At 64.5% G+C, this 57,363-nt stretch carries 53 protein-coding genes, 1 tRNA gene and 1 pseudogene (1 of these 55 only partly in view); 31 read left to right on the top strand and 24 right to left on the bottom strand.

What is annotated here, in order from left to right; genetic code table 11:
* A protein-coding gene (locus K7G82_RS00270) for an Lrp/AsnC family transcriptional regulator (protein WP_222987826.1) crosses the window boundary here: on the top strand, positions 1–214 show its 3' end. Its footprint begins 272 nt before the window's first position; only the last 214 of its 486 coding nucleotides appear in the window; the start codon falls outside the window, past its left edge; the stop codon is at positions 212–214.
* Between the two features lie 212 nt (positions 215–426).
* Here the strand turns inward: K7G82_RS00270 and K7G82_RS00265 are convergent, their stop codons facing one another.
* Positions 427–1,668 (bottom strand): hypothetical protein, encoded by a 1,242-nt coding sequence (locus tag K7G82_RS00265; protein WP_222987825.1) that lies wholly within the window; start codon positions 1,666–1,668, stop codon positions 427–429.
* A 208-nt stretch (positions 1,669–1,876) separates the two neighbouring features.
* Between K7G82_RS00265 and yaaA the strand changes: the two genes are divergently transcribed.
* The 4 genes from yaaA to K7G82_RS00245 all read left to right on the top strand — a co-directional run bounded on the left by yaaA (position 1,877) and on the right by K7G82_RS00245 (position 7,635).
* Positions 1,877–2,632, top strand: a complete 756-nt coding sequence (gene yaaA, locus K7G82_RS00260; RefSeq protein WP_222987824.1) for a peroxide stress protein YaaA — start codon at positions 1,877–1,879, stop codon at positions 2,630–2,632.
* A gap of 117 nt (positions 2,633–2,749) precedes the next feature.
* Positions 2,750–5,494 (top strand): DNA gyrase subunit A, encoded by a 2,745-nt coding sequence (gyrA, locus tag K7G82_RS00255; protein ID WP_246623152.1) that lies wholly within the window; start codon positions 2,750–2,752, stop codon positions 5,492–5,494.
* Between the two features lie 126 nt (positions 5,495–5,620).
* On the top strand, positions 5,621–6,775 hold the full coding sequence (locus K7G82_RS00250; protein WP_222987823.1) for a GNAT family N-acetyltransferase: 1,155 nt from the start codon (positions 5,621–5,623) through the stop codon (positions 6,773–6,775).
* The gene (locus K7G82_RS00245; protein ID WP_222987822.1) at positions 6,772–7,635 is read left to right on the top strand and encodes a cupin-like domain-containing protein; all 864 of its coding nucleotides are present in this window, start codon (positions 6,772–6,774) and stop codon (positions 7,633–7,635) included. The genes K7G82_RS00250 and K7G82_RS00245 overlap by 4 nt, the downstream gene beginning before the upstream one ends.
* A 251-nt stretch (positions 7,636–7,886) precedes the next feature.
* On the opposite strand, the gene catB is transcribed toward K7G82_RS00245, so the two are convergent.
* From catB to K7G82_RS00215, 7 genes are all read right to left on the bottom strand, one after another.
* Complete coding sequence (gene catB, locus K7G82_RS00240; RefSeq protein ID WP_222987821.1) at positions 7,887–8,519, bottom strand: type B chloramphenicol O-acetyltransferase; 633 nt, start codon at positions 8,517–8,519, stop codon at positions 7,887–7,889.
* Positions 8,520–8,769: 250 nt separating this feature from the next.
* The gene (locus K7G82_RS00235) at positions 8,770–9,747 is read right to left on the bottom strand and encodes a DUF6607 family protein (RefSeq protein ID WP_222987820.1); all 978 of its coding nucleotides are present in this window, start codon (positions 9,745–9,747) and stop codon (positions 8,770–8,772) included.
* Positions 9,748–9,778: 31 nt separating this feature from the next.
* Positions 9,779–10,651, bottom strand: coding sequence for a TonB-dependent receptor domain-containing protein (locus K7G82_RS30145; RefSeq protein ID WP_343228513.1), 873 nt, complete (start codon positions 10,649–10,651; stop codon positions 9,779–9,781).
* Positions 10,627–11,976, bottom strand: a complete 1,350-nt coding sequence (locus K7G82_RS30140) for a TonB-dependent receptor plug domain-containing protein (protein ID WP_343228492.1) — start codon at positions 11,974–11,976, stop codon at positions 10,627–10,629. Before K7G82_RS30140 ends, K7G82_RS30145 begins: the two co-directional genes overlap by 25 nt.
* A 156-nt stretch (positions 11,977–12,132) precedes the next feature.
* Complete coding sequence (locus K7G82_RS00225; RefSeq protein ID WP_222987819.1) at positions 12,133–12,798, bottom strand: lysoplasmalogenase family protein; 666 nt, start codon at positions 12,796–12,798, stop codon at positions 12,133–12,135.
* Positions 12,780–13,169, bottom strand: coding sequence for a VOC family protein (locus tag K7G82_RS00220; protein ID WP_222987818.1), 390 nt, complete (start codon positions 13,167–13,169; stop codon positions 12,780–12,782). The genes K7G82_RS00225 and K7G82_RS00220 overlap by 19 nt, the downstream gene beginning before the upstream one ends.
* Positions 13,170–13,179: 10 nt before the next feature.
* Positions 13,180–13,611 (bottom strand): DUF488 domain-containing protein, encoded by a 432-nt coding sequence (locus K7G82_RS00215; protein ID WP_222987817.1) that lies wholly within the window; start codon positions 13,609–13,611, stop codon positions 13,180–13,182.
* A gap of 47 nt (positions 13,612–13,658) precedes the next feature.
* On the opposite strand from K7G82_RS00215, the gene trmFO reads away from it, so the two are divergent.
* On the top strand, positions 13,659–15,056 hold the full coding sequence (gene trmFO, locus K7G82_RS00210) for a methylenetetrahydrofolate--tRNA-(uracil(54)-C(5))-methyltransferase (FADH(2)-oxidizing) TrmFO (RefSeq protein WP_222987816.1): 1,398 nt from the start codon (positions 13,659–13,661) through the stop codon (positions 15,054–15,056).
* Here trmFO and K7G82_RS00205 read toward each other — a convergent pair.
* Entirely contained in the window at positions 14,998–15,471 is a 474-nt protein-coding gene (locus K7G82_RS00205; protein WP_222987815.1) for an EF-hand domain-containing protein, read from the bottom strand. The two genes, trmFO and K7G82_RS00205, sit on opposite strands and share 59 nt — an antisense overlap.
* A gap of 60 nt (positions 15,472–15,531) precedes the next feature.
* Positions 15,532–16,170 carry a squalene/phytoene synthase family protein gene (locus K7G82_RS00200; protein WP_222987814.1) on the bottom strand — a complete coding sequence of 213 codons (639 nt, stop codon included), beginning with the start codon at positions 16,168–16,170 and terminating at the stop codon, positions 15,532–15,534.
* A 146-nt stretch (positions 16,171–16,316) separates the two neighbouring features.
* Here K7G82_RS00200 and K7G82_RS00195 point away from each other — a divergent pair, with 146 nt between their 5' ends.
* Genes K7G82_RS00195 through K7G82_RS00185 form a run of 3 tightly spaced genes read left to right on the top strand, consistent with a single transcriptional unit; the run spans position 16,317 to position 19,083 of the window.
* Positions 16,317–17,840 carry a TadE/TadG family type IV pilus assembly protein gene (locus K7G82_RS00195; RefSeq protein ID WP_222987813.1) on the top strand — a complete coding sequence of 508 codons (1,524 nt, stop codon included), beginning with the start codon at positions 16,317–16,319 and terminating at the stop codon, positions 17,838–17,840.
* A complete protein-coding gene (locus tag K7G82_RS00190; RefSeq protein WP_222987812.1) occupies positions 17,732–18,427 on the top strand; it encodes a TadE/TadG family type IV pilus assembly protein in 696 nt (231 codons plus the stop codon). The genes K7G82_RS00195 and K7G82_RS00190 overlap by 109 nt, the downstream gene beginning before the upstream one ends.
* Complete coding sequence (locus K7G82_RS00185; RefSeq protein WP_222987811.1) at positions 18,424–19,083, top strand: TadE/TadG family type IV pilus assembly protein; 660 nt, start codon at positions 18,424–18,426, stop codon at positions 19,081–19,083. Before K7G82_RS00190 ends, K7G82_RS00185 begins: the two co-directional genes overlap by 4 nt.
* Positions 19,084–19,141: 58 nt before the next feature.
* Here the strand turns inward: K7G82_RS00185 and K7G82_RS00180 are convergent, their stop codons facing one another.
* The 4 genes from K7G82_RS00180 to eno form a co-directional block, all read right to left on the bottom strand.
* Positions 19,142–20,551 (bottom strand): pyruvate dehydrogenase complex E1 component subunit beta, encoded by a 1,410-nt coding sequence (locus K7G82_RS00180; protein WP_222987810.1) that lies wholly within the window; start codon positions 20,549–20,551, stop codon positions 19,142–19,144.
* Positions 20,551–21,612 (bottom strand): pyruvate dehydrogenase (acetyl-transferring) E1 component subunit alpha, encoded by a 1,062-nt coding sequence (gene pdhA, locus K7G82_RS00175; protein WP_222987809.1) that lies wholly within the window; start codon positions 21,610–21,612, stop codon positions 20,551–20,553. The genes K7G82_RS00180 and pdhA overlap by 1 nt, the downstream gene beginning before the upstream one ends.
* 98 nt (positions 21,613–21,710) lie before the next feature.
* Positions 21,711–22,022 (bottom strand): FtsB family cell division protein, encoded by a 312-nt coding sequence (locus tag K7G82_RS00170; RefSeq protein WP_222987808.1) that lies wholly within the window; start codon positions 22,020–22,022, stop codon positions 21,711–21,713.
* Between the two features lie 104 nt (positions 22,023–22,126).
* The gene (gene eno / locus K7G82_RS00165) at positions 22,127–23,398 is read right to left on the bottom strand and encodes a phosphopyruvate hydratase (protein WP_222987807.1); all 1,272 of its coding nucleotides are present in this window, start codon (positions 23,396–23,398) and stop codon (positions 22,127–22,129) included.
* A gap of 178 nt (positions 23,399–23,576) precedes the next feature.
* Between eno and K7G82_RS00160 the strand changes: the two genes are divergently transcribed.
* From K7G82_RS00160 to K7G82_RS00140, 5 genes are all read left to right on the top strand, one after another.
* Complete coding sequence (locus K7G82_RS00160) at positions 23,577–24,164, top strand: hypothetical protein (protein WP_222987806.1); 588 nt, start codon at positions 23,577–23,579, stop codon at positions 24,162–24,164.
* A gap of 31 nt (positions 24,165–24,195) precedes the next feature.
* The gene (locus tag K7G82_RS00155) at positions 24,196–24,603 is read left to right on the top strand and encodes a phage holin family protein (protein ID WP_222987805.1); all 408 of its coding nucleotides are present in this window, start codon (positions 24,196–24,198) and stop codon (positions 24,601–24,603) included.
* Positions 24,600–24,908, top strand: a complete 309-nt coding sequence (locus tag K7G82_RS00150; protein ID WP_222987804.1) for a hypothetical protein — start codon at positions 24,600–24,602, stop codon at positions 24,906–24,908. The genes K7G82_RS00155 and K7G82_RS00150 overlap by 4 nt, the downstream gene beginning before the upstream one ends.
* A 49-nt stretch (positions 24,909–24,957) precedes the next feature.
* Positions 24,958–25,527, top strand: a complete 570-nt coding sequence (locus K7G82_RS00145; RefSeq protein ID WP_222987803.1) for a hypothetical protein — start codon at positions 24,958–24,960, stop codon at positions 25,525–25,527.
* A gap of 213 nt (positions 25,528–25,740) precedes the next feature.
* Positions 25,741–25,971, top strand: a complete 231-nt coding sequence (locus K7G82_RS00140) for a DUF4170 domain-containing protein (protein WP_222987802.1) — start codon at positions 25,741–25,743, stop codon at positions 25,969–25,971.
* A 42-nt stretch (positions 25,972–26,013) separates the two neighbouring features.
* Here the strand turns inward: K7G82_RS00140 and K7G82_RS00135 are convergent, their stop codons facing one another.
* From K7G82_RS00135 to carA, 4 genes are all read right to left on the bottom strand, one after another.
* Positions 26,014–26,640, bottom strand: coding sequence for a rhomboid family intramembrane serine protease (locus tag K7G82_RS00135; RefSeq protein WP_222987801.1), 627 nt, complete (start codon positions 26,638–26,640; stop codon positions 26,014–26,016).
* 5 nt (positions 26,641–26,645) lie between these two features.
* Positions 26,646–27,122 (bottom strand): transcription elongation factor GreA, encoded by a 477-nt coding sequence (greA, locus tag K7G82_RS00130; RefSeq protein ID WP_222987800.1) that lies wholly within the window; start codon positions 27,120–27,122, stop codon positions 26,646–26,648.
* Between the two features lie 78 nt (positions 27,123–27,200).
* Entirely contained in the window at positions 27,201–30,542 is a 3,342-nt protein-coding gene (carB, locus tag K7G82_RS00125) for a carbamoyl-phosphate synthase large subunit (protein ID WP_222987799.1), read from the bottom strand.
* A gap of 49 nt (positions 30,543–30,591) precedes the next feature.
* Entirely contained in the window at positions 30,592–31,755 is a 1,164-nt protein-coding gene (carA, locus tag K7G82_RS00120) for a glutamine-hydrolyzing carbamoyl-phosphate synthase small subunit (RefSeq protein ID WP_222987798.1), read from the bottom strand.
* Positions 31,756–31,883: 128 nt separating this feature from the next.
* Between carA and K7G82_RS00115 the strand changes: the two genes are divergently transcribed.
* From K7G82_RS00115 to K7G82_RS00090, 6 genes are all read left to right on the top strand, one after another.
* Entirely contained in the window at positions 31,884–32,336 is a 453-nt protein-coding gene (locus tag K7G82_RS00115; protein WP_222987797.1) for a GatB/YqeY domain-containing protein, read from the top strand.
* A 51-nt stretch (positions 32,337–32,387) separates the two neighbouring features.
* On the top strand, positions 32,388–32,780 hold the full coding sequence (locus tag K7G82_RS00110; protein ID WP_343228491.1) for an endonuclease domain-containing protein: 393 nt from the start codon (positions 32,388–32,390) through the stop codon (positions 32,778–32,780).
* Positions 32,777–34,651 carry a DNA primase gene (dnaG, locus tag K7G82_RS00105; protein ID WP_222987795.1) on the top strand — a complete coding sequence of 625 codons (1,875 nt, stop codon included), beginning with the start codon at positions 32,777–32,779 and terminating at the stop codon, positions 34,649–34,651. The genes K7G82_RS00110 and dnaG overlap by 4 nt, the downstream gene beginning before the upstream one ends.
* An 18-nt stretch (positions 34,652–34,669) precedes the next feature.
* Positions 34,670–36,703 (top strand): RNA polymerase sigma factor RpoD, encoded by a 2,034-nt coding sequence (rpoD, locus tag K7G82_RS00100; protein ID WP_222987794.1) that lies wholly within the window; start codon positions 34,670–34,672, stop codon positions 36,701–36,703.
* A 305-nt stretch (positions 36,704–37,008) separates the two neighbouring features.
* Positions 37,009–37,680, top strand: coding sequence for a DUF6975 family protein (locus K7G82_RS00095; RefSeq protein ID WP_222987793.1), 672 nt, complete (start codon positions 37,009–37,011; stop codon positions 37,678–37,680).
* 80 nt (positions 37,681–37,760) lie between these two features.
* Positions 37,761–38,606, top strand: coding sequence for an AAA family ATPase (locus K7G82_RS00090; protein WP_222987792.1), 846 nt, complete (start codon positions 37,761–37,763; stop codon positions 38,604–38,606).
* Positions 38,607–38,724: 118 nt separating this feature from the next.
* Here the strand turns inward: K7G82_RS00090 and K7G82_RS00085 are convergent, their stop codons facing one another.
* On the bottom strand, positions 38,725–40,137 hold the full coding sequence (locus K7G82_RS00085; RefSeq protein ID WP_222987791.1) for a methyl-accepting chemotaxis protein: 1,413 nt from the start codon (positions 40,135–40,137) through the stop codon (positions 38,725–38,727).
* A gap of 110 nt (positions 40,138–40,247) precedes the next feature.
* On the opposite strand from K7G82_RS00085, the gene K7G82_RS00080 reads away from it, so the two are divergent.
* Both K7G82_RS00080 and K7G82_RS00075 read left to right on the top strand, forming a co-directional pair.
* Positions 40,248–41,426, top strand: coding sequence for a vWA domain-containing protein (locus K7G82_RS00080; protein WP_222987790.1), 1,179 nt, complete (start codon positions 40,248–40,250; stop codon positions 41,424–41,426).
* Positions 41,427–41,542: 116 nt separating this feature from the next.
* Entirely contained in the window at positions 41,543–41,875 is a 333-nt protein-coding gene (locus tag K7G82_RS00075; protein WP_222987789.1) for a hypothetical protein, read from the top strand.
* Between the two features lie 56 nt (positions 41,876–41,931).
* On the opposite strand, the gene K7G82_RS00070 is transcribed toward K7G82_RS00075, so the two are convergent.
* On the bottom strand, positions 41,932–43,131 hold the full coding sequence (locus K7G82_RS00070; protein WP_222987788.1) for an exo-beta-N-acetylmuramidase NamZ family protein: 1,200 nt from the start codon (positions 43,129–43,131) through the stop codon (positions 41,932–41,934).
* Positions 43,132–43,134: 3 nt separating this feature from the next.
* Positions 43,135–43,656, bottom strand: a complete 522-nt coding sequence (locus K7G82_RS00065; RefSeq protein WP_222987787.1) for a DOMON-like domain-containing protein — start codon at positions 43,654–43,656, stop codon at positions 43,135–43,137.
* Between the two features lie 80 nt (positions 43,657–43,736).
* On the opposite strand from K7G82_RS00065, the gene tyrS reads away from it, so the two are divergent.
* Together tyrS and K7G82_RS00055 are read left to right on the top strand one after the other, a co-directional pair.
* A complete protein-coding gene (gene tyrS / locus K7G82_RS00060; protein WP_222987786.1) occupies positions 43,737–44,969 on the top strand; it encodes a tyrosine--tRNA ligase in 1,233 nt (410 codons plus the stop codon).
* Between the two features lie 101 nt (positions 44,970–45,070).
* Positions 45,071–45,424 (top strand): hypothetical protein, encoded by a 354-nt coding sequence (locus K7G82_RS00055; protein ID WP_222987785.1) that lies wholly within the window; start codon positions 45,071–45,073, stop codon positions 45,422–45,424.
* 85 nt (positions 45,425–45,509) lie between these two features.
* Here K7G82_RS00055 and recG read toward each other — a convergent pair whose 3' ends face one another.
* Entirely contained in the window at positions 45,510–47,570 is a 2,061-nt protein-coding gene (recG, locus tag K7G82_RS00050) for an ATP-dependent DNA helicase RecG (RefSeq protein WP_222987784.1), read from the bottom strand.
* 88 nt (positions 47,571–47,658) lie between these two features.
* Here recG and K7G82_RS00045 point away from each other — a divergent pair, with 88 nt between their 5' ends.
* From K7G82_RS00045 to K7G82_RS00035, 3 genes are read left to right on the top strand one after another with little or no spacing between them, the layout of a single operon-like run.
* Positions 47,659–47,925 carry an FAD assembly factor SdhE gene (locus K7G82_RS00045; protein ID WP_222987783.1) on the top strand — a complete coding sequence of 89 codons (267 nt, stop codon included), beginning with the start codon at positions 47,659–47,661 and terminating at the stop codon, positions 47,923–47,925.
* A 33-nt stretch (positions 47,926–47,958) separates the two neighbouring features.
* A complete protein-coding gene (gene mfd / locus K7G82_RS00040; RefSeq protein WP_343228490.1) occupies positions 47,959–51,432 on the top strand; it encodes a transcription-repair coupling factor in 3,474 nt (1,157 codons plus the stop codon).
* A gap of 60 nt (positions 51,433–51,492) precedes the next feature.
* Positions 51,493–52,050: a GAF domain-containing protein gene (locus K7G82_RS00035; RefSeq protein ID WP_222987782.1), complete on the top strand. Its 558-nt coding sequence runs from the start codon at positions 51,493–51,495 to the stop codon at positions 52,048–52,050.
* Here K7G82_RS00035 and K7G82_RS00030 read toward each other — a convergent pair whose 3' ends face one another.
* Entirely contained in the window at positions 52,051–54,093 is a 2,043-nt protein-coding gene (locus K7G82_RS00030; protein WP_343228489.1) for a putative bifunctional diguanylate cyclase/phosphodiesterase, read from the bottom strand.
* Between the two features lie 109 nt (positions 54,094–54,202).
* Between K7G82_RS00030 and moaA the strand changes: the two genes are divergently transcribed.
* From moaA to K7G82_RS00010, 4 genes are all read left to right on the top strand, one after another.
* On the top strand, positions 54,203–55,216 hold the full coding sequence (moaA, locus tag K7G82_RS00025) for a GTP 3',8-cyclase MoaA (protein WP_222987781.1): 1,014 nt from the start codon (positions 54,203–54,205) through the stop codon (positions 55,214–55,216).
* The gene (locus K7G82_RS00020) at positions 55,213–56,004 is read left to right on the top strand and encodes an NAD kinase (protein WP_222987780.1); all 792 of its coding nucleotides are present in this window, start codon (positions 55,213–55,215) and stop codon (positions 56,002–56,004) included. Before moaA ends, K7G82_RS00020 begins: the two co-directional genes overlap by 4 nt.
* Positions 56,005–56,148: 144 nt before the next feature.
* Positions 56,149–56,223, top strand: a tRNA-Asn gene (locus K7G82_RS00015).
* 714 nt (positions 56,224–56,937) lie between these two features.
* Positions 56,938–57,246, top strand: a complete 309-nt coding sequence (locus K7G82_RS00010) for a hypothetical protein (RefSeq protein WP_222987779.1) — start codon at positions 56,938–56,940, stop codon at positions 57,244–57,246.
* On the opposite strand, the pseudogene K7G82_RS00005 reads toward K7G82_RS00010, so the two are convergent.
* Positions 57,236–57,363: pseudogene (locus K7G82_RS00005) on the bottom strand (IS5/IS1182 family transposase); the annotation flags it as partial. The gene K7G82_RS00010 and the pseudogene K7G82_RS00005 sit on opposite strands and share 11 nt — an antisense overlap.

The raw sequence follows: 57,363 nt of genomic DNA, 5'->3' as shown, positions 1-57,363 counted from the left end.
CGCGGACCTGCCGGAAGTGCGCGAATGCTACATGCTCAACGGCGAAATCGATTTCCTGCTGAAGATCGTCGCGCGCGACCTTCAGAGCTTCCAGAATTTCCTGACATCCAAACTCACCCCCGCACCCAATGTGATCAGCGTGAAAACGTCGCTGACCATCCGCCGTTCGAAATACGAACCCGGTGTGCCCTTCGAAGATGTCGACCTGCCCTAGAGCAGGTGATCCGCTGGAAGCGGATCGCATGTTCGGGAGCCATATTTTACAGTGATTTTCGCGTCGCTGGCCTGTGGCTCGGGTCGTTCGACGATTCCATCGAACTAATAAATCGTCCTGAAACGCGGCCGCGCGCATTGCCAGCTTGAGTGACGGACACGAAAAAGGGGCGGCGCGCGAAGCACCGCCCCTCTTTTCATGGGTCAGAACGCTCAGGCGGTCTTGTCGAGCCAGGCCGTCCAATATTGCGCGATACCGGCGCGGGGCGCACCCTGCACCTTGGCGAAGGCCGCCTTGGCGGCATCCTTCTGCCCCTGGCGCGCGAGCGCGATGCCGAGACGGGTGTTGACCTCGTCGGCATCGACGCCGCCCTTTTGCAGCGCCAGTTCGTACAGGGTCACCGCCTTCGCATAATCGCCATAGCCGAGATAGGCATTGGCGACGCCGGAGGCGCTGACGCCGTTCGCCGCACCGGCCGCGCTCTTCTCTTCCGCTGCAAGCGACGCACGGTCGCCGGCGACCTTGGCGGTCACTTCCTTGTGCAGTTCGTTGACGTCAGGGCTGGTGCCGGGCGACTTGCTCGCCTTCAGGTGATCGAGCACCAGCTTCGCTTCGCCCGGCAAACCGGCGCGGCTCGCGAGGAAAGCATATTCATAATGATCCTTCTCGCCCGCAAGCGAATCGGTCGCGAGCATCAGGCGGTAAAGGTCGATCAGCGGCTTGTCGGCCGGATTCTGGCTGTCGCGGAACAGCACCAGCGCGGTCCGCCAATTCTCGGCCGAAGGATAGGCCTTCACGTGCATCATCGTCCAGCGCGTGACTTCGCTGTTCAGCTTGCCCTTGTACGCCTGACCGAAACCGAACTTGTACCAATCCTCCGGCGCCTTCTTGCCCGTGGCTTCCTCAGCCTGGATCGCCTTTTCGAGCGTCGTCAGGACCTGCGGATATTTGCCGGTGTCGGCATAGATCTTGGCCTGGCTCAGATAGAGATCGGTGGTGGCGTAGTTGGCGGCCGCAGCAGCGGCATATTCGGTCTCCGCCTTCGCATAGTCCTTGCGATCCGACGCGAACTTGCCGGCGAAGAAGTGATATTTGCCGACATCGGCGGCCGGAAGCAGGCCGGTGCCGAGCATGGCGGTGATCGCCTTTTCCTGCGCGGCCGTGTTCTGCGTCTTGGTGCCGACGTCCAGGCGGTACTGGTTGAGCGTGTAGATTTCCTCCGGCGTCTTGGCGGCCGGCTCTGCGGCGTCGATGGCGGCCATGGTGCCCGGCCAATCCTGCGCCTTGTACACCTTGTCGATCGGACCGGCGGCCTCACGGAATTCCTTGCTGAGCTTCAGCGGCGCGGCTTTTTCTTCCTTGGGCTTCTTCTGCGCCTGCGCGGGAAGCGCCGCGATCGACACGGAGCCCAGCGCCAGCACGATTCCGAGCGCCGTCTTCGATACCAGTTTCATTGATCGTTTCTCCAATCTGAATCATGGCCGCGCCGTCACCGCGCGTTCGCCACGCTGCCTAATCCTGCCGGCCTTGCGGCACAAGCCTTGCAACGACCGACCGTGCAACGGCTCATTCCTCTTGCGGTTCCGGCGCTTAATCGCGGTTGAACGCGGTTGCGCGCTATCACTTTGACGCGGCCAAGCCCGATGGTCTAGGCGGCGCGCAATGTTGGCTTTCCTCTCTCCCGCGAAATCGCTCGACTATGGCTCTGAAATCCCGGCCTTTGCCGCGACGAGCCCGCGCTTCGAATCCGAATCGGCGATTCTCGCCGACGCCGCCGCCACGCTGTCCGCCCAGCGGCTGATGGCGATCATGGACATTTCCGAGAATCTCGCGGTGCTCAACGCGGAGCGCTACGCGAATTTCGCCAACCTGCCGACGCGGCCCGCCATCTACGCCTTTGCCGGTGACGTCTATGTCGGATTCGAGGCGCGGACGCTGGATGAAGGCGCAATCCGCTTCGCGCAGGATCATGTCCGCATCCTCTCGGGCCTCTACGGCCTGCTCCGTCCGCTCGACGCGATCCGCCCCTACCGCCTTGAAATGGGCACGCGCTGGGCGCCCGCAAGCGGCGACCTCTACGGTTTCTGGGGTCAGCGCATCGCCGATCTCGCGGCGGCGGACCTGAAGGCGGAAGGATCGGACACGATCGTCAACCTGGCCAGCCGCGAATATTGGGGCGCGGTGGAAGGCCGGCTCGATCCCGCCATCCGCGTGATCACCATCGATTTCCGCGAGGAAGGCCCGGCCGGGCTGCGCTTCAACAGCTTCGCCGCCAAGCGCGCGCGCGGCACGATGGCGCGCTTCATCTGCGAACATCATCATCGCGACGTCGAAGCGCTGAAGGGGTTCGACACCGACGGCTATCGCTTCGAACCCGAAGGCAGCGACGAGACGCTCTGGCGCTTCATCCGCCGCTGAGATCGCATCGAAACTTTCGTGCGCGCGCGTACGTGCGTACGCGCGCGAGGGGTGGCGCTGCCCTTGCCCATGGGCTAGGACGTGTCATCGACACGAAACAAATCTGAAAGCACGAAATTGAGCACCGACGAGACCGTCCTCGCCGACCCTTCGGACATTACCCCGATCAACATCGTCGACGAGATGAAGTCGAGCTATCTCGACTATGCGATGTCGGTGATCGTCAGCCGCGCGCTGCCCGACGTGCGAGACGGCCTGAAGCCCGTCCACCGCCGCATCCTCTATGCCTGCCAGGAAGCGGGCTATGTCGCCGGACGCCCCTATCGCAAGTGCAGCCGCATCGTCGGCGACGTCATGGGTAAATATCACCCGCATGGCGACAGCGCGATCTACATGGCCCTCGCGCGCCTGGCGCAGGACTGGTCGATGCGGGTGATGCTGATCGACGGCCAGGGCAATTTCGGATCGATGGATCCCGACGAGCCGGCGGCGATGCGGTATACCGAAGCGCGGCTCGCCAAGGTGACCAATTACCTGCTCGAGGATCTCGACAAGGACACGGTCGATTTCACGCCGAACTACGACGCCTCGGAGACCGAGCCGCAGGTTCTGCCCGCACGTTTCCCCAATCTGCTGGTCAACGGCGCCGGCGGCATCGCCGTCGGCATGGCGACCAACATCCCGCCGCATAATCTGGGCGAAGTCATCGACGCCTGCCTCGCCTATATCGACCGCGGCGTGCTGGGCGGAGAGGAAGTCACCGTCGACGATCTGATCCAGATCGTGCCCGGCCCCGATTTCCCGACCGGCGCATTGATCCTGGGCCAGCACGGTGCGCGTTCCGCCTATCACACCGGGCGCGGATCGATCATCATGCGCTCCAGGCATGTCGTCGAGGAAGGCCGCGGCGATCGTCGTTCGATCGTCCTCACCGAAATCCCCTATCAGACCGGCAAGAACAATCTGGTCGAGAAGATCGCCGAAGCCGCCAAGGACAAGCGGATCGAAGGCATTTCGGACATTCGCGACGAATCCAACCGCCTGGGCGTCCGCATCGTCATCGATCTGAAGCGCGACGCGACGCCCGATGTCGTGCTGAACCAGCTCTGGCGCCATACGCCTGCGCAGACCAGCTTCCCCGCTAACATGCTGGCGATCCGCGGCGGCCGCCCCGAATTGCTGAACCTGCGCGACATCATCGAGGCCTTCGTCACATTCCGTGAAGAGGTCATCACCCGCCGTTCCAAGTTCGAACTGATGAAAGCGCGCGAACGCGCGCACCTGTTGCTCGGCCTCGTCATCGCGGTCAGCAATCTGGACGAGGTCGTCCGCATCATCCGCGGCTCCTCAAGCCCCGCCGAAGCGCGCGCAGCACTGCTCGCGCGTGAATGGCCTGTGGCGGAGATCGCCGGCTATATCCGGCTGGTCGAAGCTGTCGAGCACGAGGTGGAGGGCGACACCTATCGCCTCTCCGAACTCCAGGTCCGCGCGATCCTGGACCTGCGCCTGCACCGCCTGACCGCGCTGGGCCGCGACGAGATCGGCAACGAGCTCAAGATCCTCGCCGACAGCATCGCCGAACTGCTCGCGATCCTGGCGGATCGCATCAAGCTCTACGGCGTGATGCGCGACGAAATCCAGGCGGTTCGAGACGAATTCGCGACGCCGCGCAAGACCCAGATCGCCCCCGCCGCCGACGGCATCGACGACGAGGATCTGATCGAGCGCGAGGAGATGGTCGTCACCGTCACCATGGGCGGCTATATCAAGCGCACCAGCCTCGACACGTTCCGCGCGCAGAAGCGGGGCGGCAAGGGCCGCGCCGGCATGGCGACGAAGGACGAGGACGCCATCACCGAGCTGTTCGTGACGTCCACCCACACGCCGGTGCTGTTCTTCTCGACGCATGGCAAGGTCTATCGCATGAAGGTGTGGCGCCTGCCCGAAGGTGCCCCCGCCACGCGTGGCCGATCGATGAACAACCTGCTGCCGCTGGCCGAAGGCGAGACGATCTCGACCGTGCTGACATTGCCCGAGGACGAAGCGGAGTGGAGCAAGCTCCATGTGATCTTCGCGACCGCGCATGGCGGCGTCCGCCGCAACAGCATGGATTCCTTCTCCAACGTGCCGACCAACGGCAAGTTCGCGATGCGTTTCGACGAGGACGCGACCGATCGGCTGATCGGCGTCGCATTGCTGACCGAAGAGGACGACGTCCTGCTCGTGACACGCCAGGGCAAGGCGATCCGCTTCGAAGCGACGGCGGTGCGCGAATTCCAGAGCCGCACCTCGACCGGCGTGCGCGGCATCACGCTGAAGGATGGCGACGAGGTGATCTCGCTCTCCATTCTGCATGGCTCGGACGCCTCCACGGAGGAGCGCGAGGCCTATCTCCGCGCCGCGCCGTGGAAGGAGAACGAGAACGAGCCGACGCTTTCGCCCGAGCGCATGAAGCAGCTTGAGGACGAGGAGGAATTCATCCTCACCGTCTGCGCCAACGGCTATGGCAAGCGCAGCTCGGCCTATGAATATCGCCGCACCAACCGCGGTGGCCAGGGCATCACCAATATCGACAATATCGGCCGCAACGGACCGGTGGTCGCCAGCTTCCCCGCGCATGCGCACGAACAGCTCATGCTCGTCACCGATCAGGCCAAGCTGATCCGCATGGGGCTGGATACGCTGCGCGTGATCGGCCGTGGCAGCGCGGGCGTCCGCCTGTTCAACGTCTCCGACAATGAGCATGTCGTGAGCGCCGCGAAGATCGAGGAAAGCGACGACGAGGCCGAAGCCGACGCGGAGGCGACCGAAGCAATCGGAGAAGTCGAGAGCGGCACCCCCGAAGCGCCTGCCGGCGAATAACCGGCAGGCGGCCACCGAGGCCGCGTTAACCCATCGTCTTTCCGGAAAATTAAGCGTCACCGGCTAAGGCCGGCACATGGTGCGCTGCCGGCAATCCGCATGGGCGTAGAGCCCGGAATCCCCGCCATGACACGGGGAGCGCCCGCCGGCCCGGCGCCGGCGGCGATGTTGCTTGCGCCCGACGCGCTCGACCCTGCGCTGGTGACAAGCTGGCGTGATCTGGTGCGCCATGCCGCCGAACCCAACAGCTTCCTGGAACCCTGGTTCCTGTTGCCAAGCCTGGCCCATCTTTCCGATGGCGCGGACATTCGCATCGCCGTCGTCACCACGGGCCGGATGATGATCGCGCTGATGCCCGTCGTCATCGCCCCACGCTACGGCCGGATGCCCGCGCCCCATGTCGAAAACTGGGTACACGGCCAGAGCTTCCTGGGGACGCCGCTGCTGCGCGCCGGGCACGAGACCGAGGCCGCGGCGGCGCTGATCGGCCTGTTCGATGGCCATGACTGGGCGCGCGGCTTCGTCCACATCACCCATATCGCCGAGCATGGCCCCGTGCATCGTGGTTTTGTCGCCGCCGCGCAGGCGCGCGGGCGCCCCTGCGACACCGTCCATCATCGCTCGCGCGCGCTGCTCGAAAGCGATCTCGACGCCGATGCCTATATCGAGCACGCGATCCGCGGCAAGAAACGCAAGGAGTTCCGTCGGCTCGCCAACCGCCTGGGCGAGCTCGGCAAGGTCGAGACGCGGATATGCGGCACGTCGGACAATCCCGCCGCCTGGGCCGCCGAATTCCTGCGGCTGGAAAGTGCTGGCTGGAAAGGCAGCGATGGCGAGGCGCTGGCCAATGCCGATGCCACGCGCGGCTTTTTCGAGGCGGTGATCCGGGGCGCAGCCGACGCGCGCGCGCTCGACATGCTGCGGCTGGACCTGGACGGGCGGGCAATCGCCATGCTCGTCAATTTCCAGGCAACGCCGGGCAGCTTCTCCTACAAGATCGCCTATGACGAGGAATTTTCGCGCTTCTCCCCTGGCGTGCTGATCGAGCTCGACAATATCGCGCGGGTGCTGGGCTCCGATACGATCGGCTGGATGGACAGTTGCGCCGCCGAAGGCCATCCGATGATCGACCGGCTCTGGACCGAACGGCGATCGATCGTCCGTATCACCCTGCCGCTGTCGGGCATGGCCCGCCGCGTAGAATTCAAACTCTGCCGCGCCGCCGAAAACGCGTCGGCGACGCTTCGTACCCTGCTTGCCGACCGGAAAGGCGCGACATGACCGATATCCTCGCTTTCGACGACGCATCGCGCGACGCGCTTGCCGCCGCCTATCCCGAAACACCCGCGCCTCTGCCGCACCGGTTGCTCGCCCATCCGCTGCTGACCCTGGAATCGCTCGCCGAACTCGGCGCGCGCCTGCCCGCGAAGAGCGTCGAATATAACAGCGGCACGCTGCCGATCGGCGTCGATCCCGCCGCCACGCCGGGCAACGGCCTGGGCATCGAGGAGACGATCCGGTCGATCGAGGAGAATGGATCATGGATGGTGCTCAAGAATGTCGAGCAGGATCCGGGCTATGCCGCGCTGCTGAACGGCGCGCTGGCGGAGATCGTGCCGGTGATCGATCCCGTCACCGGGCCGATGGACAAGCTCGAGGCCTTCATCTTCGTCTCGTCCCCCAATGCGGTCACGCCCTTCCATTTCGATCCAGAGCACAACATCCTGCTCCAGATCCGCGGCAGCAAGACGATGACAGTCTTCCCCGCCGATGACGCGGAACTCGCCAGCCACTATGCACATGAAGCCTTTCATCGCGGCGAGCATCATCGCAACCTGCCCTGGCAGGAGGCGTTCGGGGCCAAGGGGCAAGCCTTTACGCTGACGCCTGGCAAGGCGATCCATGTGCCGGTCAAGGCGCCGCACTGGGTGCAGAACGGGCCGGAGGTGTCGATATCCCTGTCGGTCACCTGGCGATCGGACTGGAGCCTGGAAGAGGCGGACGCGCGCCTCGCCAATCATTACCTGCGCAAGCTGGGCCTCGATCCCAGCGCCCCCGGCCGCTTCCCTCAGCGCAACCGCACAAAGGCGATCGCGCACCGCGCCTATGCCAAGGCGGTGCGGACGATCAAAGGCGCCTGAGCCGCTTTATCGATTGCGGTCTTCCTTTGCCTGACGTCTGGCCCGGCGCGCTTCCCGCCTGGTTCTGCAGGGTGGTTCGGCGGATGGAGGCGGACTTCGCCGCTTGCGTGAGGGCACCAGATCTCCCCCGCCAAACAACGACAGAATATCCGCAAGAACATCGCCGATCATATGCCGGATTTATCGGCGACCCTGCGAAACGACAATGCAGGATGGGGAGCGGACGGAGCCGCTCCCCCGATTGACCGACGTCAGCGGCGGATCGATCGGCGCCAATGGCCGTGCAGAGCCGCGATATCACCGCTTGTCAGCAATGGCATCGCCGCGCTGAGTGCCGCTTCGGACCAATGCCACCACTCCATCTCCAGCAGCATGGCAATGCATGCGTCGCTGAACCGCTTGCGGATCGGCCTGGCGGGATTGCCGCCGACAATCGCATAGGGTTCGACGTCGCGCGTCACCAGCGCCCGTGTCCCGATGATCGCGCCGTCGCCGACATGGATGCCGGGCAGGATCACCGCTTCGGACCCGACCCAGACATCATGCCCGATCACCGTGTCACCCGCCGGCAGATAGCCGTTCTCCGCGCCCGCGAACTCGGGTGCATCGGGGTAGAAATGGAACGGAAAGCTGCTGATCCAGTCGTGCCGGTGCCCCTGATTGCCGGCCATGATGAAGGCGGCGCCCGAACCGATCGAACAGAAACTGCCGATGATCAGCCTGTCGGCATTCGCGTCGGGCAGCAGGTAGCGGGCGCAATCGTCGAAACCGTGCCCGTGATAATAGCCCGAATAATAACTGTAACGGCCGACAATGATGTTGGGATGAGTCACCTGACGCCGAAGCGGGATGCCCTTGAACGGACTTTCGAAATAATTGGTCATGAAGATGCTCGCTGCATGGCGGCTCCGCCCGCACGGAGGCGCCGGAGCCGTCGAGACAAAGACAATGCGTGGCCGAACAAGGCGCCCGCCCGTTCAGCCCGATGTTCCTCGCGTCAGTCGCGCGGGAACCCCATGCAGATGCTACACGGCGCGGTCTTCATGCCGGTGCGGATATCCGCTGCCGCCCCCTGCTGGCAAGAGGGGGCAGGCATAAGCCAGCGCCGTTTGAGCCTTACAGGCCGTGGATGCTTCAGGCCCCCGTCGCCGCAGCGATGACGGCCTTCGCCTCTGCGATGGCGGCGGCGGCGGTCTTGCCACCCTTGGCGACCTCATCGGCCAGTTTCATCAGTTTCGGACCGGTGACCGATCCGTTCTCCGGCTCCTCCTGCACGGTCACGCCGTCATGCGCCACGATCGCGGCATCCCAGGCGGCGCGCACCGCCGCCCAATAGGCCTTGGTCTTCTCCCAATATTCATCGGCCTTGGCGACCTGGAAGCCGGTGTCGGTATCGTAGCTGTTGATCACGGTCTCCTGCACCACGGCGGACAGCGATCCGCCGCGCGAGGCGAGCTTCATATTGTCCTGGGTATGCACCCAGCCATCGGGCGTCAGCGCATGGCGATTGACGCCGAGATAGCGATCATAGACCGGCTTGCGCACGGCATCGCGGCGCGCGAGCGGACGCCAGGTCTCCGCGCTGGTCCAGCGCGGCGCGCCCAGATCGTGCTGCCAGCGCCCCACCCCACCATAACGCGGAGAATCGTCGGTCTGCCACACCGTCTGCGACCATGCGCCCTTGCGTTCGGCCTCCGGCACCGGCTTCAGTTTCCAGTGACCCGCGCCCTGATATTCGAGCAAGGTCGCGGGCTCATAGCTCCAGTCCTGCCGCCAGTGCTTGACGAGGAAGACCTCGCCCTCATGGCTCACCACCAGGATATGCTGGAGGCGGATGATCCGGCCGGTATCCTCGACCACGCGGACAACTTCGAACCCGCCCGATGTTTTCGGATCGATCGGCTTGTAATCGGCGCTCCACGGCACGGTTTCGCGGAAATCGAAGTTGACGTGGAACGTGCCCGCCATGCCGAGAATGGCCTTGCGATCCGCCTCGAAACCGCTCTGCACGGCGGTCTGCGCCGCGCCCTGCGCCGGTGCCGCCGGCGCGAACGCGATGATGTGAAGCGCCGCCATGCCCGCAAGCGCGAGACGCGCGATCGACTGTTTCATGATTGTCCCTCTCGTTTCGGTCGAAGCGCGGTCAGAAGCGCGCGGTCAGCGAGACGCTGATATTGCGGCCCGGCTGGGTATAGGCGTCGGTCACGGTGCTGCTCGCCGCCAATCCGCGAACATCGCTCCACCACGCATATTTCTCGTCAAGGATGTTGAAGATGCCCGCACGCAGCGTGAACGCTTCGGCGACGCGGACAAAGGCGGTGGCGTCCAGGATCGTGAAATCCCCGGGCCGGTAATTGCCCGCCGCGGCGCGGCTTTCCTCCTTGCGCGCCGAATGCGTCATTATGAACTGGCCGCCGAAGCGGTTGCCCGGATCGCGCCAGCCGATGCCCGCCACCAGCTTGAGCGGATCGATGCTCTGGAGTGGCGCGCGCACGGCCCCGCGAAAACTGTCGCCCTTGGCATAGGAAATGGCGAGTTGGCCGAACAGGCCGCTGTCGCCATGCACTTCCAGCTTGCCTTCGATCCCCTCGATCTTCACGCGGGCCAGATTGACATATTGATAGATGGTCGGATTGGCGCCGACCGGGCTCACCGTTTCCTGGCTGATGAAATTGCGGAACCGGCCGCTGAAGCCGGTGATCCCCGCCAGCACATGATCGCTGGCGAAACGCACGCCGCCCTCGATCGATTTGCTCGTCTCCGGCTTGAGATCCGGATTGGGAATGGTGCGATAGGCACCGAAGGGCGAGGTCAGGTTTTCGAAGAACTGGTTGACCTGGCTCGGCGCCGGCGCCTTGAAGCCATGGGCATAGTTCGCGAACAGGCTGGCCCCGCCCCCGAGTTTCGCGACCGCGCCGATCTTGGGAGACAGGCGCGATCCGTTCTGCTTGGCGGCCGCGAAGGTCGGCAGCAGCGGATCGTCCTTGGGGCTCAGATCATAATAGTCGAAGCGGATCGCGGGATAGAGGGTGAATCGGCCATCGGCGATCTCGATCCGATCGACAGATAAGCGCCCGCCAGCGTGAAATCGGTGACCGGGAATGCGCGGGTCGGGAAGGTTTCGGGCGCGGTCGGCACCGTACCGCTCCGCAAACCCTTCTGCCGCGTGACCGAAGCGTCGGCGCCCCATGCCAGCTCGTGAGAGATCGCGCCGGTATCGAAGCCGCTGCGGAAATCGGCGGCTGCGCCGATGACACGATTCTCGAAGATGTTGAGCCTCGTGCGGTCCGCCGCCGTATTGCGATCCTCGGCGATGAACTGGCGGTTCTCGCCATCCTGCCAATAGGCGGTGACCTGCGCGAAATCGATCGCGCCGTCGCCATCATAGCGCCAGTCGATCGCGGCGCGATTGCGTGAGACCGTGTCATGCGCCTGAAGGCCGATCACCGCCGTGGCCGCGAGCGTCGCGGGCGGCGTCGGCGTCGGCGCAACTCCGCTCAGCACATTCGTGTCGACCGCCGATTTCTGATATTCGCCGGTCAGCCGGATGCGGCTGTTCGGGCCGGTTTCGTAGACGATCTTGCCCAGCAGCGCGTCCGATGTCGTGTCCTGCGGATTGGGCGCGGTCCGCCGTGAATCGGGCGAGCGATTGGTCCCCATATTGTCGAGTTCATGGCCGTCACGGCGCGTATAGGCGAGCATCGCCGACCAGCGGCCGCTGCGTCCGGCAAGGATCGCGGTTTCGCTGAACTCCTCGTCCGCGCTGTCATAGGATGCCCGTACCCGGCCGCCGAAACTCCGCCCTTCCCCGATCAGATCGGCGGGATCACTGGTGGTGAAGCTGACCGCGCCGGCAAGACCGTCGCTGCCGTAAAGCGCCGAGGCGGGTCCACGCAGGATCTCGACCGACTTGACCAGCCCCAGATCGACATAGCCGCCACGCCCGGCAGCCTGCGCGCCGAATTCGAAACCGTCGGGCACGCGCACACCATCGACCTGGATCAGCACGCGATTGCCGTCGAGCCCGCGGATATTGAAGCTCGATGCGCCGTCACGCCCGGTGACGCCAAGCGCCGCGCCGAAACGGCTGGGCGACTGGCGAACGCTGACGCCGGGTTCGAAACGGACAAGATCCTTGATGTCCGACGCCATTTCGTCGGCGATCTGCTCGTCGGTCTTCACGGTGACCGTAGCGGGCACGTCCTCGACCTTTTCGGGCGCGCGCGTCGCGATCACCGTGATCGCCGGCGCGCGCGCCGCATCGTCATCCGCCGGAGCTTCCGCCCAGGCAGGTGCGGCGAGCGCGCACGCAATCACGGCCGACAAGGAAGAATGGCGCATCGAAGATCCCCGAAATGATATTGATAGTGATTCTCGATAGCGCTTTAGAATTGTGATTGACCGCGCGTCAAGCGACCTCGGCGAACGGGCCACGCCAAGGCCGTCCGACCGCCAGGGTCGGGCAATGGAAACAACGAAAACTCTCGATTTGGCGGCTCAGCCGCCGATGGACGCCGTCAGCGACCGGGCCACGCCCAGGAAGATGAGGAGCTGGCCGAGATAATAGAGCAGCCAGATCGCGGTGCCGATCCAGATAGCCCCTTCGAACGCGCCCATGCGCGCGAAGATCAGCAGGTCGGACACCAGGAACATCATCGCGCCGATGCCGGTGCGCAGCCGCGGAAAGCGGCTTGCCCAGGCAGCACCCGCCATCGCAGCGACGAACAGCGCGTAAAGCCCGACTCCGCCTGCCTGTGCCCGATCGGCGGGCAAGGACCAGGCGATGAAGGTTCCAAGCGGAACCACGGCCAGCGCTAGGATAAGCTGGCTGGGTGCCAAAGCGGGCCGGCGATTGGCGAGATAGAGCGTGATCGCCACGATATGCGCGGCCATGAATGCAAGAGCCCCCGCCGTGAGGCCGGCGATTTCAAGCAGAACGTCGCCGAGCGCCCCCAGGGCCAGCATCGACGCGAGCAGCCAGCCGTCCCGCCCGCGCGCCTCGACCGCCGCGGCGACCGCGAGCAGAGCCACGCCCGCGCCCTTCCAGACCGTGCCGATATCCGACGACCAGGAAAGGCCAAGCACCGGAATATAGCTGAGGCCGAAGGCGATGCTGAGCGCGACCAGGATGCGCGCCGCCCTGCTCAGCCCGGCTTGTGGCACACCGCCTCCACGTTGATCCCGTCAGGATCGAACACGAACGCCGCATAATAATCGGGATGATAATGCGGCCTGAGCCCGGGCGCGCCATGATCGGTGCCGCCGGCCGAGAGCGCGGCCGCATGAAACGCGTCGACCATCGCGCGATCCTCGACCGCGAAGGCGACATGCGTCCCCTGCCCCACGCGCTCATTGTCGCCAATCCAGAAAAAGGGTTTTCCGTTCGCGCCATAGCCGATAGCGGTCCCGCTGGACTCGGTCAGTTCCGGGCCGACTTCCATCAACTCGACGATGCCGAGCGGCGCCAACGCCCGTGCGTAAAAGGCGCGAGACCGTGCCAGATCCGATATCGCGATGCCGATATGATCGATCATTGCGGGCTCCTCAGACAAAAAGATCGACGATTTCGGCATCGGCGGTGACCGCACGATGCAGCAGCGTGCGATGACATATGCCAGGATCGCGCTCGAAACAGAGCAGCGCGCTCGGTTTCTCGTTCGCCAGTTCGCGCATCTGTTCGGCCTGCACCATCGCCTCGGGCAATTCCAACTGCCCGGCATAGACGCGTTCCAGCCCGGCGCGATTGCCCTTGCGCGCCGCATCACGCCCATCGGGCGGCGTGCCCAATGCCTTCAGGTGGACATAGTCGATGCCGGCATCCTTCAATCCGGCGGCAAGCACATTCTTCGAAAAACCCGGCTTGCGCGACAGCGGCACCGCCCGCACGTCGATGACGCGTTCGACGCCCGCCCCCTTGAGCACAGCGATGAACTGATCCTGCGTGGCGCCTTCATAGCCGATTGTGAACAGCTTCATGGTCGCGAGCATAGCAAAGACGCATGCCCTGCCCTAGAGGCCAGTCGATGACTTACCAGATCCACATCATAGGCGGCGGCCTGGCCGGTTCCGAGGCGGCATGGCAGCTCGCCAATGCCGGCGTGAAAGTTCGGCTTTCCGAGATGCGCGGCGGCGGCGAGATGACGCCGGCGCACCAGACCGACGGGCTCGCCGAACTCGTCTGTTCGAACAGCTTCCGCTCCGACGACGCATCGAGCAACGCGGTCGGGCTGCTCCATGCCGAAATGCGCGCGCTCGGATCGCTGACCATGGCGCAGGCCGATATCCACAAAGTGCCTGCAGGCTCCGCGCTCGCGGTCGATCGCGACGGCTTCTCCGCGGGCGTCACCGCCGCGCTGGAGACGCATCCGAATATCGAGATCGTACGCGAACGGATCGATGCGCTGCCGACCGCCGGCCCGGTGATCGTCGCCACCGGTCCGCTCACCGCCGCGCGCCTGGCCGAAAGCATCGGCGTCGAGACCGGCGCGGATGCGCTCGCCTTTTTCGACGCGATCGCGCCCATCGTCCATCGCGACAGCATCGACATGGACATCTGCTGGATGGCCAGCCGCTGGGACAAGGTCGGCCCCGACGGCGACGGCAAGGATTATATCAACTGCCCGATGACCAAGGAGCAGTATCTCGCCTTCCACCAGGGCCTGCTCGACGGCGAAAAGACCGAATTCAAGGAATGGGAAAAGGACACGCCCTATTTCGAGGGCTGCATGCCGATCGAGGTGATGGCGGAGCGCGGACTCGACACGCTGCGCTTCGGCCCGATGAAACCCGTCGGGCTCGACGATCCCCGCACCGGCCGCTGGCCCTGGGCGGTGGTCCAGCTCCGGCAGGACAATGCGCTGGGCACCCTGTGGAACATGGTCGGTTTCCAGACCAAGCTCAAACATGCCGAACAGGTGCGGCTGTTCCGCACGATCCCCGGCCTTGAAAAAGCGGAGTTCGCGCGGCTCGGCGGGCTTCATCGCAACACCTTCATCCAGTCGCCCAGGCTGCTCGACGGCGAATTGCGGCTGAAGAGCGCGCCGCATATCCGCTTCGCCGGACAGATCACCGGCTGCGAAGGCTATGTCGAATCCTCGGCGGTCGGCCTGCTGGCGGGCCGGTTCGCGGCCGCGGAGCTATCGGGCGCCACGCTCGCCCCGCCGCCGGCAACCACCGCGCTCGGCGCCCTGCTCGGCCACATCACCGGTGGCGCGGCGATCGACGACTATCAGCCGATGAACGTCAATTTCGGGCTGTTTCCGCCGCTGGCGCTGGAACGAAAGACGAAGAAGGCGGATCGAAAGCTGCTCTACACGGATCGCGCGCGCGCCGCGCTGGCCGAGTGGATCGGTGCGGAGACCGTCAGCTCTCCTCTTCCTCCGGAACAGGCCGAGCCGGCGGGCAATCCGGCTTCGGCTTGACCTTCCGCACGACCGCGGTCGTCGCGAATTCGGTTCGGTTGAGCTTGCCCGAACGATCGGCATCGGCCTTGGCGAATTTCTCGCGCGTCTTGATCGACCATTCGTCGAAGGACAGTCGTCCGTCGCGATCGACATCGAGCTTCGCGAATGCCTTGCGCCGGCTTGCGAAATATTCCTCGGCCGCGATCTCCTCGTTCTTGTCCTTGTCGTAGCGGTTGAACCGCTTTTCCTCGCGCGTCTTTTCGGTGGCGGCAGGCGGTTGCGCCATCGCATCGCCCAGAATTGGCAGATCGAGCCCCCGGGCCGCGAGCTTGGGCGGCGGCGGCAGATCATTCTGCTGCCATCCCCGCCATAGCAGGAATCCGGCCCCCATCAGCAGCACCGCCGCAGCCACCCCCGCCAGGAACCGTTCCATCCCGCTCTCCCCGTTTCGCCAGGGAGATATGCTAACCCGCCGCCGCCGCCGCGCAAGGCCTCAGCGGCCAGTCAGCCGGTGGCGCAACATCGCGATCTGACGTGCGGGAGAGCCCGGCCTGGCCGGCGGCAGGCCGGGCTGTGCGTCACGCCGAGCAAGCGTTGCGATCATGCCCAAAGACCGCACCGCCTTCGGCCAGCGCACCGCAAACGCCGTATCGAGCAACGGCCGCGCCAGCGCCAGCGCACGCCGGCTGGTCTCCGCGTCCGAGCAGTGAAAGGCGAAATCGGTCAACGCCCAGCCCCGCCCCGCCATGTCCAGTGCGTCGAGATCTTCGATACCCAGTCTGCCGCCCCCAGCTCGAAACAGAGCCCCGCCCCGCCCCGCGGCGAAGGCGACAAGCGCATGATCCTCGATTGGAAAGGGAACCAGCAATTCGGCCCATCCCTCGGCCATGCCCGCCATAAGCTCCGGCGCAAGCCTGCTCACCGCCAGATCCCGCAGGAGCGGCTCCGCCGGCGCATCGCCGGCGCGCAGGTCCATAAGCGCGTCGCGCCACCAGACCAGTCGCATCTCGCCGATCAGCGGCTCGCGCGTGGTCCGCAGGATATCCGCCAGCTTCGCGTCGAGCGCGAAGAGGAGCGTAAGATCATCCCGCGCGGAGGCGGGTGCATAGTGCAAGGCCAGACTCAGTTCCACACGCTCTCCATGCCCCGGGGACTCCCGCCACATAAGGGTTGTTTAATCATTTGGCCTTAAATCTGCTCCGATTTCGATCGCGCCAGTGGGAACCGGCGAGGTGCTGATTGATGGGTGGGGCGGGAATGTCAAAGGGTCGTGGGACAATGGATTTGCGCTCCGCGCGCGGCTTTCTGTCGCGCCTGGCACGTGACAAGGCTGGCAATACCATGCTGCTCATGGCCGGCGCGCTTGTCCCGATCGCGGGCATGATCGGCGGCGCCGTCGATCTGAGCCGCGCCTATCTTGTTCAAAGCCGCATGCAGCAGGCCTGCGACGCCGGCGCGCTGGCCGGGCGCAAATCGATGTCCGGCAATGTCCTTGCCACCGAAGACAAGGATGAAGCCTATCGCTTCTTCTTCTACAATTTCCCGAACGGAACGATGGGTTCCGCCCAGATCACCCAGGACAGCAGTTCCGCCGCAAACCGCGTATTCGCGAGCAAGACATCGGACAATCAGCTCCAGATCGATGCCTCGACAAGCGTTCCCACCACCATATTGAAGATCGTCAACGTCAGGGACATTCGTGTCAATGTAAGCTGTGAGGCGGAGGAATATTACGTCAACACCGATGTCATGTTCGTCCTGGATACGACCGGTTCGATGAATTGCGCCATTGGCGCCGATATCAGTTGCTCGGCATCCAGCGAAGCCAGCAATTCGAAAATGTCGAACATGAGGACCGCGATCAAGAAACTCTACACGGACCTTATTCCTGCACGCGATGCTCTTACAGTGAAAAGTCTTCGCTTGAGAATCGGATTCGTTCAATATTCCCAGAACGTCAATGTCGGAAAACTGCTCTACGCAAAGAGTACCGACTATATCCGGAACCCCTATCCCTACTATAATAGCGCCGGCACACTGAAGAGCGCCTACAATCATGACTCGAACTGGTTCAACTCGACCTGGACTGGGTGTATCGAAGAACGGTCGACGACAACGGCGCTGACGGCATCGAGCACCACCATCCCCAGCGATGCCTATGATCTCGATATCGCGACCTTGCCGACCAGCGACGCGACACGCTGGGGGCCCGCCGATCCGACGCAGGAGCAATCGGAAGGCTCATCTTCGACCGCGAATGCTTGCCCAAAACCGGCCAAGGCGCTGCAGGAATGGCCGACCCAGGACGGGTTCGACACACATGTCAACACGCTCACCACCGGCATAGGGCGCACCCATCACGATTCCGGCATCATCTGGGGAACGCGCATGATCGCGTCGACCGGCGTGTTCGGTGCCGACAATCCGACGATCTACAACAACGTCAAGGTCGCCAAGACAATCGTCTTCATGACCGACGGATATATGGACGTCGCAACCGATTATTATACGGCCTACAGCGTTCCGAAATCCGCCGGACGGACCGCCTCGAAAAACGCCACCGAGTCGCAGCTCGAGGCGATCCACGAACGCCGCTTCACGCTGATGTGCAGCCGCGCGAAAGAACTCGGCATCGACATCTGGGTGGTGGCGATCCTACCCAGCGGATCGACGATTTCCAGTGCGATGCAGAATTGCGCGACCACGACGAGCCAGGCGATCACGGTCGGCAACTCGACCGACCTGACCGCGGCCTTCAAGCGGATTTCGGACAAGGTCGGCAATCTGAGGCTGGGCCGGTGATCCGGAACTTCAGCCTTGTCCGCTTATGGCGGGACCGCAGAGGCGCGACCGCCGTCGAGTTCGCGATCCTGCTGGCCCCGATGCTCATCTTGTTGATGGGCGCGCTCGATGTCGCCTATCAGCTCTATGCGACCGCTGTTTTGCAAGGTACCGTCCATCAGGCATCGCGCCGTGCATCGCTTGAAGATGCGAACCAGACGACGATCGACACATTCGTCCGCACCAGCCTCGCCTCGATCACGAGCGCCAACAACATCGAGATCGCCGCCGTCAGCTATCGCGATTTCACTGGCGTGGGAAATCCCGAGAAAATCGTCACGGACACCGCCCCGATCGGCACCATCAATGTGGGAGATTGCTGGATCGACGCAAATAAGAACGGGCTCTACGATTCGCAGCAGGGAGGCAGCGGCCTGGGCGGCGCGGAAGACGTCGTCAATTATACGGTGACGATGAAATATAACCGGATCACCCCGATCACCAAATGGCTCGGGTGGGGAAATGTCGCGACGATCACGCGCTCGACCTCACTGCAGAACGAGCCCTATGCAGGCGTTATCGATCCGCCGAAGGTGTGCAAGACATGAGATCGTTCCTCAAATCCGCGGGTGCGTTCATCGGCGGGCTGCTGCGTGAGCGCAGGGCGGCCGCCTATATCGAGTTCGCCTATACCATGCCACCCGTCCTGGTGCTGTTCCTGGGAGGGGGCGAACTGGCCAATATGGCGATCGTCCACACACGGCTCAGCCAATTGGCGCATATGACGGCGGACAATGCGGCGCGCGTGCGCAATCGCATCGACGAAGTCGACATCAATGAGATCTTCATCGGCACCCGGCTTGGCGGCAGTTCCATCAACCTGATGCAGAATGGCCGTGTCATCCTGTCCGAGGTCGAGGACAACGATGCCACGACGAACAACACAACCGACCAGAAGATCATCTGGCAGCGCTGCAAGGGCCTCAAACAGGTCACGTCGAGCTACGGAACCGAGGGCCAGGTACTGACGGAAGCAATCGGCTCGGGCACCCGCCGCATTCAGGCAAAGCCTGGTGACCCGGTGGTGTTCGTCGAAATCCAGTACGACTACACGCCGGTCATCGGGAAATATTTCTTCGCCGCGCGAACGATCAGCTATTCGTCAGCCTATCTCGTGCGTGACCGTCCCGACGGAACGATCCAGAACGGATCGAACCTGTCAGGCAGCCAGAAGGCGACCTGCGGAACATATAGCGCAACCTGATCCCGGAGCCCGTTTGAAAGGCCCCGGAAGGCGCTTCTGTGCGCTTTCTCAAACGGACTCAGCGGTAACAGACCTGCTTCGCCGCCTTCACCACCCGTCCCGCGTCCACCAGCGCCAGCTTCTCCAGGTTGGCTGCATAGGGCAGCGGCACATCCTCGTTGGTGACGCGCAGCACTGGCGCATCGAGATCGTCGAAGCCCTGTTCCATCGCCACCGCGATGATCTCGCTGGAGATCGAGCAGACCGGCCAGCCTTCCTCCACCACCACCATGCGGTTGGTCTTCTTCAGGCTGGCGAGCACCGTGGCGGTGTCGAGCGGCCGGAGCGTGCGCAGATCGATCACTTCCGCGTCGATCCCCTCGCCCGCCAGCGTCTCCGCCGCTTCCAGCGCAACGCCAACGCCGATCGAATAGCTGACCAGCGTCACATCCTTGCCTTCACGCACGACGCGCGCCTTGCCGATCGGCAAAACATAATCGTCGAGCTTTGGCACCTCGAAGCTGCGACCATAGAGCAGTTCGTTCTCGAGGAAGACAACGGGATCCTCCGAGCGGATCGCCGCCTTGAGCAGACCCTTCGCATCTGCCGCGTCATAGGGCGCGATCACGATCAAACCGGGGATCGCCGCATACCAGGGGCCGTAATTCTGGCTGTGCTGCGCGGCGACGCGCGATGCTGCACCGTTCGGGCCGCGGAACACGATCGGGCAGCGCATCTGGCCGCCCGACATGTAATTGGTCTTGGCGGCGGAATTGATGATGTGATCGATCGCCTGCATCGCGAAATTGAAGGTCATGAACTCGACGATCGGCTTGAGGCCGGCCATCGCCGCGCCCGTGCCGACACCCGCGAAGCCATATTCGGTGATCGGCGTATCGATGACGCGCCGTGCGCCGAACTCCTCCAGCAGTCCCTGAGTGACCTTGTAGGCGCCCTGATATTCGGCGACTTCCTCGCCCATCACGAAGATGCGATCGTCGGCGCGCATCTCCTCGGCCATTGCGTCGCGCAGCGCTTCGCGCACCGTGGTCTTGACCATTTCGGTGCCTGCCGGAATGTCCGGATCGGACACGCTGGCACGAACCTCGCCCGCAAGCTTGGATGTGCCGGATTCGGCCTTTTTGGGCTTTTCCTCGCCTTCGCTGCCGACAGGTTCCGCGGCAGCCGGTTCAGGCGACGCGGCCGGTGCCGGCGCGGCCTCGGCGGCCGGCGCCGATGCATCCTCGCCCTCGCCCGCGATCATCGCGATCACGGTGCCGACCTTCACGCCTTCGCTGCCGTCCGGCACGAGGATCTTCGCGATCGTGCCTTCGTCGACCGCCTCGAATTCCATCGTCGCCTTGTCGGTTTCGATCTCCGCCAGGATATCGCCCGATTTCACGGCATCGCCTTCCTTGACGAGCCATTTGGCAAGCGTGCCTTCCTCCATCGTCGGGGAAAGCGCGGGCATCTTGAGTTCGATCGCCATCAGTAAGTATCCACCAGCACGTCCGTGTAGAGTTCCGCCGCTTCCGGCTCGGGCGAGGTTTCGGCGAAGTCCGCCGCCTCCGCCACGATCTTGCGGATCTCCTTGTCGATATCCTTCAGCGCATCCTCGGAAATGCCGAGCGCCTCCAGTTCCTTCTTGGCGTGTTCGATGGGATCGGACTTGTCGCGCACCGCCTGTACTTCCTCGCGCGAGCGATATTTGGCGGGGTCGGACATGGAATGGCCGCGATAGCGATAGGTCTTCAGTTCCAGCAGCACCGGCCCCTTGCCTTCGCGCACCCATTTGACGGCGGTTTCGGCGGCGCCGCGCACCGCGAGCACATCCATGCCGTCAACCTGGATGCCGGGAATGCGGAAGCTTTCGCCCCGGCGATAAAGCTGATCTTCCGCCGAGGAGCGATTGACGCTGGTGCCCATCGCATATTGGTTGTTCTCGATCACGAAGATGATCGGCAGCTTCCACAGCTCGGCCATGTTGAAGCTTTCGTAGACCTGGCCCTGATTGGCGGCGCCATCGCCGAAATAGGCCATGGCGACGCCGCCATCGCCGGCATATTTGTGCTTGAAGGCAAGCCCTGTGCCCAGCGACACCTGCGCGCCGACGATGCCATGGCCGCCATAGAATTTATGCTCGACCGAGAACATGTGCATCGAACCGCCCTTGCCGCGGCTGATCCCGGCTTCGCGGCCCGTGAGTTCGGCCATGATCACCTTGGGATCGATGCCATAGGCGAGCATATGGCCATGATCGCGATAGCCGGTGATCACGCTGTCCTTGCCCATTTCGAGCGCGGACTGGAGCCCGACGGCAACGGCCTCCTGGCCGATATAGAGGTGGCAGAAACCGCCGATCAGGCCCAGGCCGTAAAGCTGGCCGGCCTTTTCCTCGAAGCGGCGGATCAACAGCATCTCACGATAGAATTCGAGCAATTCGTCCTTGCTCGCCTCGTAGCGCGCCGGTTCTTCGGGACGCTCCCGATTGGCCGGCGGCGGCGCGCTCGTCGCGCCCTTGCCGGATTTCGCTGTCGATGTTCTTGCCAACTCATCACCCTGGGGAAGGAGGAACGGTGTGAGCCGGTCTATAGGCGCGCGTTCAAGGATTCCGCAACGGCCAGCGCGCGATTATCCGCGCCGAAGATTCATTTGACGGGCAGGATGATCTCGTCCGGATGCGCCAGGCCGAGTTCGCGGCGGATCAGTTCGTCGGCCATGTCCGGATTGGCGCGGCGCGGATCGAGCAAGGCGACGCGATTGGCCAGCACCGCCTTTTCGGCTTCCAGTTTGGCGAGCACCAGGCGCCGCTCCTGCAACTGCCGCTTGTAGTCGCCCCAGGCCAGCACGCCGTTCGATCCCATCACCGCATATCCCGCGAACATGGCGATCACGAGGAACATCAATGCGGAAGGCGCCGCCGATCGAAGCAGAGAGAGGAAGGTAATCGCCTTGGACATCGCAGAATCGTTGAATCACACGCGATTCTGCGGGTCAAGCACAATCTCGCTACAATTTCATGATGGGGGTGGGCACCAGCCCACCCCATTGCCGCTTCGACGAATCAGCCGAAGATCCGGCCCGCGTAACGCGCGACCGGACCAAGCTGCTCCTCGATGCGGATCAGCTGGTTGTACTTGGCGAGCCGATCGGAGCGCGCAAGGCTGCCGGTCTTGATCTGCCCGCAATTGGTGGCGACCGCGAGATCCGCGATCGTCGCATCCTCGGTCTCGCCCGAACGGTGCGACATCACGGCGGTGTAGCGCGCGCGCTGCGCCATCGAGACGGCTTCGAGCGTTTCGGTGAGCGTGCCGATCTGATTGACCTTCACCAGCAGCGAATTGGCGAGGCCATCGCGAATGCCCTGGGCAAGCCGCTTGGGATTGGTCACGAACAGATCGTCACCGACGAGCTGGACGGTGTTGCCGATCTTGTCGGTCAGCGCCTTCCAGCCTTCGAAATCATCCTCGCCCATGCCGTCCTCGATCGACTTGATCGGATAGCGCGCGCACAGATCGGCAAGGTAATCGGCCATTTCGAGCGGCGACAGCACGCGCCCTTCGCCTTCGAGATGGTAGGCGCCGTCCTTGAAGAACTCGGTCGCGGCGCAGTCGAGCGCGAGCACGACATCGTCGCCCGGCGTATAACCGGCCTTCTCGATCGACTGCATGATGAAATCGAGCGCATCGGGCGCGCTGGCGAGGTTGGGCGCAAAGCCGCCCTCGTCACCCACGGCCGTCGCCAGCCCCTTGTCATGCAGGCTCTTCTTGAGCGTGTGGAAGATCTCGGCGCCGCAACGCACCGCCTCCGCCAGGCTGTCCACGCCGACCGGCATGATCATGAATTCCTGGAAATCGATCGGATTGTCGGCATGCGCGCCGCCATTGATGATGTTCATCATCGGCACGGGCAGCAGGTGCGCGGAAACGCCGCCGACATAGCGGTAAAGCGGAAGGCCGCGCGAATCCGCCGCGGCCTTGGCGGTCGCCAGGCTGACGCCCAGAATGGCGTTCGCGCCCAGGCGACCCTTGTTGGGCGTGCCGTCCAGATCGATCATCGCGGCATCGACTTCGCCCTGATCCTCGGCCTCGAGCCCAAGAATCGCTTCGGCGATCTCGCCGTTCACCGCCTCGACGGCGGCGGTCACACCCTTGCCGAGCCAGCGCGTCTTGTCTCCGTCGCGCTTTTCGACGGCCTCATGCGCGCCCGTCGATGCGCCCGATGGCACCGCGGCGCGGCCGAAGCTGCCATCCTCCAGCGAAACATCGACCTCGATCGTGGGATTGCCACGGCTGTCGATGATTTGGCGCGCGTGGACGTCGATGATCGCTGTCATGGGCTGCTGCTCCGGCTGGCGGTAATGGGATGGCGTGCCTCTATCGGCCAAGCCACCGAAGCGCAATTGCGGGAAAGCGCACCGCGAGCAAGTTCATATCCGCAAAGTCCCCAGTTGCGGAACTTGCGAAGGACCGAGATTGTTGTAGCTGTGAATCGAGTTTCGAAAGGAAAGCACCATGGCTGACGAGATCCCGAACGGTTCCGCTCCGAAGAAGCCCGCCGCCCGCAAGCCCGCGGCCGCGAAACCCAAGGCCGCGAAGCCGGCCGCGACGAAGCCCGCCACCGCCAAGCCTGTCGCGCGCCGCGCGGCGCCGGTGAAGAAGGCCGCGACCCGAGCGGCACCGAAGGCTGCGCCCAAGACGGAAAGCAAGCTGAAGACAGCGGCGAACGACGCATCGTCGGCAGTTCGCAAGGAAGCGGCTGCACTCAAGGATCAGGCGGCGGCCCGCGCACGTGGCGCTGCGGCCGAAGGCAAGGCGCGCGCGGCATCGGCGCTCGACAATGTCGCGCGGATGATCGGCGACGCCGCCGGCACCGTCGATGACAAGGTCGGCGCGCAATATGGCGACTATACCCGCAAGGCGGCGGACGCGGTTTCGGGCTTCGCCGAAACGCTGAAGGGCAAGGATGTCGACGAACTGGTTCGCGACGCGACCGATTTCGTCAAGAAAAGCCCGGCCGTTGCGATTGGCGCGGCGGTGGCCGTTGGTTTCGTCCTCACTCGCCTGATCAAGGCGGGCACCGACAGCGACGGCAAGGCCTGACGGACGGACGGGGGTGAACGACGCGCCGGATATGACCACGCCGCACCTGCCCCCGTCGCCGGCCGATCCCGACACAGCGCGGGAGATCGACGAGAAAAGGCATGAGGAAGGCAGCATCGGCGAACTGCTGAGCCGCCTGGTCGACGACGCGGAGGATTTCGTTCGCGCGGAGATCAAGCTCTACCGCGTGGAAGCGATCCACAAGGTCAATCTCTATCGCTCGCTGCTCGTGATCGCCGCGATCGGCGGACTTCTGGCCTTCGGCTCGGTCACGCTGATGCTGATCGCGCTGGTCTTCGCGCTCTCCCCCTTCATCGGCGCGGCTTGGGCGGCGTTCCTGGTCGCGCTGGTGGCGATGCTGCTCGCGGCATTGCTGATCGGATCGGTGACGGCACGGATCCGGAGGGATCTGGGCGACAGGGAGGATGAGGACGCATGACCCGCGACGAGATCCGTCTGGCGCGGGCACGGCGCGAATCCGCCGAGGCACGGACGCGGCTGACGGGGACGCTGATAGAGGTGCAGAAGCGCCTGAAACCCAAGGCGTTGATCGAGGAAGCGCTGGAGGACCTGCGCGAGAAGGCCGACGAGATCGCGGCGGATGCGATCGAGACGGTGAAGAAGAGGCCATTCACCGCGGCCGCGCTGGCGATCGCGGTGCTGGCCTGGATCTTCCGGGCGCCGATCCTGTCGGCGATCGGAGATGTCGTGGAGAAGATGAGGACACGCCGCGACACGGAATAGGCACGGAACTGAACGATCGGCCGCATGGCCGCCTTTTGGAGGATGAAGCATGACCAAGATCGCTGACAGCGCCAAGAAGGCGAGCGAATTCGCGAACGAGAAGATCGAGGCAGCGCGCGGTGCCGCCGAAACGGCACTCGCCAGCGGCAAGGCAAAGGCCAAGACCGCCTATTCGGCGTCGCGCGATCGCGCCGGCAAGGCCTATTCCAACGCGCAGGCGGGCGTGAAGCGTGCCGGCGCGAAAGCAGGCCAGCAACTCGACGACAACCCCATCGCCTTTCTGGTCGGCGGCCTTGCGCTGGGCGCGCTGATCGGATCGCTGCTCCCGCGCACCCAGCAGGAAACCAAGACGCTGGGCGCCACCGGGCGGCGGATCAACAAGGCCGCGGGCAATGCCGCGCAAGCCGCGAAGGCCGCCGGCAAGAAGAAACTCGACGCGCTCGGCATCAGCAAGGAAGCCGCCAAGCAGCAGGCGCAGAGTCTGCTCAAATCGGTGTCCGCGGCCGCCAACGAAGCCGGCAACGCCGCCGCCAAGGCAGTCGCCAAGCCGACCGCGAAACCTGCGCGCACGGCGAGCAAGCCCGCTGCGAAACCCGCCACACCGAAGGCAAAAGCCTGACGGACGCGACGTCCGGCGATTGACGCGTCGGCCTGAATGGTTAGGGAAGCCCTGTATCTCCGCCGGCGCGGCCCGGGTTTCGCCCAGGCCGCCGTGGCGACTGGATCTAGGATAGGAGCCCGATCGGCTGCGCGGAACACGGGTTTCGCGGCATCGGCGAAAGCATGACTTGCCTTCGCCGTCAGTGATCAAGCTTCAAGCAAAGGGTTTTCGATGAGCAAATTGCATCTGGTGTTCGGCGGACGGGTGAAAGACCCGCAGACGCTGGATTTCGCCGACCTTTCCACGATCGACATCGTCGGCGTGTTTCCGGACTACAAATCGGCCGAAGACGCATGGCGCGCAGCGGCCCAGCGCACCGTCGACGATGCCGAGATGCGCTATGTCGTCGTTCATCTCCATCGGCTGCTCGAGCCGGATATGCTCAAGCCCGCCCAAGGCTGATTGCGGGAGCCGGTGCCCGAACAGGGTGCGGCACCGGCCCGATCAGGCGCGGCGATAGCGCCACAGCAGCAGCGGGCGCGCCAGCAGCAGGCCCGCGATGAAGCCGCCGACATGCGCCGCGACGGCGATCGCCATGCCGGCATCCGCCATCGCGATGCCGAACAGCAACTGCACGCCGATCCACGCGGCCGCCAGCCACATTATGTGCACGACGATCGCCGGTATCGGCCCGATCGCCTTGGCGCGTTTCTGGCCGAACAGCAGCGCATAGGCGCCGATCACCGCCGAAGTCGCGCCACTTGCCCCCACCATCGGCACCGTCGATGCTGGATCGACCAGATATTGCGCCCCCGCCGATGCATAGGCGCCGACGATGTAGAGGCAGGCGAAACCGCCTGGCCCCAACGCATATTCGGTGTAGCGCCCGCAATAGAGCAGCATCAGCATGTTGAAGCCGATATGCGCCAGATTGGCGTGAATGAAGGCCGCGCTGAACGGAGTCAGCAGAACCGGCAGCGCGCCGTCCAGCTCAGGCCCGGTGACCCGTGCGGGAATGAACCCGGCCATGACGGACGCCCAGCCCAGCCAGCCCGACAGATCGAGCGCCAGCCAGGTGGCGGCCGTGACGATGACCAGGATGTTGGTAAGGCGCCCCGCCGGCAAATTCATGCCGGTCAGATGAACTCGATCTTCGAGACCAGATAATAACGGTCGCCCGCCGGCACCGTCACTTCGACGTCATCGTCCACCTTGCGCCCGATGAGCGCACGGCCGAGCGGCGAATTGTAGGAGATCCGCCCCGAATTGGCATCCGCCTCGGTCTGGCCGACAATCTGATACTTCACCGGCTTGTCGTTCTCGTCGAGCAAGGTGACGGTCGCGCCGAAAATCACCTTGTCGCCCGAAAGCGTCTTGGGATCGATAATCTGCGCGCGCGAAAGCTTGTCCTCGATATCGGCGATCGATGCCTCGATCTGGCCCTGGCGCTCCTTGGCGGCGTGATATTCCGCGTTTTCGGAAAGATCGCCATGCGCGCGCGCTTCCTCGATCGCATCCACGATCTCCGGGCGCTCGGCCTTCAAGCGACGGAGGTCATCCGTCAGCTTATCGAAGCCTTCCTGCAGCATCGGCATTTTCTCGACCGTCGCCATCACTCTCGTCCTTCGTCAAAACTTCCCCAAGCGGCCCCGCCCTGACGGAGCCACCTGTCGCGCGTCATATTGTCGGGATCAGGCGTGCGAACCGGAATAATATGACTGGAGCGACCGTACTTCAAGGTTTTGATTGCGCATTGCAGCAATCGCCTCGGCCGCGGCGACGCTCGCCGATGCCGTGGTATAGTAGGGCACAGACTTCGCCAGACCCGACGCACGGATCGAAGCCGAGTCCTTGTGGCTCTGCCAGCCCTCCGTGGTGTTGAAGATCAACGCCACGCCGCCATCGATGATACGATCGACGATATGGGGCCGGCCCTGCGCCACCTTGTTCACCCGCTCGACGGCGATGCCTTCCCTTTCCAGGAAATCGGCGGTGCCGCCCGTCGCGATCATGCTGAAACCGAGCTCGGACAATAGTTTGACCGCAGGCAGGATGACCGGCTTGTCGCTGTCCTTCACCGACACGAACACCGTTCCCGATTGCGGCAGCCGATCGCCCGCGCCAAGCTGGGACTTGGCGAATGCGGTCGCAAAATCCCTATCGATTCCCATGACTTCGCCGGTCGACTTCATTTCCGGCGAGAGCACTGGATCGACGCCGGGGAAGCGTGCGAACGGGAAAACCGCTTCCTTCACCGCAATATGATCGATACGGCGGTCGATGCGCGGCAGCGCCGCCAGCTTCTCGCCCGCCATCACGCGCGAGGCGATCTTGGCGATCGGCTGGCCGATCGCCTTGGCGACGAACGGCACGGTCCGGCTGGCGCGCGGATTGACTTCGATCAGATAGACTTTTCCGTCCTTCACCGCGAACTGGATGTTCATCAGGCCGCGAACCTCCAGCGCATGCGCCAGCAGTTCGGCCTGGCGCTCGATCTCGGCGATGATCGCATCGGGCAGGCTATAGGGCGGCAAGGTGCAGGCACTGTCACCCGAATGGACGCCGGCTTCCTCGATATGCTGGAGCACGCCGGCCACCACGACCTCGTCGCCGTCGCAGATCGCGTCGACATCGACCTCGATCGCATCACGCAGATATTGGTCGATCAGCACGGGCGAGTCGCCGGACACCTGCACCGCGGTCTGGATGTAATCCTCAAGCTGGGCGGGACCGTCGACGATCTCCATCGCGCGGCCGCCAAGCACATAGCTCGGCCGGATCAGCACGGGATAACCGATACGTTCGGCGACCGCGATCGCCTCCTCGCGGCTGCGCGCGATGCCGTTGGCCGGCTGGAGCAATTTCAGCTTGGTCACCAGCGCCGCGAAACGCTCGCGATCCTCGGCCAGGTCGATCGCGTCGGGCGAGGTGCCGAGGATCGGGATACCCGCATCCTCCAGCGCCTGCGCCAGCTTGAGCGGCGTCTGGCCGCCGAACTGGACGATGACGCCGGCAAGCGTGCCGTTCGACTGCTCGACATGCAGGATCTCCAGCACGTCCTCGGCGGTCAGCGGCTCGAAATAGAGGCGGTCCGACGTGTCATAGTCGGTCGAGACCGTTTCCGGGTTGCAGTTGATCATGATCGTCTCGAACCCGGCATCCTCGAGCGCGAAACAGGCATGACAGCAGCAATAGTCGAACTCGATCCCCTGCCCGATCCGGTTGGGACCGCCGCCCAGGATGACGACCTTCTTGCGGTCGCTGGGCTGGCTTTCGCACTCGGGCTCGCCGAACACCGGCGCCTCATAGGTCGAGTACATATAGGGCGTCTTCGCCTCGAACTCGGCCGCGCAGGTGTCGATCCGCTTGAACACGGGCCGCACGCCCAGCTTGTGGCGAAGGCGACGCACTTCTTCTTCGGTCACGCCGCCGGTCATCGCCACCACCGCTTCGCGGATCAGGCCCGAACCGCGTGCGACCGCGCGCTCCATGCTCGCACCGCCGCGCAGATTGGCCGATTGCAGCGCCAGGAACGCCAGCCTCTTGTCCGAAAAGCCCATCGCCTTCAGCCGGCGCATCGCCTTCGCGTCGCGCGGCAGGCCGTGGTCGAGGACCTCGCGTTCGGCCGCGATGATCTCCGCGATCCGCGTCAGGAACCAGGGGTCGTAACGGGTGACCTGATGAACCTCGTCGACGCTGAGCCCTTCGCGCAACGCCTGGGCGGCGACGAGCAGCCGGTCGGGCGTCGCGCGCGACAAGGCGGCGACGATGTCGTCCTTGGGCGCGCCGATCAGATTGTCCACCATGTTGAAGCCCGACAGGCCGGTCTCCAGCCCGCGCAGCGCCTTCTGGATGCTTTCATGGATATTGCGGCCGATCGCCATCACCTCGCCGACCGACTTCATCGCGGTCGACAGCAACGGCTCCGATCCCTTGAACTTCTCGAAGGCGAAGCGCGGGATCTTGGTGACGACATAGTCGATCGTCGGCTCGAACGAGGCCGGCGTCGCGCCGGTGATGTCGTTCATGATCTCGTCGAGCGTATACCCCACCGCCAGCTTGGCCGCGACCTTGGCGATCGGGAAGCCCGTGGCCTTCGACGCCAGCGCCGAGGAACGCGAGACGCGCGGATTCATCTCGATCACGACCAGCCGGCCATCCTTCGGATTGACCGCGAACTGCACGTTCGAACCGCCTGTTTCCACACCGATTTCACGGAGACAGGCGATCGATGCGTTGCGCATGATCTGATATTCCTTGTCGGTCAGCGTCAGCGCCGGCGCGACGGTGATGGAATCGCCCGTATGGACGCCCATCGGATCGACATTCTCGATCGAGCAGATGATGATGCAATTGTCCGCGCGGTCGCGGACCACTTCCATCTCATATTCCTTCCAGCCGAGCAGCGATTCCTCGATCAGCACCTCGGTGGTCGGGCTGGCTTCGAGGCCGCCGGCGACGATTCGACGGAACTCGTCCTTGTTATAGGCGACGCCGCCGCCGGTGCCGCCAAGCGTGAAGCTGGGCCGGATGATCGCGGGCAAGCCGACCTTGTCGAGCCCGGCCATCGCCTCGTCGAGCGTGTGGGCGATCGCCGAGCGCGCCGATTCCAGCCCGATCTTGTCCATCGCCTCGCGGAACTTCAGCCGGTCCTCGGCCTTGTCGATCGCGACGGCATCCGCGCCGATCATGACGCAGCCATATTTCTCGAGCGTACCGTCGTTGAACAGCGCCAGCGCGGTGTTCAGCGCGGTCTGCCCGCCCATCGTCGGCAGCACCGCATCGGGCCGTTCCTTCTCGATGATCCGCGCGACGATTTCCGGCGTGATCGGCTCGACATAGGTCGCGTCGGCCAGCTCGGGATCGGTCATGATCGTCGCCGGGTTCGAATTGACCAGGACGATCCGGTACCCCTCCTCCTTCAGCGCCTTGATCGCCTGGGTGCCCGAATAATCGAACTCGCAGGCCTGGCCGATCACGATCGGGCCGGCGCCGATGACGAGGATCGAGGAGATATCGGTGCGTTTGGGCATTAGTCGGCCTTCGTCTCGAATGTGTCGGCGGTCGTACGGTTCAGGTCGATCACTTGATCATCCCGACGAACTTCTCGAACAGATAATGGCTGTCCTGCGGGCCTGGGCTCGCTTCCGGGTGATACTGAACCGAAAACGCTTTCTTGTCGGTCAGTTCGAACCCGGCATTGGAACCGTCGAACAGGCTGACATGCGTCGCCTTCGCGTTCTTCGGCAGCGTCTTGGTCTCGACCGCGAAGCCATGGTTCATGCTGGTGATCTCCACCGCGCCGTCGGCGATGCGCTTGACCGGATGATTGGCGCCGCGATGGCCCTGATGCATCTTGCTGGTCTTGGCGCCGACCGCGAGGCCGAGCAGCTGATGACCCAGGCAGATGCCGAAGATCGGCATGTCGCGCTCCAGCAGGTCCTTGATCACCGGCACGGCATAGCTGCCGGTCGCGGCGGGATCGCCGGGGCCGTTCGACAGGAACACGCCATCGGGGCGGTGCGCCATCACTTCCAGCGTGGTCGCGGTGGCGGGCACAACGGTGACGCGCGCGCCGGCCGCCACCAGATTGCGCAGGATGTTGCGCTTGAGGCCATAGTCGATCGCGACGACGTGCGGACGATCGTCGGTCGTCTCGTCGACGGCATAGCCGCTGCCCAGCGACCACAGGCCGTCACGCCACTGATAGCTCTGGAGCGTGGACACGTCCTTGGCGAGGTCCATGCCCTCCAGCCCCGGCCAGCCCCGCGCCTGCGCCAGCAGCGCATCGATATCGAACCGCCCGGCCGCGTTGTGCGCGATCACGGCATTGGGGGCACCGTCGATCCGGATACGGCGCGTCAGCGCGCGCGTGTCGACGCCCGCCAGGCCGATCCGGCCATTGCCCTTCAGCCAATCGTCGAATCGCTGGATGCTGCGGAAATTGCTCGGCGCGGTAACGTCCTCGCGCACGATACAGCCCAGCGCGTGCGGGTTGGTCGCCTCGATATCCTCATGATTCGTACCGACATTGCCGATATGCGGGAACGTGAAGGCGACGATCTGGCCGGCATAGGAGGGATCGGTCATCACCTCCTGATAGCCGGTCATCGCGGTGTTGAAGCACACCTCGCCCACTGCCGCGCCCTCTGCACCGAAGCCACGACCCCACAATACCGACCCGTCGGCCAGCACCAATACCCCCGTCGCCCCTTCAGGCGCGGTGGACGGTTTGGCATCAGCCATGTGCAGCTACTCCCGGGGAACAGGTTAAACGGCGGGGTCACTAGGTGCCGCGCCCATCGGGGTCAATCTATTAAAATCCGGACGGCTTGGCTATGCTGGTCGCTTTCCCGAAACAGGCCGAGAAACCCATGATTCGCGACGACATTAAGGCCGCCCAGATTGCCGCCATGAAAGCCGGCGACAAGGATACCACCGCAACCACGCGCCTGATCCAGGCCGCCATCAAGAACCGCGACATCGAAGCGCGAACGGGCAAGGCCCCCACCGATGACGACGCGCTGGTGGTCGAAGTGCTCCAGAAAATGGTGAAGCAGCGCCGCGAATCGATCGAGATGTACGAAAAGGGCGGCCGCCAGGAACTGGCCGATGCCGAACGCGCCGAAGTCGTCGTGATCGAACGCTTCCTGCCCGCGCAGCTCGACGAAGCCCAGACTGCCGCCGCGATCGAAGCGATCAAGGCGGAAACCGGCGCCTCGTCGGTGAAGGACATGGGCAAGGTGATGGCGTTGCTCAAGGAACGCCATGGCAGCCAGCTCGACATGACCAAGGCCAGCGCCGCGGTGAAGGCGGCTTTGACATAAGGCGCGAGTCGATCTCTCCCCTCCCGCCTGCGGGAGGGGTCGGGGGAGGGCATGTTGGACAAGGGCTACACGCGTCAGACCGCCCGCTCCCGCGAACTTCGCAGCAATGCCACGCCAGCCGAGCGCGCCTTGTGGCATCGATTGAACGCACGTCAGGTCAATGGCGTGCGTTTCAATCGCCAATTCCCGATCGGCCCCTTCATCGGCGATTTCGTGTCACGGAGTGCAAAGCTCATTGTTGAAGTGGATGGCGGCCAGCATGATGTTCGGACGGAAGCCGACGAGCGGAGAACGCGTTTTCTCGAAAATCAAGGGTATCGCGTAATCCGCTTCTGGAACAATGACGTGATCGAGAGGATCGAGGGTGTGATTGCGGAGATCGAGCGGGCTTTGCTCGACAGGCCCTCCCCCAACCCCTCCCGTAAACGGGAGGGGTGTTTTTGACCCTCTCCCCGCAATTCCTCGACGAACTGCGCGCGCGCACCCTGCTCTCGGGCCTGATCGGCAAGACCGTGAAGATCCAGCGCGCGGGGCGCGAATGGAAGGCCTGTTGCCCCTTCCACCAGGAAAAGACGCCCAGTTTCACGATCAACGACGAAAAGGGCTTCTATCACTGCTTCGGCTGCGGCGCGCATGGCGATGCGATCCGCTGGATGACCGATCAGCGCGGCCTGCCCTTTATCGATGCGGTGAAGGAACTGGCGCAGGCGGCGGGTCTCGACGTGCCCGCCCCAGACCCCAAGGCGCAGGAGCGCGCCGAGCGCGCGTCCGGCCTGCACGACGTGACGCAGGCCGCGCAGGACTGGTTCGTCGCGCAGCTCGACGGAATCGATGGCGCGGAAGCGCGCGCCTATCTCCACAAGCGCGGCATTTCGGACGCCACGCGCAAGACGTTCGGCTTCGGCTTCGCGCCCGATTCGCGCACCAAGCTCAAAACCGCGCTGAAACATATCGACAAGGCCATGCTGGTCGAGGCCGGGCTGCTGATCGAGCCGCCCGCCGACGAAAAACCGGGCAAGGAACCCTATGACCGGTTCCGCGGCCGGCTGATGATCCCGATTCGCGACCAGCGCGGCCGCGTGATCGCGTTCGGTGGACGCATCCTGGGTTCGGGCGAACCCAAATATCTCAATTCGCCGGACACGCCGCTCTTCGACAAGGGGCGCACGCTCTACAATCTCGATCGCGCGAGCGCCGCCGCGCGCAAATCGGGCCGGGTGATCGTGGTCGAGGGCTATATGGACGTGATCGCGCTTGCCCAGGCCGGCATCGAGGAAGCCGTGGCGCCGCTCGGCACAGCGCTCACCGAGAACCAGATCGAGCGGCTCTGGCGCATGAGCGACGCGCCGATCCTGTGCTTCGACGGTGACAATGCAGGCCAGAAGGCGGCGGTCCGCGCGCTCGGCCGTGCCCTGCCGCATCTCGAACCCGGCCGCACATTGCGCTTCGTCACGCTGCCCCAGGGCCAGGATCCCGACGATCTGGTGCGCGCCGGCGGGCGGGCCGCGGTCGAGTCGCTGCTCGAAAAACCCGAGTCGCTGGTCGATCGGCTCTGGTCGCACGAATTGGCGGCGCTGCCGCTGGACACGCCGGAAGCGCGTGCCGGGCTCAGGAAAAGACTCAACGATCAGGCGCAGACGATCAAGGACGGCGATGTCCGCGAGCAATATCGCCAGGAATTCCGCGCGCGCTTCGACGAGCTTTACGAGCGCAGCCGGCCGCCCCGCCAACAGCAGCAATCGCCGCGCGGCGGCGGCCGTGGCGGCGGAAAATGGATGCCCCCGCCCCGCCCGCTTTCCGAGGCGGCAAGGCGGATCAGCGGCGAAGGCATCAACATCCATCTGGCGCGCGCGATCTTCGGCGGATTGCTCGCCCACCCGGCCGCGATCGAATATTGCGCCGATTCGCTTTCGGCGATTCCCCTGGCCGATCCGAATCTGGAACGGCTGCGCTCCGCGCTGATCGACGCGGCCTTTTCCCGGCAGGCGCTTGATCCTGCGAGTCTCGCCCCCATATTGGCCGATGCTGGGCTCGACACGCTGTCAAAACAACTCCTCTCGACAAAGAGGCTTGCCTTTTCGTCGATGCGCAGCAATGCGGAACGTGAGTCAGCACACCGCAGTATAATTATGGCGATTGAAGCACTCGCTTCCGTTCCAGAGCTCGATGCGGCTCTTGCAGCCGTCACATTGCGGCTCGAACTGGAATGGGACGGAGCGCTCGTAGAAGAACAGGCGCGTTTGCGGGCCGCTCGGCGCGAAGCGGACGAACGGATCGCCAGCTTCGCGAGCGGCGACGACGGTGCGGACAGTTAGACGGGACTAGGCGGTTACATGGCAAAGACCAACGGTACGGATTCGGGAGAGACGACAGAAAGCGGCGATGCGCCGCTGATCGACCTCAACGAAGCCTCGCTCAAGAAGCTGATCGCGCGCGCCAAGAAGCGCGGCTACATCACCTATGACCAGCTCAATGAAGCGCTGCCGCAGGACCAGATGTCCTCCGACCAGCTCGAGGACGTGATGTCCGCGCTCAACGAGATGGGCGTCAACATCGTCGAGAACGAGGATGCCGGCGAGGACGCCGAGGACCAGACCGATCAGGACGATAGCGACGACGCCGCCGATCCGGCGGACGGCTCCTCGGGCAATGTCGCAGAGAAGCGCAAGGAAACCGTCGATCGCACCGACGATCCGGTGCGCATGTATCTGCGCGAGATGGGCGCGGTGGAATTGCTCAGCCGCGAGGGAGAGATCGCGATCGCGAAACGCATCGAGGCGGGCCGCGACACGATGATCCTGGGGCTTTGCGAAAGCCCGATCACCTTCAACGCGATCATCGACTGGTCGAACGCGCTCAACGAAGGCACGATGCAGCTCCGCGAGATCCTCGATCTCGACGCTATGCTCTCCAAGGATCCGGCACCTGAAAGCCTGACCGACGAAGACGCCGAAGGCGATGGCGAGATTTCCGAGAAGACCGCCGGCCCCTCCTACAAGGAAGAGGAAGAGGTCGAGGAAGAAACGTCGGGCGACGATGACGAAGATTCGATGACCGAACGGCGCGCCAAGCGCCCGTCGGACGACGAAGAGGAAGACAACACCCTCAGCCTCGCCCAGATGGAAGAGACGCTGAAGCCCGCGGCGCTCGAGAAGTTCGCGACGATCACCTCGCTGTACAAGAAATTCTCGAAGCTGCAGGCGGCGCGCATCGAGTCGCTCGCCGTCGGCAACGATTTCCCCGTGGCCGAGGAAAAGAAGTACCAGAAGCTGCGCGAAGACCTGACCGCCGAGGTCGAGAGCGTGCAGTTCCATGGCGCGAAGATCGAATATCTCGTCGATCAGCTCTACAGCTACAATCGCCGCCTGACCGCGCTTGGCGGCCAGATGCTGCGCCTGGCCGAGCGCCACAAGGTGCCGCGCAAATCGTTCCTCGAGGAATATGTCGATCATGAGCTCGACGAAGGCCTGCTGGAACGCGTCGCCAAGATCGACAAGAAATGGGCCGCGTTCGTCGAGAACGAAGCCAATGCGGTCGATCGCATCCGCACCGAGATCTCGGAGATCGCGCAGGCCACCGGCATGTCGCTTTCCGAATTCCGCCGCATCGTCAACATGGTGCAGAAGGGCGAACGCGAAGCGCGGATCGCGAAGAAGGAAATGGTGGAGGCCAATCTCCGCCTCGTGATCTCGATCGCCAAGAAATACACCAATCGCGGCCTGCAGTTCCTGGACCTGATCCAGGAAGGCAATATCGGCCTGATGAAGGCAGTGGATAAGTTCGAGTATCGCCGCGGCTATAAATTCTCGACCTACGCCACCTGGTGGATCCGGCAGGCGATCACGCGTTCGATCGCCGATCAGGCGCGCACGATCCGTATTCCGGTTCATATGATCGAGACGATCAACAAGCTGGTGCGGACCAGCCGTCAGTTCCTGCACGAGCAGGGCCGTGAGCCCACGCCCGAGGAGATGGCCGAACGGCTGTCGATGCCGCTCGAAAAGGTCCGCAAGGTGATGAAGATCGCCAAGGAACCGATCAGCCTCGAAACGCCGATCGGCGACGAGGAGGATTCGCACCTGGGCGATTTCATCGAGGACAAGAACGCCGTCATTCCGGTGGACGCCGCGATCCAGGCGAACCTGAAGGAGACCGTTACGCGCGTCCTCGCCAGCCTCACGCCGCGCGAGGAACGCGTGCTGCGCATGCGCTTCGGCATCGGCATGAACACCGATCACACGCTGGAAGAGGTCGGCCAGCAGTTCAGCGTGACGCGCGAACGCATCCGGCAGATCGAAGCGAAGGCGCTGCGCAAGCTCAAGCACCCGTCGCGCTCGCGCAAGATGCGCAGCTTCCTCGACCAATAATCGCTTCACCGCGAATTCGACGATTTTTCCGCCCCCGTTTTCGGGGGCGGATTCGTTGAGGCTCATCGCGCGGAGAAGCGGGACGACTCTGGAATAAAGGCCGCTGCGACAAGGGGATGACGAAGGTCGCGCGGGCTGGAGTCCACCATCCCTTTCGGCTGAACCGACATCATGACGACATCGAAACGATAAATCCGAACACAGTTCTAACGGGGGATAAACCCCCTATTTACGAGACCGCTCTAGAACCGTCGCAGGTTCGAAAAGCCCGCCGCGTACCGGCGGCGAGAGAGCGGGAAAAAACCATGGCAACTCAAGCAGCTCTGACGTTTCGTGGCGTCGACATGGCGGAAACGCTGGACACGCTACTGACGACCGACGGAACTGCCAGCCACGCCTATCCCGCCTCCGCCGAACTGCTCTACGGCCGCCATGCCACGCGCAATCTGGCCGATGCGGCCTATTATCTCTGCATGCTTCATGGCCGCCATCCCGGCGTGATCGACTTCGCCGCGATGCGCGAAACCGACCCCGGCGCACGGGCCTGGCTGGCGACCGCCGCCGAGGGATTCACGCTCGAACGACTGTTCCTGACCCGAATCAGCGTGGCCGCCGGCCCCCTGCCGAGCACGCCGGGCCATGCCGAATGCGAAGCTGCGGCGATCGGCCAGCGCCATGCACTGGAAACACTTGCTCAATCCGAACGCACCGGCTGCGCGCTGGGCGCGGCGATCGCGCTGGTCATGGACTGGAAAGCGATCCGCCACGTGCTGGATATCGCCGCGCAGCGACTGGGCGTGGAACCGCAGCCCGCCCGGCTGCCCGATGAACGCCTGACCCGATCGGTTGCCGCTACGGCATCCGCGAATAGCGGTGTTGCCCGCGCATTGGGCTTCGGCGCGCAGCAGATCCTGGCCCAGCATCGCGGCCTGTGGACCGTGCTCGAGTCGCGGCAGCACGCCCGCGATTCCGCCTGATCGCCTTTTCCACGGCCCTTGCGCCGCACGGAATCGCGCCTTAACGCCATTGACGTAAACGTGAAGCGGCGAGGACGAGCATGCGATTCAGCGGAACCGAGAATTATGTCGCGACCGACGATCTGAAAGTCGCGGTGAACGCGGCGGTGACGCTGCGCCGGCCGCTGCTGGTGAAGGGCGAGCCCGGCACCGGCAAGACCGTGCTCGCGCAGGAGATCGCCAAGGCCGCCAATGCGCCGCTGATCGAATGGAACATCAAGTCGACCACCAAGGCGCAGCAGGGCCTTTACGAATATGACGCGGTCGCGCGTCTTCGCGACGGCCAGCTCGGCGATCCGCGCGTGCACGATATCGGCAACTATATCCGCCGCGGCAAATTGTGGGAGGCCTTCACCTCCCCCACCCTGCCCGTGCTGCTGATCGACGAGATCGACAAGGCGGATATCGAGTTCCCGAACGATCTGCTCCAGGAACTCGATCGCATGGAATTCCATGTCTACGAAACGCGCGAGACGGTGAAGGCCGTGGAACGCCCGATCGTCGTCATCACCTCAAACAACGAGAAGGAACTGCCCGACGCGTTCCTGCGCCGCTGCTTCTTCCACTATATCAAATTCCCCGACCGCGAGACGATGCAGGCGATCGTCGACGTCCATTTCCCGGGCATCCAGAAGCTGCTGGTGAGCAAGGCGATGGATATCTTCTACGACGTCCGCGAAGTGCCAGGCCTCAAGAAGAAGCCGTCGACCTCCGAATTGCTCGACTGGCTGAAGCTGCTGCTCGCCGAGGACATGCCGCTCGACATCCTTCAGTCACGCGATCCCACCAAGGCGATCCCGCCGCTCCATGGCGCACTGCTCAAGAATGAACAGGATGTGATGCTGTTCGAGCGGCTGGCCTTCATGGCAAAGCGGCAGCAGCGGTAACGCACACCATGTCATCCCCGCGCATGCGGGGATCCAGCTTCTTCTTCTTTTTCCTGAGGCTTCACGGAATAGCTGGATCCCCGCTTGCGCGGGGATGACCCTATGTGGGGGCCTTCGCTCAATCGACGATATAGGCCAGTTCGAAGTCACCCCAGCGCCGGCCGTCGAAGACCAGCGGCACATAGACGTTGCGAACGACGTGGAATTCCTGTCCCTCGGTCTCGCGCCGATAGACCGCCATGTGGAACGGCTTCTCGCTGGCCTTGGCCTTGCGATCGATCTCGTCGAGCAGGATCAGCCGGTTGCGGCAATAGGCCATGTCGTGCTGCGGATCGCCCGTCGGCGCGCGGCTGAACGCGGTGGCGTGAGTCGGCAGATAGCCGTTGATATCGGTGCAGGCGGCGGCGACAATCCGCCGGTCCAGCGCGCCGATGCGGTCGAGTTCGGGCCGCCAGATCAGGTCGGCGAAACCGTTGAGCCGGGTCGTGAACTGCTGCGGATCGGTGCCGGCGACGGGCACATAATCCCGATCGAACAACACGCCCGGATCGAGCCGCCCGGATTCGATCGCCGATCGGGTGATCGCGGCGATCCTGTCGCGCTCCGCAATCGCGAGATCGACGAAATGGCGATCCTCCGACGCAAAACCGCTCTGGATCAGATCGTTGAACATCGCGTTGGAGAGCTGTTCGATCGATCCCATCCTGAGGCTGGTGTCGCCAAGCGCCGTCGCATTGGCGCGGGCGTCGCCCGCGAACAGCGACAAGCCGTCGCGCACGCGCGCGACGCTGTCGTGGATCATCCCCGTCGATCGCGCGATACCGTCGGTCTGGGTATCGACCTGGGCGACGATCTCCGCGACGTCACGCACGGTATCGTCGATGGTCGCGAAACCGTGCTGCGCCATCACGCTCTTCATCACGCCGTCGTTGATCTCGGAGATCACCGTGCCCGCCTCACTGGTAAGCGACGCGAGCGTGCGTGAGATCTGCTCGGTGGCGCCGCGCGTTTCCTGCGCCAGCTTCTTCACCTCGCTCGCGACCACCGCGAAGGTTCGCCCGGCATCGCCCGCGCGTTCCGCCTCGATCGTCGCGTTGAGCGCCAGCATGTTGGTCTTGCGCGCGATCGTGTCGATCACGGTGCTGACGCGGCGAACCTGCTCCATCGCCGCCGCGAAACTCGTCATCCGCGCGCCGAGCTGGGAGACGAGATCGGTGAGTTCGGTGAACTGGCCGCGCGATCCGCTGATCATCGCGGCGCCCTTGCCCAGCTTCTCGCGCGCCTGTTCGGACAGCAGCCGCGCCTCGTCGGTCGAATCGGCGACGCGGCGCTGATCGGCCTCGAGCGCGGCGGTGACATCCTCCAGCATCGAGAGCATGTCGAGCTGCCGCGCGATCCGTTCGGAAACCCCCGCGACATAGCCGGCCGCGTCGCTGCACCCCACGGCCACCCGACCGCAATTGCGCGCCACCGCCTCCACCGCGCCGCCGTCCGCCCCGCCTTCCGTCGAGATCGCGAGATTACCCGTCATGCTGCCCCCTCAGGAATTGCGATGCAGACCCTAGGGGCCATTGGTTGAAGCCCCCTTAACCACCCGTGTTTCCCGCTTGGACAGGCGGTACGGGAGCGGTAAGGAAAGCCATGTTCTTCAACTTTCTCGACGAGCTCCGCGCGGCCGGCATCCCCGCCTCGATGAAGGAGCATCTCGTTCTGCTCGAAGCGCTGAAGCGCGACGTGATCGAGCGGCGCCCGGAGGAATTCTACTGGCTGTCGCGCGCGACCTTCGTGAAGGACGAAGGACTTCTCGACCGGTTCGACCAGGTGTTCGCCAAGGTCTTCAAGGGGATCGAGAGCAGCTTCGAGACCGGCGCCGCAGATATTCCGGAAGATTGGCTGAAGGCCGTCGCCGAGAAATTCCTGACGCCGGAGGAGATGGAGCAGATCAAGTCGCTCGGCTCCTGGGACGAGATCATGGAGACGCTGAAGAAGCGGCTGGAAGAGCAGCAGGGCCGGCACCAGGGCGGCAACAAGTGGATCGGCACCGGCGGCACCAGCCCCTACGGCAATTCGGGTTATAATCCCGAGGGCGTCCGCATCGGCGGCGAAAGCAAGCATGGCCGCGCGATCAAGGTGTGGGACAAGCGCGAATTCAAGAATCTGGATTCGACCAAGGAACTGGGCACGCGCAACATCAAGGTGGCGCTGCGCCGCCTGCGCCGCTTCGCGCGCGAGGGCGCCGCCGACGAACTGGATATCGACGCGACGATCGACGGCACCGCGCGCCAGGGCTGGCTCGACATCCATATGCGCCCGGAACGGCACAATGCGGTGAAGCTGCTGCTGTTCCTCGATGTCGGCGGATCGATGGATCCGCATATCAAGCTGTGCGAGGAGCTCTTTTCCGCCGCCACCAGCGAGTTCAAGAATCTCGAATTCTTCTACTTCCACAATTGCCCCTATGAAGGCGTGTGGAAGGACAATCGCCGCCGCTTCACCGAACGGACGCCCACCTGGGACGTGCTCCACAAATATGGCCATGACTATAAGCTGGTCTTTGTCGGGGACGCATCGATGAGCCCCTATGAGATCAGCCATCCCGGCGGATCGGTCGAACATTTCAACGAGGAATCGGGCGCGGTGTGGCTGAGCCGCATGGCGCATGTCTATCCAGCCGCCGTCTGGCTCAATCCCGTGCCGGAAGCGCATTGGGGCTATTCGCAGTCGGTGAAGATGATCCGCGAACTGATGAACGATCGCATGTATCCGCTGACGCTGGACGGGCTGGACGACGCGATGCGGGAACTGACGCGCAAGCACTGAACGGAGCCAGGATCGGCTGCGACATATTGCGACACAAAAGCCGGTGATCGGCACAGTCTCGCGACAAGCCAATCCTAGACAGGTCTCGTTCCAATCAAGGGACGGGAGTCAGTAACATGCAGCGTAAGAACCTCATCCTCGCGAGCCTTGCCGCCGCGATCGCCTTCACCACGCCGATGGCCGCCAACGCGGCGCCGTGGCAGAATATCAACCAGCGCCAGCAGCAGCTCGACCGGCGCATCGACCAGGGCGTGCGCAACGGCGCGCTGACCCGGAACGAAGCGACGCGGCTGCGCACCGAATTCCGCTCGCTCAACCGGCTGGAGCAGCAATATCGCCGTTCGGGCGGCGTCTTCACCGCTCGCGAACGCGCAGATCTCGATCGCCGCTTCGACGCGCTGAGCGCCCGGATCAAGATCCAGAAGCACGATCGCCAGCATCGCCGCTGAATCGATCCGATCTCTCCCCGGCCCCGGCGTCCTGACAAGGGCGCCGGGGTTGCGCTTCAGTAAAGCAGGAAAGCGCGCCGTTCCTCGATCCAGGCCTGCTCATCGGGAATCGTCAGCGCATCGAGGTCGCCGGCCACAGCCGCCGCATCATCCACCCATTCGCGCAATGCCGGGCCGCCATTGATCACGTCGATGGCGAGCTTGCCGAATTCATATTCGTACGGGAAATCGCGCCACAGATCATAATCGGGATGAAGCCGGCGGATCGCCTTGAACGCCAGCGCCTGCAACCGCCAGGGCTGGAAGGCGAAATGGTCATAGCCCGGCGCCTCGGCGTGGATATGCACGCCGCTGCACATGCGGTGGACATGTTTGTGGAAGGTCGGTTCGAAGGTGCAGTCGCGCAATATGCACCCGCCCAGCCATTCGGGCGCCAGCCGCCGCATCTCCGCGATCACCGCGCGTCCGTCGATATCCGGCGCGCCGAAAATCTCCAGCGGTCGTGTCGTGCCGCGTCCCTCCGACAGGGTCGTGCCCTCGAGCATCACCGTGCCCGCATAGGCGCGCGCCATCCAGAGATTGGGCGCATTGGGGCTGGGGTTGATCCAGATGCGCTCGCCCAGCGGCCAGCCATGGCCGGGCGCCGCGTCGGGCGCATAGCCCGCCATCTCGATCACCCGGTAATCGACGTCGAGCTTGAAGTGCTCGATGAACCACAGGCCCAGTTCGCCCAGCGTCAACCCATGGCGCATCGGCATCGGCCCGGCGCCCACGAAGCTTTCCCAGCCCGGACGCAAGGTGAGCCCTTCGACGGGCCGGCCGGCGGGATTGGGGCGATCGAGCACCCAGATTTCCTTGCCGTGCGCCGCAGAGGCCTCGATCACGTAGAGCAGGGTCGTGATGAAGGTGTAGATGCGGCAACCGAGATCCTGGAGATCGACCAGCAGCACATCGAACGTGCCCATCGCCTGCCCGGTCGGGCGGCGGACTTCGCCATACAGGCTGAACACCGGCACGCCATGGACGGGATCGGTGAAGTCCGGGGACTCCATCATATTATCCTGCTTGTCGCCGCGCAGCCCGTGCTGCGGCCCGAAAGCCGCGGTGACGTTGAGCCCGGCCGCGACCAGCGCGTCGAGCGAATGGGCGAGGTCCGCCGTCACCGAGGCCGGATGGGCCAGCAAGGCGACGCGCTTGCCCTCAAGCGGCTTGCGCAGCTCGGGCTCGGAAAGGAGGCGATCGATACCGAATTTCATGGATCAGACTGCTGCCGGGAGTTTCAGGACAAAGCAATCGGAATGATGGAAATCGGGTTTCCCCAGCGGATGGGCCAGCGCCCAATAGGATTTGCGGCCGTCCATCTCCTCGATGACGGCGCTGATGCCGAGCGTCCAGGCTTCGTCACCCGGCAGGTCGAGCACGGCCTGCAGTTCATATCGCCCCTCCCCATCGTCGATCGTGACGCTCGGTACGATCGGCGCCTCGCGCATGCCGCTGCGATAATCATCGAAGAAATAGCAAGCCCATTGCAGCGACGGTGAGAAATTGAACTCGTGATAGCCGGCATGATCATGCGTGCGCACAAACGCTTCGAAACAGGTCGCTTGCCAGAGCCCGTCGGCGCGCGCCGCAAAAGCGGTTTCGGGATATCGCAGCCTCCCGGTTTCGCCGGTGACGAGATAGCGCAGCGTCAGGCGGTCACCGTCGCGGACCGCCACGACCGAGAGCGAGATGTCCGCACCGGCAGGCGTATCGGCGTGGGATATCAGGGAACACTGCACCGCCATCAACTCCGTCATTCCAGCGAAAACCGACATGACAGTAGATGACATGCATGCACACATGCTAGGCGCAGCGCGTCATGACCGAATACAGCTCCGATCTTCTTCGCCTGCTCGCCGAGCGCGGCTATATCCACCAGATCACCGACGCGGCGGCGCTCGATGCGCTTGCCGTCAAGGAGATCGTGCCCGGCTATATCGGCTTCGACGCAACCGCGCCGTCGCTTCATGTCGGCAGCCTGGTGCAGATCATGATGCTCCGCCGGCTTCAGCAGGCTGGGCACAAGCCGATCGTCCTGATGGGCGGCGGCACCAGCAAGATCGGCGATCCCAGCTTCAAGGACGAGGCGCGCCGCCTGCTGGGCGAAGACGCGATCGCGCACAATATCGCGGGCATCAAGCGCGTCTTCGAACGCTTCCTGCATTTCGGCGACGGCCCGACCGACGCGATCATGGTCGACAATGCCGATTGGCTGGACAAGCTGGAGTACATTCCCTTCCTGCGCGAAGTGGGCCAGCATTTCTCGGTCAACCGCATGCTCAGCTTCGACAGCGTCAAGCTGCGCCTCGATCGCGAACAGTCGCTGAGCTTCCTCGAGTTCAACTACATGATCCTGCAGGGCTATGATTTCCGCGAGCTCTCGCTGAAACGGGGTTGCCGCCTGCAGATGGGCGGATCGGATCAGTGGGGCAATATCGTCAACGGCATCGATCTGACGCGCCGGATGGATGGTGTCGAGGTGTTCGGCCTGACCACGCCGCTGATCACCACCGCCGATGGCGGCAAGATGGGCAAGACCGTCTCCGGCGCGATCTGGCTCAATGCAGACCAGCTATCGCCCTATGATTACTGGCAATTCTGGCGGAACACGCATGACGGCGATGTCGGCCGCTTCATGCGCCTGTTCACCGATCTGCCGCTCGACGAGATCGCCGAACTGGAAAAGGCGGAAGGCGCCGCGATCAACGACGCCAAGAAGCGGCTGGCCGACGAGGCGACCGCGCTGCTCCATGGCCGCGAGGCGGCGGAAGCGGCCGCTGAAACCGCGCACCGCACCTTTGTTGAGGGATCGGCGGGCGCCGACCTGCCGACGCTCGCGGTGCTGGAGGACGGGATCGCCATCGTCGACGCGCTGGTCGGCCTGGGCCTGGTTGCATCCAAGGGCGAGGCCCGCCGGCTGATCAAGGGCGGCGGCGCGCGCGTCGACGGCGAGAAGGTGATCGACGATGCGATGATCGTTTCGGTCGGCGATTCACCGGTGAAAATCTCCGCCGGCAAGAAGGCGCACGGCGTTCTGACAGGCGTTTCCTGAACAATATGCTATCAGGGTAAGCGCCGCGTTAACCCGATAGCTACACCAGTCTTCAGCCCCGGAGGGTGCAATCCGTCATCAATCCGGGGGGAGACAGAATCGTGGCCGCACATCTGGCCCAGCATGTTTTTCAGGTCGATCAGCGGCGCGCGCAACGCGATGAGATCTTCATCGCGACCCGCATCCGTCCCTGCTCGCCCCCCTTCGGCGATCCCGCCCCCGCCTATCTGCTCAACGTCTCCCGCTTCGGCTTCATGGCGCGCACCGATCTTTCGCCGGTCGACGGCAGCCTGATCTCGATCGAGCTGCCCGAACTCGGCCAGCTTGTCGGCCGCAAGATCTGGTCGATGGAGCAGAATATCGGAGCCGAGTTCCTGGAAGCGCTCGATCCCACCGTCTATTTCAACCTCCTCGCAGCGATCGCGGCGGAACAGAGGCTTGCCGGGGCAGCCTAAGCCCCCCCTGTCGCTCCAGCGAAAGCTGGAGCCCATGCAATGCGACGAACTACGCCGGACAGTGCCGGGGACACTCCGTCAGAAATCAGCCTGATCGCAACAACCCCACCCCCGCATCGCGATCGAACAGATAGAGCGCGGTGCGCGCCGCCTGCCCGCGCGGTGCCTCCAGCCCGCCGTCGCGATCGACCAGCAGCCGCGCATCATCGGTCGCCATCGGCAGCAGCGACTGGATATGTTCGGGCGTCGCGAGCCGGAAGCGCGCTTCGCCCGACTGGCGGGTTCCCAATATCTCGCCGGCGCCGCGCAGCCGCAGATCCTCTTCGGCGATGCGGAAACCGTCATTGGTCTCACGCATCAGCGCAAGCCGCGCACGCGCCGTCTCGCTGAGCCCGTTGCCGCGCAGCAACAGGCACACCGAATGGCCGGTGCCCCGCCCCACCCGGCCGCGAAGCTGGTGAAGCTGCGCCAGTCCGAACCGGTCCGCGCCTTCGACGATCATCAGCGTCGCATTGGGGACGTTCACGCCGACCTCGATCACCGTGGTCGCGACGAGGAGCTGGGCTTCGGCGCGCTGGAAGCGCTCCATCACCGCGTCCTTTTCAGGCCCCTTCATCCGGCCATGGACCAAGCCGACACGATCGCCGAACCGGGCCTGCAATGCCTCTGCCCGCGCCTCGGCGGCGGCAAGATCGCTGTTCTCGCTTTCCTCGACCAATGGGCACACCCAATAGGCCTGCCCGCCGCCCGACAGATGCCGCGCCACCCCGTCGACGATCTCCGGCAGGCGCTGATCGGACATCACGCGCGTATCGATCGGCTGCCGTCCGGGCGGCATCTCGTCGAGCCGGCTGATGTCCATCTCGCCATATTGCATCAGCGTCAGCGTGCGCGGGATCGGCGTCGCGGTCATGACGAGCAGGTGTGGCGGCCGTTCCGCCTTTTGCGCCAGCAGCAAACGCTGCGCCACGCCGAACCGGTGCTGCTCGTCGATCACCGCCAGGCCAAGCGCCTTGTAGGTGACCGCATCCTGGAAGATCGCATGGGTGCCGATCAATATGTCGATCGATCCATCAGCCAGCCCCATCAGCGTCGATTCGCGCGCGCGGCCCTTGTCGCGGCCGGTAAGCACCGCCACCGTCACCGGCAGGCCCGACAATTCCTTCGAAATCGTCTCATAATGCTGGCGCGCCAGGATCTCGGTGGGCGCCAGCAGCGCGCCCTGCGCACCCGCCTCCACGGCGGTGAGCAACGCCATCAGCGCGACCAGCGTCTTGCCCGATCCCACATCGCCCTGCAGCAGCCGCAGCATCGGCCGCTCCTGCGCCATGTCGCCCTCGATCTCCGCCACCGTCCGCCGCTGCGCGCCGGTCGGCGCATAAGGCAGGTTCAGCATCGCGCGCAGCCGGCCATCACCCTGCAAGGCCCTGCCCCGTCGCCGACGCGCCGATGCGCGGACCAGCATCAGCGCGAGCTGGTTGGCGAAGATCTCGTCATAAGCCAGCCGTTCGCGCGCCTTCGCGTCGGACGGATCGGCATGGAGCCGCACCAGCGCCTCCCGCCAGCCCGGCCAGCCGCGCTTTTCGAGCACGCTGGGCTCGATCCATTCGGGAAGATCGGGCGCGCGCGCCAGCGCCTGTTCGGCCAGTTGCGCGAGCCGCTTGCCCGTCAGCCCTTCGGAGAGCGGGTAGACCGGCTCGCGTTCGGGCAGGGTTCCGGCTTCTTCAGGCGGCAGCACATGATCGGGATGGACGATCTGGAGTTGCTGGCCATAGCTTTCGAGCTTGCCGGAAATGATGCGCGGCTCGCCCAGCGGCAGCAGCTTCTTCGCCCAGCCCGGATTGCCGCCGAAATAGACCAGGCTCACCACATCGCCATGCCGATCGACCGCCTGCACGCGGAACGGCCCGCGGGGCCCGCCTTGGCGATAATCGGTCGGCGTCAGAAGGATCGTGACGATCTGCCCTTCCAGCCCCTCTTCCAGCGCTTCGATCGGCCGGCGATCGATCCAGCCGCTGGGCAGGTGAAAGGCGACGTCGATCGCACGCGCCAGGCCGAGGCGCTCCAGCGGGCGGGCGAGCTGCGGCCCGACACCTTTCAGCGCCGTGATTTCGGCGAACAGCGGATTGAGAATATCGGGTCGCATCGTTAGTGACCCGCTTATAGCTCAGCCGGCAGGCGTATCCAGTCGCCCGCCGGCCAATTCCTGTCTGCCCATCCAGTTCGGAACATTCATGGACCGCGAAACCCGCCTGAAACGCCTTTCCTTCCGCGCATGGCATCGCGGCACCAAGGAAGCCGATCTGCTGATCGGCGGCTTTTTCGATACCTATTCGGCCGGCTGGAGCGACGAACAGATCGCCTGGTTCGAAACGCTGATCGACGAAGAGGATGTCGAGATCATGGCCTGGGCGATCGGAACGCTGGCCGTTCCGGAACGCTATCAAGGCCCGATGATGGCCGAGATGCAGACGCTGACCTATATTCCGGTCGCGCGATGACGATCCGGCAACCGGGGACGGACACAGCGCATCGTGGCTGATTTCAACGCCATTCTTTCGGCGCGTTCGCCGCTCACGCTGGCCGGCGCGCCCGCCGGATTCCTGCCCTGGATGGTCGCGGACCTGGCGCGCGCCGCGTTCGCGCAGGGCGGCCGGCGGCTGGTGTTCGTCGCCTCCGACGATATCGCGATGCGCGCGATCGTCGATGCCGCGAACTATTTCGCACCCGAACTCGAGACGCTCGGCTTTCCCGCGTGGGACTGCCTGCCCTATGACCGCGCCTCTCCTTCGCTGCGCGCGACATCCGAACGGCTGGCGACGCTGCATGCGCTCCAGCGCGGCCTTACGCGGCCGCAGATCCTGGTCACCACCGTCAACGCGGTCACGCAGCGCACGCTGACGCCGTTCCGCATTCGCCAGCTCGTCGCCACGCTGGCGCCGGGCGAGCGCATCGACCGCGACGATCTGGCGGCACTTCTCCAGGCCAATGGCTATGTCCGCACCGATACCGTCGCCGATGCCGGCGAATATGCGGTGCGCGGCGGGCTCGTCGACCTGTTCCCCTCCGGCGAGGAACAGGCGCTGCGCCTCGACTTTTTCGGCGACGAGATCGAAAGCGTCCGCCGCTTCGATCCCGCGGACCAGCGCACCACCGGCCGCGTCGACGGCTTCACCCTGCTGCCGGCCTCCGAGGCGCTGCTCGATCCGGATAGCGTCAAGCGTTTCCGCAGCCGTTATCGCGAGATCTTCGGCGCCACCGCGACGGGCGATCCGCTGTATCAGGCGGTCTCCGAGGGACGGCGTCTGGCCGGCATGGAGCATTGGCTGCCGTTGCTGGAGGAAAAGCTCGCCAGCCTGTTCGATCATATCGGCAAGGATGCCGTTGTCGTCCGCGATGCCGGCACGGTGGCGGCCGCAGAACAGCGTTTCGAGGCGATAGCCGATTATCACGCCAATCGCGAACGTGCCCAGTCGAACGATCCCGGCAGCTACCGCCCGATCGCCCCGACCGCGCTCTATCTCGATGCGGCGGAATGGTCCGAACAGATCGCGCGCGCGCCGATCCACCTCGCGACACCCTTCCATGAACCCGAAAGCGCCAGCGTCATCGATTTCGGCGTCGACGGCCCGCGCGATTTCGCGCCCGAACGCGCGCAGAACGCCAATGTCTACGAAGCGGTCGCCGCGCATGCCGCCGCGCTGCGCAAGGCGGGTCGCAAGCTGGTGCTTGCCAGTTATTCCGAAGGCGCGCGCGAACGACTGGGCGGACTGCTCGGCGATCACGGGCTGAAGGCCGCCGCTCCGGCCGCGAACTGGCAGGAGGCGCTCGGAGTCGCCGCGTCGGGTGTCGCGCTGGTGGTCCTGCCGCTCGACCATGGCTTCACCGCGCCCGACGTCGCGGTACTGACCGAGCAGGACATGCTCGGCGATCGACTCGTGCGGCGGCAGAAACGGCGCAAGAGCGCGGACGCCTTCCTCAACGAACTCGCGACGCTCAGTCCCGGCGACCTTGTCGTCCATGTCGATCACGGTATCGGCCGCTATGAGGGGCTGACGCAGATTCCGGTCGGCCAGAGCCCGCATGATTGCGTCGCGCTCGAATATGCCGGCGGCGACAAGCTCTACGTGCCGGTCGAGAATATCGACGTGCTCTCGCGCTATGGTGCGGACAGCGAGAATGCGACGCTCGACAAGCTCGGCGGCGAAGCCTGGCAGCGGCGCAAGGCGCGGATGAAGGAGCGCATCCGCGAGATCGCGGGTGAACTGCTCGCGACCGCGGCCAAGCGCGCGCTGCGCCCCGCTCCCGTGTTCGAGGCCGAAGCCGGCAGCTATGCCGCCTTTGTCGATCGTTTCCCCTATCAGGAGACCGACGATCAGGATCGCGCGATCGGCGACGTCTTCGGCGATCTTGCCGCCGGCACGCCGATGGACCGGCTGGTGGTCGGCGATGTCGGCTTCGGCAAGACAGAAGTCGCGCTGCGCGCCGCCTTCGTGGCGGCGATGGCGGGCCAGCAGGTGGCGATCGTCTGCCCGACCACCTTGCTCGCGCGCCAGCATGCGATGAACTTCACCGAACGTTTCCAGGGTTTTCCGCTGAAGGTCGGGAGACTTTCCCGGCTGGTGCCTGCCGCCGAGGCGAAGGCGGTCAAGGAAGGGCTTGCCGACGGCACGATCGACATCGTCGTCGGCACCCATGCGCTGCTCGCCAAGGGCATCGAGTTCAAGCGGCTGGGCCTGGTGATCGTCGACGAGGAACAGCGCTTCGGCGTGACGCACAAGGAACGGCTGAAGGCGCTCAAGAGCGACGTCCATGTGCTGACGCTCACCGCGACGCCGATCCCGCGTACCCTGCAGATGGCGATGTCGGGCCTGCGCGAATTGTCCGTGATCCAGACCCCGCCGGTCGACCGGCTGGCAGTGCGCACCTATGTCATGCCCTGGGATCCGGTGGTGTTGCGCGAAGCGCTGCTGCGCGAACATTATCGCGGCGGGCAGAGCTTCTTCGTCACGCCGCGCATCGCCGACCTGCCCGATATCGAGGCGTTCCTGCGCGATGAGGTGCCGGAGATCAGCTATATCGTCGCGCACGGCCAGATGGCGCCGGGCATGGTCGAGGAACGCATGTCCGCCTTTTACGACCGGCGCTACGACGTGCTCGTTTCCACCACCATCGTCGAAAGCGGGCTGGACATTCCCAGCGCCAACACGCTGATCATCAACCGCGCCGATCGCTTCGGCCTGGCCCAGCTCTATCAGTTGCGCGGCCGCGTCGGCCGGTCGAAGATCCGCGCCTATGCCTATATGACGACGACCGCCGAGCGGCTGATGACCGAAAGCGCGGAGAAGCGGCTGAAGGTGCTTTCCGATCTCGACAGCCTGGGCGCCGGTTTCCAGCTCGCCAGCCATGATCTCGACATTCGCGGCGCCGGCAACCTGCTGGGCGACGAACAGTCGGGCCATATCAAGGAAGTCGGTTTCGAACTCTACCAGTCGATGCTGGAGGACGCGATCCTGGAGGCAAGGGCCGGCGGCGCCGGCCTGGAAGCACCGCGCGAAGCCTTCTCCCCGCAGATCAATGTCGACGCGCCAATCCTGATCCCGGAGGAATATGTCCCCGATCTCGATCTGCGCATGGGCCTGTATCGCCGCCTCAACGAACTCGACGACAGCCAGGGCGTCGAATCCTTCGCGGCCGAACTGATCGACCGTTTCGGCAAGCTGCCCGACGCGACCGAGAATCTGCTGCGCGTGATCGAAATCAAGCTGAACGCCAAGCGTGCCTGCATCGCCAAGATCGATGTCGGGCCGCGCGGCGCGCTGGTGACCTTCCACAACGACAGCTTCCCGAACGTGCCCGCGCTGCTTGCCTATGTCGAACGGCTGCAGGGCACCGCGAAGCTGCGCCCAGACAGCAAGCTGGTGATCACGCGCGCCTGGAACGATCCCAAGGCCCGGCTCAACGGCGCGCTTCAGCTCTCCAAGGGTTTGGCCAAAGCGGCTGCTTGACTCGGGGTTGTACGGTTTTTTAACCTTCGCCCGACAGCATGTTCGCGGGGGCGAAATAAAGTGGACGGACCGGTTTCAGCCGAACGCTGGACGAAATTGCTTGCGACGATCGATGCGCTCAAAAAAGCGGATACGATCGCGGAGGTCGTCGATATCGTGCGCGCGTCGGCGCGTGCGATCGCCGCCGCCGACGGCATCACCATCGTCCGCCGCATCGGCGCGCGCGTCCATTATATCGCGGAGGATGCGGTCAGTCCGCTCTGGACGGGCCAGGACTTTCCGATCGAACAATGCGTGTCCGGCCTGGCGATGCTGACGCATGAGGCGATCCTGATCTCGAACATCACGCTCGACCTGCGTGTTCCCCAGCATCTCTATCTGCCGACCTTCGTGCGCAGCATGGCGATGTTCCCGGTCGGCATCGGCGAACCGATCGCGTCGATCGGCCTCTACTGGAAACGAACGGGCCGGATCGACGACGAGACCGTGGCGCTCTTCGAATCGCTCGCGCGGTCGATGGGCGCGGTGCTCTACAATCTCGACAATATCGATCATGCGACCAATTATTGCGCTGGCCGGCGCACGCCCTGGGGCGCCGCCCCCGCCATCAATGGCTGATCAGCCGAACTGATCGACGAGCTCGGCCAGCCGCGCGCTGTCCACCGGACCGGAACACAGGAAACCCTGATAATAATTGCAGCCTTCGCGCGCGAGCAGCGCGAGTTGGCTCGCGGTCTCCACGCCCTCCGCGACCACGCTGAGACCGAGCGAGCGCGCCATCTCGATCACGCCGCGCACCACCACCCGGTCGCGGCTCGATCCTTCGATATCCTCCGCCAGCTTCTTGTCGATCTTGAGATAGTCGAGCGGCAAGGCCTTCAGATACGCTAGGCTCGAATAGCCGGTGCCGAAATCGTCGATCGCGACGCGGCAGCCGCCGGCGCGCAGCGCCGCGAGCAGCGCCGCCGCCTGCCCCAGATCCTCGATCAGTCCGCTTTCGGTGATCTCCACGGTCAGGCGCCCGCGCGGAAAGCCGCTCTCATCGATCATCGCCAGGAAACGATCGGCGAAGTCGGCGACCGCGATGTCGGCGGCGGTGACGTTGACCGACAGACGCAATGTCGAAAGCCGTTCGGGCCAGGCCGCGGCCAGCGCGACGGCGCGGCGCTGAATATGCTCCGAAAGCGGCAGCAGATAATCCGATCGCTCGGCAGCCGCGAACAGCGTCGACGCGCCGAGCTCGCCCAGTTCGGGATGACGCCAGCGCGCCAGCGCCTCGACGCCGTCGATCCGGCCCGTGGTGACGGAGATCTGCGGCTGGAACATGATCTCGATCTCGCGCTGATCGAGCGCACGCCGCAGATCCACCTCCAGCCGGCTGCCGAGCGCGACCGCCACCGCCTCCGCACCACCGATGGTGCGCACCGTTCCGCTTTCGCCCGTCTTCGCCTCCGCAAGCGCGGCGCTCGCACGGCGCATCAGCCCGGTCACGTCGTCGCCCGTATCCTGCGCGGTCGCCATGCCGATGCGGCATCCGAGCGGCACCATATGTTCGCCCGAAACGAACGGCCGCGTCAGCGCGCGCGCGATCTCGTCGGCGAGCAGCCGTGCACGCTCGGCCGGTTCGCCCTCTTCCAGCCCGATCGCGAATTCGGCGCCGGCGACGCGCGCGACCATCGCCGTTCGCCCCCCTGCCCCCATCGCGAAGCGCTCGATCTGCCGCGCCGCCGATCGCATGAGTCCGTCACCGGTCTCCCGTCCGAAGGCCGCGTTGATCATGTCGAAACGACTGACCGACAACAGCATCAGCGTCACCGGCGTTCCCGCCTTGAGCCGCGTTTCCAGCCAGCGCCGCGCGGCGATGCCGTCGCGCAGCCCGGTCAGCGCATCGCGCCGCCCTCGTGTTTCGGGTTCTTCCGCCATCTCGAGCGGCTCGATACTGCCGATCACGCCGCCGGCCGGATCGATGTGGAGGTGATGCGCGACATGCTCGCCCGAAGGCAGCCGATGCGCGAACGCCGTGGTGCGGGTTCCCGCCTGCCGCAGCCGGCTCAGCGCGGTTCGCGCGGCGGCGCGTCCCTCCATATCGAGCAGGTGATAGAGCGACATGAGCCCGTCGGCCCTGGATGTCGGCAATCCGATTCGCGCCCGCAATGGTTCGCCCAGCGTCACGCCCATGCCCGGCGCGTACCGCCACCCCAGGCCTCCGTCGCTTTCAGCAAGCGCGCGATTCCGGGCGTGCCAGCCGCCCGACAGGCGATCGCTGTGCCGTTCCGCGAAGCGCAGTGCCTGCGCGAACTCGGCCTCCCCGAACGGACTGGCGAGATAATGGGTCGCGCCCGCCGCGAACAACGCATCCAGCGCGCCGATATCGTTGCGCCCGACGATGACGAGCAAGGCGCCCGCATTGGCTTCGACCGGATCGGCGAGCGCGCGCGTCGCCGCCAGCCCCTCCGCCGGAGAACCGCGCGTGTCCACCACCGCCACCACCGCGCCGCTTGCGATGAAGCGGCGCTCCACACCTTCGGGCCGACGCGCCGCGATCGCCCGCCAGCCCGCCTTTTCCGCGGATGTCGCCAGCGCATCGCGATGCCGGAACGACAGCAGGAACAGAGGCGCGGGCTGAGGCGGTTGCGGCAGATCCGATACGGCTATGGTCACGCGGCCCCCCTCGCCGCAAAAATGATCAGCGGCGGACCCTAGCAAGGCCCATGGCCAGCGCAATCGCCTTTGTCTTGCCGGAACAGGGTGCAACGCCTAGTTGTGGGACATGACGACGGCCGGTTCACCACTGAACGCGCTCACCGATGGCCTTGGCCGGCGGATCACCTATCTGCGCCTCTCCGTCACAGACCGCTGCGACATGCGCTGCCGCTATTGCATGTCCGAGGCGATGACCTTCATGCCGCGCGCAAAGATCCTGAGCCTGGAGGAGATGGAGACGATCGCCGATCGCTTCATTGCGCGGGGCGTCCGCAAGATCCGGCTGACGGGCGGAGAGCCGCTTGTCCGGCGCGGCCTCGATCGCGTCGCGCGCCATATCGGCGGCCATATCGGCACAGGGCTCGACGAACTGACGCTGACGACCAACGGCAACCGGCTCGACGAAATGGCGGACACGCTGTTCGATGCGGGCGTTCGGCGCATCAATGTCAGCATCGACAGCCTGAACGCCGATCGCTTCCGCCACATCACGCGCTGGGGCAATCTCGATCGCGTCCTTCGCGGCGTCGCCGCCGCAAAGGCGGCGGGCCTCGCGATCAAGATCAACATGGTCGCACTCAAAGGCCTCAACGAGGACGAGATCGAGCCGATGCTGCGCTGGTGCGGCGATCAGGGCTTCGGCCTGACGCTGATCGAAACCATGCCGCTCGGCCAGGTCGAGGAGGATCGCACCGATCGCTTCCTGCCGCTGACCGAGGTTCGGGCGCGGCTCTCGGAACGCTTCACGTTGAAACCGATCGATTTCAGCACGGGAGGCCCTGCGCGCTACAGCCTGGTCGAGGAACTGGGCGTCCGTCTGGGGCTGATTTCCCCGCTGACGCGCAATTTCTGCGACGGCTGCAATCGCGTCCGTCTGACGGCCTCCGGCAAGCTCTATATGTGCCTGGGCCATGACGACCGCGTCGACCTGAAACAGGCGTTGAACGAGGGCGGAATCGACGCGCTCGACGCCGCGATCGATACCGCGCTGCGCCTGAAGCCAGCGCGCCATGATTTCCGGATCGATACGCGCGGCCAGTCGCCTGCGGTGGAACGTCATATGAGCGTCACCGGCGGATGACCCAATCGGAGTCCTGGGCCGAAAAGACGCGCGGCCTGATCGTGTCCCCCACCGAAGCCGCGCAAAAGGCCGCCAGGGAATTGCGCGAAATCTACCAGTGGGTGGAGCCGGAGCGCGCCGACATGCTTGTCGTGCTGGGTGGCGACGGCTTCATGCTCCAGACGCTCCACCAGATGCTGGAACGACGGCGGATCGTGCCGGTTTTCGGCATGAACCTGGGCACCGTCGGCTTCCTGATGAACGAATGGCGGCCGGATCATCTGGAAATGCGGCTGGCGCGGACGAAGATGTTCAGCGTGACCCCGCTGCGCATGGACGCCACCACGATCGACGGGAAGACCGTGTCGCTGCCGGCGATCAACGAAGTCTCGCTGCTGCGCGAAACCCGCCAGACCGCCAAGATCGAAGTCGCGGTGAACGGCAAGCCGGTGATTCCCGAACTGGTTTGCGACGGCGTGCTCGTTGCCACGCCCGCCGGCTCCACCGCCTATAATTATTCGGCGCAGGGCCCGATCCTGCCGCTGGGCTCGACACTCCTCGCGCTCACACCGATCAGCCCGTTTCGTCCGCGTCGCTGGCGCGGGGCCATTCTGCCGGAAAAATCGCGCTTCGGTTTCACCGTGCTCGACCCCGCCAAGCGCCCCGTCAGCGCGGTCGCCGACCAGCGCGAGATTCGCGACGTCGCCAAGGTGGAGGTCGCGATCGACCGTTCCGCCACGCTCAGCCTGATGTTCGACCCGGAACATGCGCTGGACGATCGCATCGCGATGGAACAGTTCGCGATCTGACGCTGCAGCACGATTCGCGACCGCCGACAAATCCGTACAGAAATTCCAATAAATTCAGACAATTGCCTATTATTTGAAGATATCGTGATCCGGCGCTTGCCAACCGGCGAATCTCGCTGCTATAGGCCCGCCTCCGATCAGTGTTCCCCGGTAGCTCAGCGGTAGAGCATCCGACTGTTAATCGGACGGCCGCCTGTTCGAATCAGGCCCGGGGAGCCACCGTCTTTCGCCGCCGTTTGTGCGCTAGGCTACGCTGAACTACGCTAGAACCGCCCGGGGTGCGACGGGTACAATCTAGTAGAATCAATAAGTTAGCCGTTTCGGCGCTCGGCAAAGGAAAGTTCGCGTCCCGTATGATGCTCGCGAACTTTCATCAGCCAATTGGAGGGCTCTCCGCCGTTCACTGATCGCGCAGATTTGTCGGGAGTTCCCAGCGCTCGCCGAAATCGGGACGCAAGCTTTTCGAATTGATGGTCGATCGGGTGCTCGGCGCCCGAGTCCAGAGGACGGCGCTGCGGCGATCGACCTATGGTCGGCGCTTGCCAATGTCGATTGGTACGGGCCAGAGGATTCCATCGTTTCCTATTCACTTCGGACCGCCGGCGATCTGGTTACCTGGGTCAGGGAAGACGGGGATTATCTCGATTGGTACTGCTCCGGTCCGGCCGCTACGGTCACGCCCTGGATCGACAACGCCCTCGCTGGCGAGGGATGGCGCTGGAGAGCGTCTGACAGGTGAATGGCTGCGATGCGCCTCAATACCAGTTATCTATCAGCGATTGCCCTTGATCCAGAAGCAGCCGTGACGAACTGGCCTCGACGAGCATCGGAATCTGAGGGGATTTCAATGCTTGTAAACCTGACGGCGATAGAACACATCTGAGATGGGGCGTGTGATCGGATTCTGGGCACACCAGGCAGGGGAGATTTGGCGTGACCGCCGACAAGCATCGGCAAGTTCCGGCTCTTACCGTCAACCAGTGGTTGCCGGGCTGGGAGAAGATCGACTTCGATCCTGAAGAACATCGGGCCAAACCAGCTCAGCACTTCTACCTATTTTCATTGCCTGCCCGCGAATTACGCAGCCTGTCGGGCATTGCCAGGCGCATGGCCAAAGATGCCGCGCCGAGGACTGAAGATCTTGGGATCCAGCGGCAGCACGACCCCGAGCGATCTGAAGAGATTGGCCGCTTTGTCGAATATGGGTTTCCGTGGTCGACCCTAAGCGATGCTAGGCCGTAGACTCATAAGCCCGTAGCCACAGCCTCATTGAGGCGAGTTGGACCATGGCGAGGAAGTTCGCGGCGAGCTTATCGTAGCGGGTTGCGACCCGGCGGAAGTGCTTCAGCTTGGAGAAGA

Source organism: Sphingomonas colocasiae (assembly GCF_019880585.1).
GTDB classification, from domain to species: Bacteria; Pseudomonadota; Alphaproteobacteria; order Sphingomonadales; family Sphingomonadaceae; genus Sphingobium_A; species Sphingobium_A colocasiae.
Note: the sequence above shows the minus strand (reverse complement) of the source record. Positions and strands in the feature narration are given on the sequence as shown.

Bases quoted from the DNA above. Each gene is read 5' to 3' on its own strand.
- yaaA (WP_222987824.1), top strand. From the start codon at position 1,877: ATGTTGGCTTTCCTCTCTCCCGCGAAATCGCTCGACTATGGCTCTGAA.
- K7G82_RS00205 (WP_222987815.1), bottom strand. From the start codon at position 15,471: ATGGAACGGTTCCTGGCGGGGGTGGCTGCGGCGGTGCTGCTGATGGGG.
- K7G82_RS00080 (WP_222987790.1), top strand. From the start codon at position 40,248: ATGTTCTTCAACTTTCTCGACGAGCTCCGCGCGGCCGGCATCCCCGCC.
- K7G82_RS00155 (WP_222987805.1), top strand. From the start codon at position 24,196: ATGACCACGCCGCACCTGCCCCCGTCGCCGGCCGATCCCGACACAGCG.
- K7G82_RS00150 (WP_222987804.1), top strand. From the start codon at position 24,600: ATGACCCGCGACGAGATCCGTCTGGCGCGGGCACGGCGCGAATCCGCC.
- K7G82_RS00110 (WP_343228491.1), top strand. From the start codon at position 32,388: ATGTTGGACAAGGGCTACACGCGTCAGACCGCCCGCTCCCGCGAACTT.
- K7G82_RS00250 (WP_222987823.1), top strand. From the start codon at position 5,621: ATGACACGGGGAGCGCCCGCCGGCCCGGCGCCGGCGGCGATGTTGCTT.
- trmFO (WP_222987816.1), top strand. From the start codon at position 13,659: ATGACTTACCAGATCCACATCATAGGCGGCGGCCTGGCCGGTTCCGAG.
- rpoD (WP_222987794.1), top strand. From the start codon at position 34,670: ATGGCAAAGACCAACGGTACGGATTCGGGAGAGACGACAGAAAGCGGC.
- K7G82_RS00070 (WP_222987788.1), bottom strand. From the start codon at position 43,131: ATGAAATTCGGTATCGATCGCCTCCTTTCCGAGCCCGAGCTGCGCAAG.
- K7G82_RS00085 (WP_222987791.1), bottom strand. From the start codon at position 40,137: ATGACGGGTAATCTCGCGATCTCGACGGAAGGCGGGGCGGACGGCGGC.
- K7G82_RS00075 (WP_222987789.1), top strand. From the start codon at position 41,543: ATGCAGCGTAAGAACCTCATCCTCGCGAGCCTTGCCGCCGCGATCGCC.
- moaA (WP_222987781.1), top strand. From the start codon at position 54,203: ATGACGACGGCCGGTTCACCACTGAACGCGCTCACCGATGGCCTTGGC.
- K7G82_RS00195 (WP_222987813.1), top strand. From the start codon at position 16,317: ATGGATTTGCGCTCCGCGCGCGGCTTTCTGTCGCGCCTGGCACGTGAC.
- K7G82_RS00135 (WP_222987801.1), bottom strand. From the start codon at position 26,640: ATGAATTTGCCGGCGGGGCGCCTTACCAACATCCTGGTCATCGTCACG.
- recG (WP_222987784.1), bottom strand. From the start codon at position 47,570: ATGCGACCCGATATTCTCAATCCGCTGTTCGCCGAAATCACGGCGCTG.
- tyrS (WP_222987786.1), top strand. From the start codon at position 43,737: ATGACCGAATACAGCTCCGATCTTCTTCGCCTGCTCGCCGAGCGCGGC.
- K7G82_RS00145 (WP_222987803.1), top strand. From the start codon at position 24,958: ATGACCAAGATCGCTGACAGCGCCAAGAAGGCGAGCGAATTCGCGAAC.
- K7G82_RS00245 (WP_222987822.1), top strand. From the start codon at position 6,772: ATGACCGATATCCTCGCTTTCGACGACGCATCGCGCGACGCGCTTGCC.
- K7G82_RS00180 (WP_222987810.1), bottom strand. From the start codon at position 20,551: ATGGCGATCGAACTCAAGATGCCCGCGCTTTCCCCGACGATGGAGGAA.
- K7G82_RS00045 (WP_222987783.1), top strand. From the start codon at position 47,659: ATGGACCGCGAAACCCGCCTGAAACGCCTTTCCTTCCGCGCATGGCAT.
- K7G82_RS00215 (WP_222987817.1), bottom strand. From the start codon at position 13,611: ATGAAGCTGTTCACAATCGGCTATGAAGGCGCCACGCAGGATCAGTTC.
- catB (WP_222987821.1), bottom strand. From the start codon at position 8,519: ATGACCAATTATTTCGAAAGTCCGTTCAAGGGCATCCCGCTTCGGCGT.
- K7G82_RS00020 (WP_222987780.1), top strand. From the start codon at position 55,213: ATGACCCAATCGGAGTCCTGGGCCGAAAAGACGCGCGGCCTGATCGTG.
- K7G82_RS00185 (WP_222987811.1), top strand. From the start codon at position 18,424: ATGAGATCGTTCCTCAAATCCGCGGGTGCGTTCATCGGCGGGCTGCTG.
- K7G82_RS00140 (WP_222987802.1), top strand. From the start codon at position 25,741: ATGAGCAAATTGCATCTGGTGTTCGGCGGACGGGTGAAAGACCCGCAG.
- eno (WP_222987807.1), bottom strand. From the start codon at position 23,398: ATGACAGCGATCATCGACGTCCACGCGCGCCAAATCATCGACAGCCGT.
- K7G82_RS00115 (WP_222987797.1), top strand. From the start codon at position 31,884: ATGATTCGCGACGACATTAAGGCCGCCCAGATTGCCGCCATGAAAGCC.
- greA (WP_222987800.1), bottom strand. From the start codon at position 27,122: ATGGCGACGGTCGAGAAAATGCCGATGCTGCAGGAAGGCTTCGATAAG.
- K7G82_RS00235 (WP_222987820.1), bottom strand. From the start codon at position 9,747: ATGAAACAGTCGATCGCGCGTCTCGCGCTTGCGGGCATGGCGGCGCTT.
- K7G82_RS00160 (WP_222987806.1), top strand. From the start codon at position 23,577: ATGGCTGACGAGATCCCGAACGGTTCCGCTCCGAAGAAGCCCGCCGCC.
- K7G82_RS30140 (WP_343228492.1), bottom strand. From the start codon at position 11,976: ATGCGCCATTCTTCCTTGTCGGCCGTGATTGCGTGCGCGCTCGCCGCA.
- carB (WP_222987799.1), bottom strand. From the start codon at position 30,542: ATGCCCAAACGCACCGATATCTCCTCGATCCTCGTCATCGGCGCCGGC.
- K7G82_RS00265 (WP_222987825.1), bottom strand. From the start codon at position 1,668: ATGAAACTGGTATCGAAGACGGCGCTCGGAATCGTGCTGGCGCTGGGC.
- K7G82_RS00170 (WP_222987808.1), bottom strand. From the start codon at position 22,022: ATGTCCAAGGCGATTACCTTCCTCTCTCTGCTTCGATCGGCGGCGCCT.
- carA (WP_222987798.1), bottom strand. From the start codon at position 31,755: ATGGCTGATGCCAAACCGTCCACCGCGCCTGAAGGGGCGACGGGGGTA.
- K7G82_RS00095 (WP_222987793.1), top strand. From the start codon at position 37,009: ATGGCAACTCAAGCAGCTCTGACGTTTCGTGGCGTCGACATGGCGGAA.
- K7G82_RS00090 (WP_222987792.1), top strand. From the start codon at position 37,761: ATGCGATTCAGCGGAACCGAGAATTATGTCGCGACCGACGATCTGAAA.
- K7G82_RS00220 (WP_222987818.1), bottom strand. From the start codon at position 13,169: ATGATCGATCATATCGGCATCGCGATATCGGATCTGGCACGGTCTCGC.